The sequence below is a fragment of the Methylobacterium sp. WL7 genome, from assembly GCF_008040085.1.
GTDB classification, from domain to species: domain Bacteria; phylum Pseudomonadota; class Alphaproteobacteria; order Rhizobiales; family Beijerinckiaceae; genus Methylobacterium; species Methylobacterium mesophilicum.
The window spans coordinates 1-56,624 of sequence record NZ_VRVG01000002.1; the positions used below are offsets into that span (position 1 = coordinate 1).

52 protein-coding genes and 1 pseudogene (1 of these 53 running past the window's edge) are annotated in these 56,624 nt (G+C 70.2%); 28 read left to right on the forward strand and 25 right to left on the reverse strand.

The window, feature by feature from the left end; genetic code table 11:
* Positions 1–606: 606 nt before the first annotated feature.
* Positions 607–1,077 carry a dUTP diphosphatase gene (gene dut / locus FV233_RS00620; RefSeq protein WP_147896329.1) on the reverse strand — a complete coding sequence of 157 codons (471 nt, stop codon included), beginning with the start codon at positions 1,075–1,077 and terminating at the stop codon, positions 607–609.
* On the reverse strand, positions 1,074–1,955 hold the full coding sequence (locus FV233_RS00625) for a CoA ester lyase (protein WP_147856743.1): 882 nt from the start codon (positions 1,953–1,955) through the stop codon (positions 1,074–1,076). Before FV233_RS00625 ends, dut begins: the two co-directional genes overlap by 4 nt.
* Positions 1,956–2,050: 95 nt before the next feature.
* Here FV233_RS00625 and FV233_RS00630 point away from each other — a divergent pair, with 95 nt between their 5' ends.
* The 3 genes from FV233_RS00630 (at position 2,051) to FV233_RS00640 (ending at position 4,105) form a co-directional block, all read left to right on the forward strand.
* On the forward strand, positions 2,051–2,791 hold the full coding sequence (locus FV233_RS00630; RefSeq protein WP_147896330.1) for a DUF429 domain-containing protein: 741 nt from the start codon (positions 2,051–2,053) through the stop codon (positions 2,789–2,791).
* A 90-nt stretch (positions 2,792–2,881) separates the two neighbouring features.
* Positions 2,882–3,397, forward strand: coding sequence for an NUDIX domain-containing protein (locus tag FV233_RS00635; RefSeq protein WP_147896331.1), 516 nt, complete (start codon positions 2,882–2,884; stop codon positions 3,395–3,397).
* A gap of 45 nt (positions 3,398–3,442) precedes the next feature.
* Positions 3,443–4,105, forward strand: coding sequence for a carbonic anhydrase (locus FV233_RS00640; protein WP_147856742.1), 663 nt, complete (start codon positions 3,443–3,445; stop codon positions 4,103–4,105).
* A gap of 283 nt (positions 4,106–4,388) precedes the next feature.
* Here FV233_RS00640 and FV233_RS00645 read toward each other — a convergent pair whose 3' ends face one another.
* Entirely contained in the window at positions 4,389–5,093 is a 705-nt protein-coding gene (locus FV233_RS00645) for a DUF4142 domain-containing protein (RefSeq protein WP_147896332.1), read from the reverse strand.
* Between the two features lie 208 nt (positions 5,094–5,301).
* Between FV233_RS00645 and FV233_RS00650 the strand changes: the two genes are divergently transcribed.
* From FV233_RS00650 to nudC, 5 genes are all read left to right on the forward strand, one after another.
* The gene (locus FV233_RS00650) at positions 5,302–6,450 is read left to right on the forward strand and encodes an acyltransferase (protein ID WP_187278024.1); all 1,149 of its coding nucleotides are present in this window, start codon (positions 5,302–5,304) and stop codon (positions 6,448–6,450) included.
* A 27-nt stretch (positions 6,451–6,477) separates the two neighbouring features.
* Positions 6,478–7,341, forward strand: a complete 864-nt coding sequence (locus FV233_RS00655) for a universal stress protein (protein ID WP_147856303.1) — start codon at positions 6,478–6,480, stop codon at positions 7,339–7,341.
* A gap of 61 nt (positions 7,342–7,402) precedes the next feature.
* Positions 7,403–8,008 carry a hypothetical protein gene (locus FV233_RS00660; RefSeq protein WP_147856304.1) on the forward strand — a complete coding sequence of 202 codons (606 nt, stop codon included), beginning with the start codon at positions 7,403–7,405 and terminating at the stop codon, positions 8,006–8,008.
* An 82-nt stretch (positions 8,009–8,090) separates the two neighbouring features.
* Positions 8,091–8,510, forward strand: coding sequence for an HIT family protein (locus FV233_RS00665; RefSeq protein ID WP_147856305.1), 420 nt, complete (start codon positions 8,091–8,093; stop codon positions 8,508–8,510).
* Positions 8,511–8,516: 6 nt separating this feature from the next.
* Positions 8,517–9,416, forward strand: coding sequence for an NAD(+) diphosphatase (nudC, locus tag FV233_RS00670; protein ID WP_147856306.1), 900 nt, complete (start codon positions 8,517–8,519; stop codon positions 9,414–9,416).
* Positions 9,417–9,431: 15 nt separating this feature from the next.
* On the opposite strand, the gene FV233_RS00675 is transcribed toward nudC, so the two are convergent.
* From FV233_RS00675 to FV233_RS00730, 12 genes and pseudogenes are all read right to left on the reverse strand, one after another.
* On the reverse strand, positions 9,432–9,770 hold the full coding sequence (locus FV233_RS00675; RefSeq protein ID WP_147896333.1) for a DUF6883 domain-containing protein: 339 nt from the start codon (positions 9,768–9,770) through the stop codon (positions 9,432–9,434).
* On the reverse strand, positions 9,767–10,018 hold the full coding sequence (locus FV233_RS30085; RefSeq protein ID WP_187277834.1) for a DUF4926 domain-containing protein: 252 nt from the start codon (positions 10,016–10,018) through the stop codon (positions 9,767–9,769). Before FV233_RS30085 ends, FV233_RS00675 begins: the two co-directional genes overlap by 4 nt.
* A 98-nt stretch (positions 10,019–10,116) precedes the next feature.
* Positions 10,117–10,412 (reverse strand): annotated as a pseudogene (locus tag FV233_RS00685) (type II toxin-antitoxin system RelE/ParE family toxin).
* Positions 10,402–10,647, reverse strand: a complete 246-nt coding sequence (locus FV233_RS00690) for a type II toxin-antitoxin system Phd/YefM family antitoxin (RefSeq protein ID WP_147856309.1) — start codon at positions 10,645–10,647, stop codon at positions 10,402–10,404. The pseudogene FV233_RS00685 and the gene FV233_RS00690 overlap by 11 nt, the downstream one beginning before the upstream one ends.
* Positions 10,648–10,736: 89 nt before the next feature.
* Positions 10,737–12,215: a siroheme synthase CysG gene (cysG, locus tag FV233_RS00695; protein WP_147896334.1), complete on the reverse strand. Its 1,479-nt coding sequence runs from the start codon at positions 12,213–12,215 to the stop codon at positions 10,737–10,739.
* 153 nt (positions 12,216–12,368) lie between these two features.
* Positions 12,369–15,065 carry a nitrate reductase gene (locus tag FV233_RS00700; protein ID WP_147896335.1) on the reverse strand — a complete coding sequence of 899 codons (2,697 nt, stop codon included), beginning with the start codon at positions 15,063–15,065 and terminating at the stop codon, positions 12,369–12,371.
* Positions 15,066–15,332: 267 nt separating this feature from the next.
* Positions 15,333–16,937, reverse strand: a complete 1,605-nt coding sequence (locus FV233_RS00705; protein ID WP_147896336.1) for a sulfite reductase subunit alpha — start codon at positions 16,935–16,937, stop codon at positions 15,333–15,335.
* Positions 16,934–18,745, reverse strand: coding sequence for a NirA family protein (locus FV233_RS00710; RefSeq protein WP_147856327.1), 1,812 nt, complete (start codon positions 18,743–18,745; stop codon positions 16,934–16,936). Before FV233_RS00710 ends, FV233_RS00705 begins: the two co-directional genes overlap by 4 nt.
* Positions 18,746–18,846: 101 nt before the next feature.
* Positions 18,847–20,115, reverse strand: coding sequence for an FAD-dependent oxidoreductase (locus FV233_RS00715; protein ID WP_147896337.1), 1,269 nt, complete (start codon positions 20,113–20,115; stop codon positions 18,847–18,849).
* A 525-nt stretch (positions 20,116–20,640) separates the two neighbouring features.
* On the reverse strand, positions 20,641–20,853 hold the full coding sequence (locus FV233_RS00720; protein WP_187278025.1) for a hypothetical protein: 213 nt from the start codon (positions 20,851–20,853) through the stop codon (positions 20,641–20,643).
* Positions 20,854–20,948: 95 nt separating this feature from the next.
* Positions 20,949–21,962, reverse strand: a complete 1,014-nt coding sequence (locus FV233_RS00725; RefSeq protein ID WP_147896338.1) for a CmpA/NrtA family ABC transporter substrate-binding protein — start codon at positions 21,960–21,962, stop codon at positions 20,949–20,951.
* Entirely contained in the window at positions 21,959–22,546 is a 588-nt protein-coding gene (locus tag FV233_RS00730; protein WP_147854501.1) for an ANTAR domain-containing protein, read from the reverse strand. The genes FV233_RS00725 and FV233_RS00730 overlap by 4 nt, the downstream gene beginning before the upstream one ends.
* Before the next feature lie 235 nt (positions 22,547–22,781).
* Here FV233_RS00730 and FV233_RS00735 point away from each other — a divergent pair, with 235 nt between their 5' ends.
* The 9 genes from FV233_RS00735 to argC all read left to right on the forward strand — a co-directional run bounded on the left by FV233_RS00735 (position 22,782) and on the right by argC (position 35,709).
* A complete protein-coding gene (locus tag FV233_RS00735) occupies positions 22,782–23,315 on the forward strand; it encodes a hypothetical protein (protein ID WP_147854504.1) in 534 nt (177 codons plus the stop codon).
* A 139-nt stretch (positions 23,316–23,454) separates the two neighbouring features.
* Positions 23,455–25,344 carry a glycoside hydrolase family 15 protein gene (locus FV233_RS00740; protein WP_147896339.1) on the forward strand — a complete coding sequence of 630 codons (1,890 nt, stop codon included), beginning with the start codon at positions 23,455–23,457 and terminating at the stop codon, positions 25,342–25,344.
* Positions 25,341–27,416, forward strand: a complete 2,076-nt coding sequence (gene tkt, locus FV233_RS00745) for a transketolase (RefSeq protein ID WP_147854499.1) — start codon at positions 25,341–25,343, stop codon at positions 27,414–27,416. The genes FV233_RS00740 and tkt overlap by 4 nt, the downstream gene beginning before the upstream one ends.
* A gap of 237 nt (positions 27,417–27,653) precedes the next feature.
* On the forward strand, positions 27,654–30,500 hold the full coding sequence (locus FV233_RS00750) for a bifunctional transaldolase/phosoglucose isomerase (protein WP_147896340.1): 2,847 nt from the start codon (positions 27,654–27,656) through the stop codon (positions 30,498–30,500).
* Between the two features lie 274 nt (positions 30,501–30,774).
* A complete protein-coding gene (gnd, locus tag FV233_RS00755) occupies positions 30,775–31,755 on the forward strand; it encodes a phosphogluconate dehydrogenase (NAD(+)-dependent, decarboxylating) (RefSeq protein ID WP_147854503.1) in 981 nt (326 codons plus the stop codon).
* A 25-nt stretch (positions 31,756–31,780) separates the two neighbouring features.
* The gene (gene pgl, locus FV233_RS00760; protein ID WP_147896341.1) at positions 31,781–32,506 is read left to right on the forward strand and encodes a 6-phosphogluconolactonase; all 726 of its coding nucleotides are present in this window, start codon (positions 31,781–31,783) and stop codon (positions 32,504–32,506) included.
* Between the two features lie 112 nt (positions 32,507–32,618).
* The gene (locus FV233_RS00765) at positions 32,619–33,686 is read left to right on the forward strand and encodes an HD domain-containing phosphohydrolase (RefSeq protein WP_147896342.1); all 1,068 of its coding nucleotides are present in this window, start codon (positions 32,619–32,621) and stop codon (positions 33,684–33,686) included.
* Positions 33,687–33,995: 309 nt separating this feature from the next.
* Entirely contained in the window at positions 33,996–34,517 is a 522-nt protein-coding gene (locus tag FV233_RS00770) for a cysteine dioxygenase family protein (RefSeq protein ID WP_147896343.1), read from the forward strand.
* 214 nt (positions 34,518–34,731) lie between these two features.
* Complete coding sequence (gene argC / locus FV233_RS00775) at positions 34,732–35,709, forward strand: N-acetyl-gamma-glutamyl-phosphate reductase (protein WP_147896344.1); 978 nt, start codon at positions 34,732–34,734, stop codon at positions 35,707–35,709.
* A gap of 180 nt (positions 35,710–35,889) precedes the next feature.
* Here the strand turns inward: argC and FV233_RS00780 are convergent, their stop codons facing one another.
* The gene (locus FV233_RS00780) at positions 35,890–36,351 is read right to left on the reverse strand and encodes an Lrp/AsnC family transcriptional regulator (protein ID WP_147856497.1); all 462 of its coding nucleotides are present in this window, start codon (positions 36,349–36,351) and stop codon (positions 35,890–35,892) included.
* A gap of 38 nt (positions 36,352–36,389) precedes the next feature.
* Positions 36,390–37,529, reverse strand: coding sequence for a 2'-deoxycytidine 5'-triphosphate deaminase (locus FV233_RS00785; protein ID WP_147896345.1), 1,140 nt, complete (start codon positions 37,527–37,529; stop codon positions 36,390–36,392).
* A 264-nt stretch (positions 37,530–37,793) separates the two neighbouring features.
* On the opposite strand from FV233_RS00785, the gene apaG reads away from it, so the two are divergent.
* The 3 genes from apaG to speG are packed head-to-tail and all read left to right on the forward strand — an operon-like array spanning position 37,794 to position 39,954.
* Entirely contained in the window at positions 37,794–38,186 is a 393-nt protein-coding gene (gene apaG, locus FV233_RS00790; protein ID WP_007562424.1) for a Co2+/Mg2+ efflux protein ApaG, read from the forward strand.
* Positions 38,187–38,221: 35 nt separating this feature from the next.
* Positions 38,222–39,391, forward strand: a complete 1,170-nt coding sequence (gene argE / locus FV233_RS00795; protein ID WP_147896346.1) for an acetylornithine deacetylase — start codon at positions 38,222–38,224, stop codon at positions 39,389–39,391.
* A gap of 14 nt (positions 39,392–39,405) precedes the next feature.
* Complete coding sequence (speG, locus tag FV233_RS00800; RefSeq protein WP_281406532.1) at positions 39,406–39,954, forward strand: spermidine N1-acetyltransferase; 549 nt, start codon at positions 39,406–39,408, stop codon at positions 39,952–39,954.
* A gap of 46 nt (positions 39,955–40,000) precedes the next feature.
* Here the strand turns inward: speG and FV233_RS00805 are convergent, their stop codons facing one another.
* The 4 genes from FV233_RS00805 to FV233_RS00820 form a co-directional block, all read right to left on the reverse strand.
* Positions 40,001–41,062, reverse strand: coding sequence for a hypothetical protein (locus FV233_RS00805; protein ID WP_147896347.1), 1,062 nt, complete (start codon positions 41,060–41,062; stop codon positions 40,001–40,003).
* Positions 41,063–41,233: 171 nt separating this feature from the next.
* On the reverse strand, positions 41,234–42,259 hold the full coding sequence (locus FV233_RS00810; RefSeq protein ID WP_147854854.1) for an Hsp33 family molecular chaperone: 1,026 nt from the start codon (positions 42,257–42,259) through the stop codon (positions 41,234–41,236).
* Between the two features lie 317 nt (positions 42,260–42,576).
* The gene (argF, locus tag FV233_RS00815) at positions 42,577–43,557 is read right to left on the reverse strand and encodes an ornithine carbamoyltransferase (protein ID WP_147896348.1); all 981 of its coding nucleotides are present in this window, start codon (positions 43,555–43,557) and stop codon (positions 42,577–42,579) included.
* 177 nt (positions 43,558–43,734) lie between these two features.
* Positions 43,735–44,925 carry an aspartate aminotransferase family protein gene (locus tag FV233_RS00820; protein ID WP_147896349.1) on the reverse strand — a complete coding sequence of 397 codons (1,191 nt, stop codon included), beginning with the start codon at positions 44,923–44,925 and terminating at the stop codon, positions 43,735–43,737.
* 372 nt (positions 44,926–45,297) lie between these two features.
* Between FV233_RS00820 and FV233_RS00825 the strand changes: the two genes are divergently transcribed.
* The 4 genes from FV233_RS00825 to FV233_RS00840 all read left to right on the forward strand — a co-directional run bounded on the left by FV233_RS00825 (position 45,298) and on the right by FV233_RS00840 (position 49,073).
* Positions 45,298–45,771, forward strand: coding sequence for a RidA family protein (locus FV233_RS00825; protein WP_147854857.1), 474 nt, complete (start codon positions 45,298–45,300; stop codon positions 45,769–45,771).
* Between the two features lie 2 nt (positions 45,772–45,773).
* Entirely contained in the window at positions 45,774–46,523 is a 750-nt protein-coding gene (locus FV233_RS00830) for a glycerophosphodiester phosphodiesterase family protein (protein ID WP_147896350.1), read from the forward strand.
* Between the two features lie 124 nt (positions 46,524–46,647).
* Entirely contained in the window at positions 46,648–47,916 is a 1,269-nt protein-coding gene (locus FV233_RS00835) for a GNAT family N-acetyltransferase (RefSeq protein ID WP_147896351.1), read from the forward strand.
* Positions 47,913–49,073, forward strand: a complete 1,161-nt coding sequence (locus tag FV233_RS00840; RefSeq protein WP_147854860.1) for a M20 aminoacylase family protein — start codon at positions 47,913–47,915, stop codon at positions 49,071–49,073. Before FV233_RS00835 ends, FV233_RS00840 begins: the two co-directional genes overlap by 4 nt.
* A gap of 9 nt (positions 49,074–49,082) precedes the next feature.
* On the opposite strand, the gene FV233_RS00845 is transcribed toward FV233_RS00840, so the two are convergent.
* From FV233_RS00845 to FV233_RS00860, 4 genes are read right to left on the reverse strand one after another with little or no spacing between them, the layout of a single operon-like run.
* Positions 49,083–49,631: a TetR/AcrR family transcriptional regulator gene (locus tag FV233_RS00845; protein ID WP_147896352.1), complete on the reverse strand. Its 549-nt coding sequence runs from the start codon at positions 49,629–49,631 to the stop codon at positions 49,083–49,085.
* Between the two features lie 11 nt (positions 49,632–49,642).
* Entirely contained in the window at positions 49,643–50,110 is a 468-nt protein-coding gene (locus tag FV233_RS00850) for a nuclear transport factor 2 family protein (RefSeq protein ID WP_147896353.1), read from the reverse strand.
* A gap of 59 nt (positions 50,111–50,169) precedes the next feature.
* Entirely contained in the window at positions 50,170–50,991 is an 822-nt protein-coding gene (locus FV233_RS00855) for a helix-turn-helix transcriptional regulator (protein WP_210249474.1), read from the reverse strand.
* Positions 50,992–51,001: 10 nt separating this feature from the next.
* Positions 51,002–51,910 carry an alpha/beta hydrolase gene (locus FV233_RS00860; RefSeq protein ID WP_147857147.1) on the reverse strand — a complete coding sequence of 303 codons (909 nt, stop codon included), beginning with the start codon at positions 51,908–51,910 and terminating at the stop codon, positions 51,002–51,004.
* Positions 51,911–52,443: 533 nt separating this feature from the next.
* Here FV233_RS00860 and FV233_RS00865 point away from each other — a divergent pair.
* The 4 genes from FV233_RS00865 to FV233_RS00875 all read left to right on the forward strand — a co-directional run.
* Positions 52,444–53,046, forward strand: a complete 603-nt coding sequence (locus FV233_RS00865) for a PAS domain-containing protein (protein ID WP_147857146.1) — start codon at positions 52,444–52,446, stop codon at positions 53,044–53,046.
* Positions 53,047–53,092: 46 nt separating this feature from the next.
* On the forward strand, positions 53,093–53,260 hold the full coding sequence (locus FV233_RS30090; RefSeq protein WP_187277909.1) for a hypothetical protein: 168 nt from the start codon (positions 53,093–53,095) through the stop codon (positions 53,258–53,260).
* Between the two features lie 117 nt (positions 53,261–53,377).
* Positions 53,378–54,541, forward strand: a complete 1,164-nt coding sequence (locus tag FV233_RS00870) for an MFS transporter (RefSeq protein WP_147896354.1) — start codon at positions 53,378–53,380, stop codon at positions 54,539–54,541.
* A gap of 64 nt (positions 54,542–54,605) precedes the next feature.
* A protein-coding gene (locus tag FV233_RS00875; RefSeq protein ID WP_147896355.1) for a primosomal protein N' crosses the window boundary here: on the forward strand, positions 54,606–56,624 show its 5' portion. It continues 168 nt past the right edge of the window; 2,019 of the gene's 2,187 nt are visible here — the first part of the coding sequence; its start codon is at positions 54,606–54,608; its stop codon lies beyond the right edge, outside the window.

Genomic DNA, 56,624 nt, shown 5'->3' on the forward strand with positions numbered 1-56,624 from the left:
GGGGTTGCGCGCCTCGACCGAGAGCGTGTCGAGTTGGACCGCTTGTGCGGTGCGACCCGTGCTGTCCTGCGCGAACGCAGCGTGGTTCGTAGTCAGGAGGAGCGTTGTCAAAGGTACGACGTGGCGGATGTATGTGCAGGTCATGAATTTCCGGGCGCCGATCAAGTCGAGGCATTGAGTCGACGACCGGTTCCTCTCTCCGCAAGCGGATCGGCGTGGGAATCATCGTTGCGTCAACGGATCGCGGCTACCAGCGGCGAAATTCTCAAGCAAGAAATAAAAATTAGATTATATAAATTTCAAGCTGTTAGTATGGCAATTTATTGTCACTCAATATTGAGAGGTAAAATAATTTAATATCTCAATCGGCTTTTCTCGATTGGAAATTAGTGGAGAAAAAACATGATATTTAATTCTCGTTCTCGTCCTGATCTGGCGGAACAAAGCGTAGCACTCGAAGGAGCCCTCCAGAAGCCTCTGTGATCCCTGGAAGCCTCCTTCGAGCCCCGCTGCGCGCGCGTCTCAGGAAGAAGTGGTTGGATGGGATGGGGCGGAAATCTGGATGCCTGGCGTTCTTGCGCGGTTTCGGGATCGGACGCGCGTCGCCTACCGCCCGCTCGACCCGAACCCCCCTGCCCCACGGCCCGAGCCCGATCCGGGCGCGTCGTCCAGCACGGTCAGGACCGGCCGGGTCACGCGGGTGAAGACCAGTTGGGCGATCCGGTCGCCCGGCTCGATCCGGATCGGCCGCGCGTCGTCGCGGTTCCAGGCCGAGACCATCAGGGGGCCTTCGTAATCCGCGTCGATCACGCCGGTGCCGTTGCCTAGCACCAGCCCGTCGCGATGGCCGCGTCCGGAGCGCGGGAAGATCAGGCCGCACCAGGCGGGGTCGCGGATCAGCACGCAGAAGCCCGCCGAGATCAGGGCGGGTGCGCCCCGGGGCGGCAGCGTCAGCGGCGCGTCCAGGCAGGCGTGGAGGTCGAGCCCGGCCGCCGCCGCCGAGCCCCAGCGCGGGAAGCCCCAGCCAGGCAGCCGCGGGTCGAGGAGACGCAGGCCGACCTCGGGGAGCTCGTTCACGCGCCGAGCCGTTCGATTGCCTCGGCCAAGGCCAGGGTGCGCCGTGCGGCCTCGACATGGAGGCGCTCGACCATGCGCCCGTCCAGCGCGATGACCCCGTGGGCCTGGGTCTCCGGTGCGTCGAAGGCCGCGGCGACCCGGCGGGCCTCCGCGATCTCGGCCGCGTCGGGCCCGAACGCGGCGTTGGCCGGGCCGATCTGGCTCGGGTGGATCAGCATCTTGCCGTCGAAGCCCAGGTCGCGGCCCTCCGCGCATTCCGCCTCGAATCCGGCCGCGTCGTCGAGTCCCGAAAAGACCCCGTCGATCGCCTCGATCTCGTAGGCCCGGGCGGCGGCCAGGACAGTCATCAGCCAGGGCACCAGGGCGGCCCGGCCGGGGGGGCGGATCCGCGCCGCCTTCAGGAGGTCGTTGGGGCCGATGACCAGGGCGGCGAGCCTTCCGTCCACGTCCCGGGCGGCCCCGGCGATCTCGGCGGCGTTCACCACCGCCATCGGGGTCTCGATCATCGCCCAGATCCGCGTCGCCGCGGGCGCCCCGAGCCGGCGCAGGCGGGCGCCCACCATGATCAGCGCGTCGGAGCTGCGCACTTTCGGCACTAGGATCGCGTCCGGGCCGGCGCCGGCCAGCGCCGCAAGGTCGGCCTCGCCGTCCTCGGTCTCGGGTGGGTTGATCCGCACCACCACCTCGCGCCGGCCAAAGCCCGGTCCCGAGACCGCGGCGGCCACGAGGGCGCGGGCCTCGGCCTTCTTCTCCGGCGCGACGCCATCTTCCAGGTCGATCAGGATCACGTCGGCGGGCAGCGTGCGCGCCTTTTCCAGGGCGCGGGCGTTGGAGCCGGGCATGGCAAGCACGCTGCGGCGGGGACGGATCTCGCTCATCACGCTTCTCCCGGGCCGGCGGCAATGCCCTTCGGGTGGCCGATAGCTTTCCACCGCGTCCCGGGCAAGAACGCATCGCGGGATGCGGGGACGGGATGGCGCGCTGGGTCGCAGGGCTGGACGGCTGCCGGGGCGCCTGGGCGGGGGCGCTCCTCGACCTCGACGATCCCGGCCGGCACCGCTGTGCCCTGTTCCCCGACGTGGCCGCGCTCCTCGACGCGCCGGAGCAGCCGCTGATCGTCGGCATCGACATACCGATCGGCCTGCCGGACCGGATCTTCTCCGGCGGCCGGGGCGCCGACAGGGCCGCCCGCCTCAGACTCGGCCCGGCACGCTCGTCCGTCTTCCCGATGCCGGCCCGGGCGGCGGTCTACGCGGCGGATTACGACGCGGCCAAGGCCATCGCCCGGGCGACGAGCGACCCGCCCGTCGCGCCCTCGATCCAGGGCTACAACATCTTCCGCTATGTCCGCGCGGTGGACACGTTGCTGCGGGCGCGGCCGGAGGCGCTGGCGCGCGTCCACGAGGTCCACCCGGAGGTCGCCTTCCACGCCCTGAACGGTCTCCGGCCCCTCGGCTTGCCCAAGAAGGGTGCCCGGGCCCGCGAGGGCCATGCGCTGCGCCGGAGCCTGCTGGCGGCGGCGGGCCTGCCGGTCGCCCTGATCGAGGCCCGCACGAAGGGCATGCCCGCCGACGACCATCTCGACGCCCTCGCCGCCCTGGTGGTGGCCCGGGACATCTTCGAAGGCCGCGCGGTGCCGTTGCCGGACCCGCTGGAGCGGGATGCGTACGGTCTGCCGATGGTGATCTGGGCGCCGGCCGCGCGTGTGCCGTGAGCCGCTACAGCAAGGTCTCGCGATCGCTCACAACTTGGTGATCGTGGCAGAGCGGTGTCCGTCCGGGGGGCCGCGCTCTAGCTCAATTGCATGAGCGAACCGAACACACCCGCGATCCGCCACATCGCCCGGGCGATCGTCCTCGACCCGCAGGACCGAATCCTGCTGATCGCCTACGCCTCCGTCCACGCCAGGGGGCCGGACGGCGAGCCGCTCCGCTTCTGGTTCATGCCCGGTGGCGGCCTGGAGCCCGGCGAGGATCACGTCACCGCCTGCCGGCGGGAACTGGGCGAGGAGATCGGACGCGACGACGTCGCGATCGGTCCGCAGGTCGCGGCCTGCGACGGCCCGTTCCACCTGTTCCGCCAATCGCGGGACGCCCGCGAGCGCTACTTCCTGGCCCGCCTACCCGACGACCGGATCGATACCAGCCGGCTCGCCGAGACCGAGGACAACCCGGTGATCGGAACCCGCTGGTGGCCGCTGGCCGAACTCAAGGCGAGCGGCGAGCGCGTCGAGCCGGCAGGGCTGGCCGATCTCGCAGCCGATCTTGCGGCCGGGACTATTCCGCCCCGGCCGCGCGTTCTGACTTGGCACGATCACTGATGCGGATCTCGCACCTGCGAAGATCCCGAACCTGAAGGAGATGGCATGTTCCCTGAATTCCTGACCGAGGGCTACCGCGCGTTCCTGGCCGACCGGTTTCCCACCGAGCGGCGGCGCTTCGCGCAGCTCGCTCAGAGCCAGGAGCCTCAGATCCTGGTGATCAGCTGCTGCGACAGCCGCGTGGCCCCGGAGGCGATCTTCGATGCCGGCCCCGGTGAATTGTTTGTGATCCGCAACGTGGCCAACATCGTGCCGACCTACGAGCCGGACGGCGCCTATCACGGCACCTCGGCGGCCATCGAGTTCGCGGTCCAGGCGCTCGAGGTGAAGCACATCGTCGTGCTGGGCCACGCCACCTGCGGCGGCATCAAGGCCTTCGCCAACAAGGCCGCGCCGCTCTCGAGCAGCAACTTCATCGGCAAGTGGGTCTCTCTGGTGGGCGCCGCGGAGGCTAAGGCCGGCGATTCGAGCGCGCCGGACTACCTGACCCGGATGGAGCACGCCATGGTCAGCCAGAGCATGGAGAACCTGTTGAGCTTCCCGTTCATCAAAGAGCGGGTCGAGGACGGCCGGCTCAACATCCACGGCGCGCATTTCGGCGTCGCCAACGGCGTGCTGCTGGTACGGAATCCGGAGACCGGCGACTTCCACCCGGCGGTGGACGATGCCGGCCGCAAGATCCTGCCGACCGCGGTGGCCTGCGACTGAGGGGCTGCTTCGAGGCGGAGCACCGGGCGCGATCGCGATCCGGTCGAACTCGGCTCATAGGCTGGTTTGACTGGAAGGGGCTCCGCGGGGCGACGTATCCGCACGCCAGATATCCAAACCTTCCCCTCATCCCTCGAAGTCCGCCGGCGTCAGGATGAGGGCGCGGGGGTGGGAGTGTCCAAGGCAGGACATCTTCGTCGCGACCAGACACGAGAAAGGCGGCGGGCTCGCGCCTGCCGCCTCTCGCCGTGCCGCCCGGCCGAAGCCGGGCGATCCTAAAAGATCACATCGCGCCCGGGAGACGCTGGGCGTGGTCGTAGTGCATCTGAAGGGCCGGCAGGGCCTGCTGGGCGTAATTGCGAAGGGCCGGGTTCGGGCCGCCCTGAGCGTAGGCCTGGGTCATGGCGATCGTCATCTGGTGCGCCTGGATCTGCTGGCTGGCGTAGAGACGGTCGAAACGCGGGCCGGCCGGGGTCGCGGACAGCTCGGCGAGCATCGCCTGCTGCTCGGGGCTCGGCGGGACGACCGTCGAGGCGCCGGTGGCCATGGCATCGCCGCGGCCGAGGCGGCTGCCCGCCGCCGCGCCGTTGGCCGCGCCCGTGCCGACGCCCTGAAGGCCGCCGACCGGGCCGCCCGAAAGGGTGCCGCCGACCACACCCGTCGCCGCGCCCACGCCGGCGCCGACAGCGCCGCCCGCCATGGCCAGCGGGGCGGTCACGAGGCCGCCGAGGCCTTCGTCACGAGCCGCCATGTAGTTGTTCTCGCCGCCAGCCAGCGCCACGTTGGCGGCGCGATGGTCGCGGATGACTTCCTGGGCGAACGACCGCACCTTGGGATTGCGCGACTTGGACAGGGCGATCTGCGAGGACTGGACCTCGAAGGCGTTCGCCTGCATCGACTGCAAACGGAAATCGTTGGCGCCCTGCGCGAAGGCGGGGGTCGACAGCGCCAGGACGAGCGCGGACGCAGCAGCGTAGTTCTTAAGCATGAAAACCTCGAGTACGTGTTGAAGACGCGAAGCGGCCCGCGGGGCCAGCAAAGGTCCGGACCTCGTCGAAGGTCCAAGATCTCGCAGCCGAAACCGTACGGCGACACGTTCGCGAATTGGTTCGACAACGGGGCTATCGGCTTATGGTTCCTGCCGTTTTCTGCTGAGAACCTGGGATTTGAGGAACTCCATTTGTGCTGAAGGCTCCGTGACCCTGTTCGGAATCCAGGTCCTGCGCGCCGCCGCGGCGCTGATGGTGGTCTGGCATCACGCACGGCACGAGGCCGGGCTATTGGCTGCGCGCGGCGCCGGCCCGACCCTCGATCCCGGTACGCTCCTGCCGTGGTGGGGCGGGGTCGACCTGTTCTTCGTGATCTCGGGCTTCGTCATCGTCCATGCGAGCGGCCGGCTGTTCGGGGCGCCGGGTGGGCGGGCCCGCTTCCTGGCGCACCGCGTCGCCCGGGTGGTGCCCCTGTACTGGCTGGTGAGCCTGATCGTCCTGGCCCTCGCCCTCGCGCGCCCCGAATGGCTGAGCGATGCCGCGGCCCTCGTCGGCGAGCCGGGCACGATCCTGGCCGGGTTCCTGTTCTGGCCGGCGGCCCGGCCGGACGGCGCCATCCAGCCCCTCTACGGCCTCGGCTGGACCCTCAATTACGAGGCGTTCTTCTACGGGCTCTTCGCCTTCGGGCTGGGCTTCGGCCGGCGCGGCGCCGTGATTTGGCTCGCTCTGGCCCTGGTGCTGCTGGTGACCGCCGGTGCGCTCGTGCCCGGGCTGCCGGTGCCGATCCGGTTCTGGGCCAACCCGATCGTGCTGGAATTCCTGCTCGGCGCCGGGCTCGCCCTCGCCCATCGGGAGGGGCTTCGGCCTGGATCCGCATTTCGCCTCGGGCTCGGGGTGACGGGGATTCTCGGCCTGGCCCTGGCCGCACGCCTGCTCGGCGGCGACGGGGCCGCGGATGGGTTCCTGCGCCCGCTGCTCGTCGGCCTGCCGTCGGCGCTGCTGGTGGCCGCCGCCCTCGGTCCGGAGCGGGACGCCACGGAGATCCGAGCGCTGCCCGCGCCCGCGCGGGGGCTCGTGATGCTCGGGAACGCCTCCTACGCGCTCTACCTCGTCCACCCGTTCGCGCTGCGCCTCGGGCGCGAGGCGCTGCTGCGGCTCGGCCTCGCCCCGATCCTGCACCCCTGGGGCAGCGTCGCCGCGATGCTCGTCGGCAGCGTCGCGGCCGCCCTGCTGGTCCACCGGTTCGTCGAGCGGCCGCTGAGCCGCTGGGCGCGCGACCGCCTGGATCCCGGTGCCGCGCAAAACGGTGTGCGCCCCGTCCCAGCCCCGGTTCCCACCGGGCCTCGGGCGGATTAGCCTCGCGCACCGGAGGAGGATGCCGCGATGAAGACCTTGCTCGTACCCGTCGCGATGCACGACGGCCTGACCTCCGTGTTCGAGACCACGCGGCTCGCGGCGTCGCGCTTCGGCAGCCTGATTGAGGGCGTGTCCCTGCGCCCGGCGCTCGCCGAGTACGTCCCCGTCGACATGGTCGGCGGCATGACCTGGCTGCGCGACGAGGAGGCCGACCGCGCCGAGGCCGAGGAGGCCGGCGGCCGCTTCGTCGCCTTCATGGATGCGGCCGGGATCCCGCGGCACGCCCGCGACGGCCTGTGCATCCCCGAGAAAGTGGCGGATGCCGGGCCGCGCTACCGCTGGCGGCAGGACGTGCCCACCGGCGACGCGTTCCTGGGCCAATACGCCCGGCTGTTCTCGGCCACCGTGGTCGGACGCCCGGGGACCACCGACAACGCCCCGCGGATGACCACCTTCGAGACCGCGCTGTTCGAGGGCGGCCGGCCGATCCTGCTGGCGCCACCGGTCGCCCCGACGTCACTCGGCGAGGCGATCCTGATCGCCTGGAACGGCTCCACCGAGACCGCCCGGGCGGTGGCCTTCGCGATGCCGTTCCTGCGCCGGGCCGAGCGGGTGCTGGTGCTCAGCGTCGAGGGCGGCATGGTTCCGGGGCCGAGCGCACAGGACCTCGCCCAGGCGTTGGCATGCGAGGGCGTGGCGGCCTCGCACCGCTCTCTTCCGTCCGGCCGGCGCGCGCCGGGCGAGACCTTTTTGGCGGAAGCCAAGGCGTTTGGCTGCGATCTGCTGATCAAGGGCGCCTACACCCAGAGCCGCTTGCGCCAGATGATTTTCGGCGGCGTCACCAGCCACGTCCTGGCCCATGCCGACATGCCGGTGCTGCTGGCGCATTGACGGTGATCGGAACCGCCGCGCGCGCCTGGCGTTCGGCCACGGCAGCCGGATCAGGATCACCGTGACGACATTCGCGACTCGTTTCCTCCTCGCCGCCCTGATGATGGTCGCCGGTGCGACCGCCGTCCGGGCGCAGACGACCACCGTGCGGTTCCGCGGCATCGTAGACTGGGCCGAGGCCGACCGGATCCAGATCCGCCGGCCCGGCGGCAGCACGCTGACCCTGCGAATGAACCCCCGGACCCGCGTCTTCGCCGTGACTGAGGCGGCCCTGCGCAACATCAAGCCCGAGAGCTACGTCAGCGTTCTGGCTACGCCCGGCGCCGAGCCGGTTCGGGCCAAGGCCGTGACGCTGTATTCCCCCTCTGAGCGCGGCTTCGAGGCTGGGACCCAGCCTTGGGATACCGACCCGGGCGCGACCCTCACGGCGGGCTGGGTTGCCGACCTTCAGCGCGGGCGCCCGCTCCGGTTGACGTTGGGTTACGGCGGCGGCCAGGCGAGCTTTTCGGTGCCGGATGGGACCCCGGTCACCGCCATCGCTCCCGGTGAGAAGGCCCTGCTCGAACCGGGCGCGGCCGTCACCCTGTTCGCCCAGTCCGGGTCGGACGGGACCCTCTCTGTCGGCACGATCGCGGTGGGCCGTCAGGGGGCGGTGCCTTCCTTTTGACGATTGCGTTGCTGCGGCTGCGTTCTTGATCCGCGCATCGGGCAGGCGCGCCGCGGTCCAGGCTGCGCTACAGGTTCGAGTTATGACCGAGTCCGCCTTCGCCCTCGATCCGCGCCTGGCCGCCGACACCGTCGAGGTGGGTGACCTCGCTCTGTGCCGCGTGCTGCTGATGGACGATGCCCGGTTCCCCTGGCTGATCCTGGTGCCGCGCCGGCCGGACGTCTCCGAGACTACCGACCTGTCCGAGGCCGACGCCGCGGCGCTGTGGCGGGAGATCCGCATCGCCACCGGGGTGATGCAGGCGCTGTCGAAGCCCGATAAGGTCAATGTCGGGGCGCTGGGCAACGTCGTGGCGCAACTCCACGTCCACGTGGTCGGCCGGTTCCGCTCCGACCCGGCCTGGCCGGGCCCGGTTTGGGGTTTCGAAAGCCGAAAACCTTATCCGTTCCATGCCCGCGCCCAGCTGATCGAGCGCGCCGGCACCCTGTTCTCCGCGGCTTGAACCCGTATGACCGATCCCCGCGACACCCTCGGCTTCGTCCGCAACCGCCTCGACCGGCACTCGGCGGAGCAGCCCGAGGAGGCGGTGCCTCCGTTCGATGCACCGGACGCACGCCTCGTCGTGATCTGCGGCGACCGGATCGTGCTGCGCGGGTCTACCGCGCTGATCACCCCGGCCGAGGCGCCGGACCTGTCCGACACGCGCATCTTCCTGGGCCATCGGGACGGGCGGCCGGTCTTCGCCGCGTCGGCGCCGGCCGAGGCCGCGGAGGGTTTTGCCGCCGGCGGGACCCGCACCCTCGACCTGCGCGCCATCGCCACCGAATCCGCCGTCGAGGCCGAGGAACTGGGTCTGCTGGCGGTGGCCAAGTCGATGCTCGACTGGCACGCCCGACACGGCTTCTGCGCCAATTGCGGCACGGCCACCGCGGCGAAGGCCGGGGGTTTCCGCCGGGAATGCCCATCCTGCAACGCCCACCACTTCCCCCGGGTCGACCCGGTGGTGATCATGCTGGTGCGCCGGGGTGAGACCTGCCTGCTGGGGCGCGGCCCCCATTTCCGCCCCCACATGTATTCCTGCCTCGCCGGATTCCTGGAGCCCGGCGAGACCATCGAGGACGCGGTGCGCCGCGAAGTGTTCGAGGAGACGCGGATCCGCGTCGGCGCGGTCACATACCGGACCTCGCAGCCCTGGCCGTTCCCGTCCTCGCTGATGCTGGGCTGCGCCGCTGAGGCCCTCGACGGCGACATTGTCACCGACCCGAGCGAGTTGGAGGACGCCCGCTGGTTCGACCGCGCCGCGGTCGCCGCCATGCTGGCCGGCACCCACCCCGAGGGCATCCAGTCCCCGCCGCCCATGGCGATCGCCAACTACCTGATGCGGGCGTTCGTGGCCGGCGAAACCTGAGCCGTCCGTGCAGTTCTAGCTCTGCGGATAGGCGGTGACGAAGACGCCGTCGCCCGTTTCCTGATGGCGCAACACTGACAGGACGTTGCGGCTCGTGCCATCCGGCATCGGCATGCGGCCCTCGACGGCGAGCTGAGCGCCGGAGCGTCCGTGCCGGATACTGACGACCGGGTTCGTGGCGACACGTTCAAGCAGGGCGTCGGCCAGTGCCTTCGGATCGTCCGGGCGGAAGCCGGGCGCACTGAAGAATGTGGCTTTGGATCCACCGTCCGGATGCGCCAGATCGAGCAGGTAGTGGACGATCTTCTCGTGCGGAACGAGCACGTTCCTGAAGGGAACACGGGAGCCGATCAAAAGATCGGTTCCGCCGTGACTCGGAACTGGTCCGGTTTGAACGTGATGAGGGCCGCGAAGGGTTTGGTGAACTCGACTTCGTAGGCCGCCCCCCGCGCCCAGGTCCCGACGATCGTGCCCTCGCTTCCGGCTGGCAGGATGTGCCCGTCCTCAGTCTCGTGATGATCGACAAGCGCGATCCAGCTCAGCTCGCGGATCGCGGCACTTTGCCCCAAAGCTCGGCCGTAGAAGGTCGAGTCAAATGACATGCGATTATTCTACCGCGGATCACGCCGGCCAGCAAAAGCTATGGGCGTGATTGCTTCGGCATTGCCAATGCTGGATCGTGACTCCACCCCCGGCTGAGTCATCGTTTCTGCGCCGTCCGGTACACGTCGTCCCGGCTGCGCTTGCCGACAGCGATCACGGTCACCGTGATCGCTGCATCGCTGCATCGCTGACTCGGTAAACCAAGCGATAGCCGGCGGCGCGCAGCTTGATCTTGTAGCAATCCTTCAGTTCTGCGCCGTGCAGCCTGTCCGCCGGGACATGGGGTGTCTCCAACCGCTCAGCGAGCTTGGCCTTGAACTGCTGGCGGATGGTGTCGCCGAGCTTGCGCCATTCCTTCAGAGCGGAGGGAAGGAATTGCAGCTCATAGCTCATCCAGCGCGACTTTCACCGGCACCTCGCCGGATCGCGCCCGGATCAAAGTAGCCAGCTCGGCGTCGTCGATCAGCTCCATCATCGCCTCGTAGGCGGCCGGAGGGACCATGTAGGCCATGACCCGGTTGTGGTTGAGGATCGCGACCGTCTCGCCCTGCGCCTCACTCAACACGCCGGCGGGACTCTTCTTCAGATCCGACACGCTCACGGCTACGTTCGCCAGCACGGCCTGCATCTCAAGCTCCGAAGGATTCCGTTCTGCCTCCGAAATTCGATACCGGATTCGGTACTGCATTTCGACTCGCCAAACGCCACCCCTCGGGCTCAGATCGCCACCCGCACCGGCGCCGCCTCGTCCGGCACCGCCGCCCGTGTCTCCGAGAATGCCTCGCCCACCATCAGCAGCGCCGGTCCGTCGAGGCCGGCGGCTTCGACATGGTCGGCGAGGTCGGCGGCGGTGCCGCGCAGCGACGCTTGATTCGGGCGGCTGACGTTGAACACCAGCAGCGCCGGGGTCGCGGGTGCCAGCCCTTCCTCCACCGCCCGGGCGAGCAGCGCCCGCAAGGTGCGCTTGGGCATGTAGACCACGGTGGTCACGCTCGGATCGGCGAGCGCGCCCCAGTTCAGGTCGTCCGGAAGGGCGCCGCGGCGGTCGTGGCCGGTGACGAATTGCAGGCGGCGGGCGGCGTCGCGGTGGGTCAGCGACAGGCCCAGCGCCGCTGCGGCCCCCTGCGCGGCCGAGATGCCCGGCACCACGGTGACGGGGATGCCCGCGGCCCGGCAAGCCTCGATCTCCTCGCCGGCCCGGCCGAACACCAGCGGGTCGCCGGATTTCAGCCGCACCACCTGCTTGCCGGTGCGGGCGAGCTGAACCATCAGCGCGTTGATGTCGTCCTGGCGGCAGGACGGGCCGTGCCCGGTCTTGCCCACCAGCATGGTCCGCGCCTCGCGGCGGGCATAGTCCAGGATCTCCGGGGCGACGAGGTCGTCGTACAGGATCACGTCGGCATTGCGCAGCGCCCGCAGGGCCTTGAGCGTGAGCAGCTCCGCGTCGCCCGGACCGGCGCCGACGAGGCTCACCGCGCCGCCCTTCGGCGCCGCCTCGGTCTCGCCGAGCAGCTCGGCGAGGTCCTGCTGCGTCGGGGCGCGGTCCGGCTCCGCGAAGGCGCGATCGGTGAAGCGCTCCCAGAAGCTGCGCCGCTCGCTGAACCCGTGGAACCGGGCGGTGACGCCGTCCCGCCAGTCGCGGGCGGCCCCCACCCAGCGACTGAACCCGCGCGGCAGCATCGCCTCGATCCGGGCGCGCACGGTCTGCCCGAAGACCGGCGCCGCGCCCTCGGTGGAGATGCCGACCACCAGCGGCGAGCGGTTGACGATGGCGCCGAACTTGACGTCGCACAGGTGCGGTCGGTCCACCGCGTTGACGATGGCCCCGGCGCCGCGGGCTGCGACCACGAAGGCGACGCAGTCGGCCTCGTCCTCCATGGCGCCGATGCAGAAGGCCGCGCCCCAGAGGTCGTCGGGCGTCCAGGCACGCTCGTGAAGATCGACGCTGCCGTCGACGATCTCGTTCGGCACCGCGCGCAGCTCGTCGCTGGGCTGAGGCGCGTAGACGTCGACATGGGCGCCCGCGGCGGCCAGGACCTTCACCTTCCAGGGCGCCCCACCCGAGGATCCGGCGAGCACCACCCGCTTGCCGCGCAGGGGCACGAACACCGGCAGCACCGCCAACGGCTCCAGGCCGGCGGATTGGGTCTCGCGGGGTGCGCGGGCCGCGCGCAGGAGGCTTGGGGTGTCGGTCACGAATCTATCCTGAGCCTACATCGTGCCGGTTATCCCAACCGACAACCTCATCCTGAGGTGCCGCGTCGCTGCCGCCGCTCCGCGCCCGCATCCCGGGATGAGGGGGCTGGTGGGACGGGCCGCTCCGTTCTCGATTCGGCATATATCAAAGAATCACGCGGCGCGGGCGGTCTGGCCGGGGAGCATCTTGCGGATCTCGGGGATGCAGGAGCCGCAATTCGTGCCCGCCTTGCAGGCCGCGCCCACAGCCTCGACGGAATCAGCTCCCGCCGCGATGGTCGCGGCGATCACGTCGCCGCCGACCCCATGGCAGGCGCAGACGACCGGCCCGGCCGGCGCGGTGGCGGCGCGTCCCGAGAGCAAGGCGCGGCGCTCGGCCGCCTCGGGGGCCTCGACGGCGAATAGGGCCTTGGCCGCCTCCCAGTCCGGGCGTGCTTCCGCGGGGGCGTAGGCGAGGCTCGCGACCAGCCGCGGGCCGTAGTAGACGGCGCAGCGGTAGCGGTCGCGGGCATGGTCGGCGTATTCGGCGAGTTCGTAGCCGGCGAGCGCCTCGCTCTGGATCAGTCCGCGGACCATCAGCGCCACGGCGCTTGAACTGGCTGCGGTGGCGAATTGCACGCCCCATCCGCCGGTGATCGCCGCCCGCGCCCACCACCAGCCCTCCGGCAGCGCCACCTGGCGGCGCGACAGCAGGAAGCCCCGGGCCCGGTAGGTGACGGGCTCGAGGGCGGCGGGCGTCGCCTTCAACTCGGGCTGGCCCGAGACCGGGTCCGGTACGCCGCGGACGAGGGCGCCGACCCGCGCCTTCGACGCGTGGGCGCTGCCCCAATGCATCGGCATGAACAGGCAGCCCCGCACCACCGTGTCGGTGATCATCACCTCCAATTCGGCCTCGCCGTGCTCGGTCCGCAGGCGGGCGATGCCGCCCTCGATGAGGCCGAGGCCGGCCGCGTCATCCGGATGTACCTCGACGAACGGCACGGCACGATGCGCCGAGAGGCGCTGACTTTTCCCGGTGCGCGTCATCGTGTGCCAGTGGTCGCGCACCCGGCCGGTGTTGAGCACGAACGGGAAATCCTCCGAGACCGCCTGCGCCACGCCCGGAGGCTGCACCGCCACGAAGCGGGCGCGGCGGTCGAAGGTGTAGAACCGGCCGTCGCCGAACAGCCGGGCCCTGCCCTGCGGCGCGCCCTTCGGGCCGGAGCGCTTCGGGATCGGCCATTGCACCGGCAACGCGCTGTCGTAGGCGGCGTCGCCGACGTCGGTGAGCGCGCCCAGATCGAAGTCGCGGGTGCCGTTGTTCTCGTAGGCCGAGAGCCCGGCATGTTCGCGGAACACGGACGCCGCCGACGGGAAGGCGAAGGCGCGATCGTGGCCGAGCCGGCGCCCGACCTCGGACAGGACCGCCCAGTCGGCCCGTGCCTCGCCGGGAGCGGCCAGGAACCGGCGCTGCCGGGAGATCCGCCGCTCGGAATTGGTGACCGTGCCGTCCTTCTCGCCCCAGGCGAGGGCCGGCAGCAGCACCGTGGTCTTGCCGAGGCCCCGCACCGTGTCGGAATCGGCCATCACCTCGGAGACGGCGTAGAGTTCGAGCCCCTTGAGGGCCTCGCGGATCCGATCGGCCTGCGGCATCGAGACCAGCGGGTTGGTGCCCATCACCCACAGGGCCTTGATCTTGCCCCGGGCGACCGCCTCGAACAGGGCCACCGCCTTCATGCCCTCGCCGGTGACGATCCGGGGGGCGCCCCAGAACCGGCGCACCCGGTCCACCTCCTCGGGGGCGAAGTGCATGTGGGCGGCCAGCATGTTGGCCAGACCCCCGACCTCGCGGCCGCCCATGGCGTTGGGCTGGCCGGTGAGCGAGAACGGCCCCATCCCGGTCTCGCCGATGCGGCCGGTGATCAGGTGGCAGTTGATGATGCTGTTGCCCTTGTCGGTCCCCTGCGCCGACTGGTTCACACCCTGCGAGAAGGCGGTGACCACCCGGCGGGTGCCCGCAAACAGGTCGTAGAAGGCGCCGATGTCGGATGCTGGCACGCCGGTCGCGGCGGCGACCGCGGCCACGTCCGGCGCGATGAGGCGGGCGCGGTCGAGGGCGGCATCGAGCCCGGCGGTGTGGGCCTCCACGAAGGCCCGGTCGCGGAAGCCGTTATCCGAAAGGTGCACGAGCAGCCCCGAGAACAACGCTACGTCGCTGCCGGGACGGATCCCGAGGAACAGGTCGGCCTCCTGGCCGGTCTGGGTCCGGCGCGGGTCGATCACTACGAACTTGGTGCCCCGCCGGGCCTTGGCGTCGGCCATGCGGCGGAACAGGACCGGGTGGCACCAGGCGGCGTTGGACCCGACCATGACGATCAGGTCCGCCTCGTCCAAGTCCTCGTAGCAGCCGGGTACGGTGTCGGAGCCGAAGGCACGGCGGTGGGCCGCCACCGCGCTCGACATGCACAGCCGCGAATTGGTGTCGACGTGCGGCGTGCCGATGAAGCCCTTGGCCAGCTTGTTGGCGACGTAATAATCCTCGGTGAGGAGCTGCCCCGAGAGGTAGAACGCGATCGCTTCCGATCCGTGCGCCTCGGTCACCGCGCGCAGTCTTTCCGATACGGTCGACAGTGCCGCGTCCCACGAGGCCTGAACTCCATCGACCTGCGGGTGGAGCAGGCGGTTCTCCAGCGACAGGGTCTCGCCGAGCGCCGAGCCCTTCGAGCAGAGCCGGCCGAAATTGGCCGGGTGCTCGGAATCGCCCGCGATCGCCGCGCCGCCGTTCCCGTCCGGGGTCGCGAGCACGCCGCATCCGACCCCGCAATAGGGGCAGGTCGTGCGCACCGCCGGGTCTGCCACGGACAGGGTCATGGCTGGGTCCTCGAAAGTTCTTTGTTCGATAGCGACCGCAAGAGGTGGGCCGCGCTCCCCGTCACTCGACAGCGAGTGGATCGCCCTCGTGGCCAGATGGGGCGCGGGTCCCCTCTCCCGTTCGGGAGAGGGACAGGGTGAGGGATGCGACCTCTCCAGAGAGACCTGACCCCTCACCCCAACCCTCTCCCGCACGGGAGAGGGGGCGCGTCGCGCTCCGCATGGAACGCGGTGTGACCCCCGTGGCCCGCATGGAGAGGGCGCGGCTCAGTACACGTCGGCCTGGTAGCGGCCGGTCTTCTTGAGGGCGGCGAGATAGGCGACCGCATCCTCGGGGCTCTTGCCGCCATGGCTGGCCGCCACGTCGATGATCGCCCGCTCCACGTCCTTGGCCATGCGCTTGGCATCGCCGCAGACGTAGAAATGTGCGCCGCCTTCAAGCCACTTCCACAGGTCGGCGCCGTTCTCGCGCATCCGGTCCTGGACGTAGGTCTTCTCGTTGCCGTCCCGGGACCAGGCGAGCGACAGGCGGTTGAGCACCTTGTCGTCCTTCAGTGCGTTGAGCTCGTCCTTGTAGAAGAAGTCCGTGGCCTGGCGCTGGTGGCCGTAGAACAGCCAGTTGCGGCCGGGGGCGTTCGTGGCGGCGCGCTCGCGTAGGAACGACCGGAACGGCGCGATGCCGGTGCCGGGGCCGCACATGATCACGTCCTTGGTGAGATCCGCCGGCAGGGCGAAGCCGTGGGCCTTCTGGAGGTAGATCTTCACCTTGGTCTGCTCGGGCAGGCGCTCGCCGAGATGGGTCGAGGCCACGCCGAGCCGCAGCCGGGAGCGGTGGTTGTAGCGCACCGCGTCGACGGTCAGAGACACGATCCCGGTATCCATCTTGGGCGAGGACGAGATCGAGTAGAGCCGCGGCTGCAACTCGTCGAGGGCCTCCAGAAAAACCTCCGCGTCGGGCCGGGCGCCAGGGAATTTGTGCAGGGCGCCGAGCACGTCGAGATAGGCGGCGTCACCGTCCGGGTCTTCTCCGGACGCCAGGGCCTGCGCCTTCTTGCGGGCCGCGCCGGAGGTGAGCAGCGACAGCAGTTGGTAGAGGTTGTCCGGCGCGGCGCCGAGTGCGTAGTCCTTGAGCAGGTGGTCGCGCAGGGTCTGGGTCCCGATCATCCGCTCGGGCCGGGCGCCGAGTTCAGCGATCACCGCGTCCACCAAAGCCGGGGCGTTGGCCGGGAACAGGCCGAGCGAATCCCCGGCCTCGTAGGTGATCGGCGTGCCGTCCAGTCCGATCTCGATGTGCCAGGTCTCCTTCTCGCCGCCCGGCTCGTTGAGGCGGCGGCGGGACAGGAACAGGGCCTCGACCGGGTTCTCACGGCAGAAGCCTTGGGGACCGAGATCGGCTGCCGGCTTGGGCGCGTCGCCCTCGGACGTCGGGGCCGCGGGCGCGCCACCGGCGGCGACGAACTCTTCCTCCAGCTTCTTGAGCATGCGCAGGGTCTCCTTGCCGCCGGGCTGGCAAAGATTCAGGCGCTCCTCGTTCTTCAGGAAGATCGCGTTGGCGTAGTCGGCGCAGTTGTAGCCGCACTGGCCGCAATCCTGCTGGGCCATGGCGGCCATCAGCTTGTGCGGCTCGGGCCGGTCCTTGGCCATCGCCATCCGGTCGCCGATCGGCACGGAGGGGTCGTGCCAGGGCGCGTCGTCGTTGTCGGCCAGCTTCGGGCCGGCGGCGGGCGCGTCGCCGGGAGCGAGGGCGGTGGCTCCCGTCACGGCGGGGCCGAGCAGGGCCGCGAAGTAGCCCGAGAGCCACGAGCGCTGGTCGGCGTCGAAGGGCGCGGTCTCGGGGATCAGGACGAGGGGGGGCGCGACGTGCTGGGTCATGCGGCGGCCTTCAGGGCGGGCTGTTCCTCGGCGGCGTCCCGCAGGGCTTCGGCGCCGGTGCGGGCGGTGAAGGATTGGAAGCTCTCGTCCGGGCTTTCCCGGCGGGCCAGGTAGGTGCGCAGCAGCGCCTCGACCCGGAACGGCGCGTCCTCGGCCTTCACGGCCTTCCAGATCTCGGTGCCGATCTTCGGGTTCTCGGCGAAGCCGCCGCCGACCACGATGTCGTAGCCCTCGACGGTGTCGCCCTCCTCCGAGACGACCACCTTGGCGCCGATCAGCCCGATATCGCCGATGTAGTGCTGGGCGCAGGAATGGTGGCAGCCGGTGAGGTGAACGTTCACCGGCACGTCGAGCTCGGTGACGGTGCGCTCGACATGGTCGGCGATGATCAGCGCGTGGCCCTTGGTGTCGGAGGCGGCGAACTTGCAGCCCCGGGCGCCGGTGCAGGCGACGAGGCCGGAGCGGATGCCGGCCGCCTTGGTGGTCAGGCCGAGTTCGAGGATACGGCTCTCGACCTCGGACACCTTCGCATCCGGAATCCCTGAAAAAATAAAGTTCTGCCAGACGGTGAGGCGGATCTGGCCGTCGCCGCAGTCGCGGGCGATCTCGGCCAGCGCCCGGACCTGGTCGCTGGTCATCTTGCCTACCGGCAGGACGACACCGATCCAGTTGAGGCCGGGCTGCTTCTGGGCGTGGACGCCGACATGGGCGAACCGGTCGGTGGGCCGGCGCGGCGCCACATGGGCGGGATCGACCCGGTCGAGCTTGCGGCCCAGCTTGTCCTCGACGGCGGCGATGTACTTGTCGAAGCCCCAGGCGTCGAGGACGTACTTCATCCGGCTCTTGTTGCGGTTGGTCCGGTCGCCGTTCTCGATGAACACCCGGATGATCGCGTCCGCGACCGCGTTGCAATCCTCGGGCTTCAGGACGATGCCGGTGTCGCGGGCGAGGTCCCGATGGCCGGAGATGCCGCCGAGCACGAGGCGCATGTAGACGCCCGCGGCCACCGCGGCGCCGTCCAGAACCTCGATCGCCTGGAAGCCGATATCGTTGGTCTCCTCCAGGGTCGGCATCACGCCGCCGCCGTCGAAGGCAACGTTGAACTTGCGTGGCAGGCCGTAGAGCGAGCGGTCGTTGATGATCCAGTTGTTCCAGGATTTCGCCAGCGGGCGGGTATCCAGCAACTCCTGGCTGTCGATGCCGGCGGTGGACGAGCCGGTGACGTTGCGGATGTTGTCGGCCCCCGAGCCGCGGGCGGTGAGGCCGATATCCACGAGCCCGTCCAGGAACGGCTGGGCGTGCTCGGGGCCGATCTCGCGCACCTGCAGGTTGGCGCGCGTCGTCACGTGGACGTAGCCGCCGCCGTGCCGGTCGGCGAGGTCGGCGACGCCCGCGAATTGCCAATGGTGCAGGATGCCGTTGGGGATCCGCAGGCGGGCCATGTAGCTGACCTGGTTCGGGGCGACCCAGAACAGGCCGTGGTAGCGCCAGCGGAAATTGTCCTCGGGCTTCGGCTGCTTGCCGGCGGCGGCATCGGCGATCAGGCGGTTATGGCCGTCGAACGGGTTCTCGGCGCGCTTCCACTTCTCCTGCTCGCAGAGCTTGCCGCCATCCTTGACGGTCTTGTCCTGCGCCTTGATGTGGATCGCATCCGGCCCGGTGGGCTCGGCCGGCGCGGCCGGGCCCTGCCCGATCGCCAGGCCGCCGGTCAGGCGGGCCGCGGCGACGCCCGAGGCGAAGCCTTCGAGGTAGCGCTTCTGCTCGGGGTTGAAGCCGTCCGGGGCGGTCTGTGGGGTGGTCTCGGCCATCTGCGCCTCCCTGGATCGCTCGCCGCCGAAGTGGATGCCGGTTAGGCGTAAGCGAGCGTGTAAAATCAAAGGCTTAGTTCCCCTGCCGATCGGCCGGGGAACTAAGCAGCCAGTTGCTCGGGCGCCGGGCGCCCGAACATCAGATCATCGAGGTTCTCGACCGGATCGCCGGAGCGGATCAGGCCCTTACAGGCGCCCTGCTCGGCGATGTCGCCCACGAACACGGCACCGATCAGCCGGCCGTCCCGCACCAGCAGCTTGCGGTAGAGCCCGGCGCCGGGATCGGACAGGACGATCGCCTCGGCATCCTCGGGGGTGTCCACCAGGCCGGCGGAGAAGACCGGCAGCCCGGAGACCTTGAGGCTGGTGGCGAGCGACGTGCCGGCATAGGCGGCGCTCTGGCCGGCGAGGTGGCGGGCCAGGGTGTCGGCCTGCTCGTAGGCCGGCTCGACCAGCCCGTAGATCAGGCCGCGATGCTCGGCGCATTCCCCGAGGGCGAAGACGCGGGAATCCGAGGTGGTCATCCGGTCGTCGACCTTGATCCCGCGGCCGATCTCCAGCCCCGCCCCCTGCGCCAGGGTAACCGAGGGGCGCACCCCCACGGACATCACCACGAGTTCGGCCGGGAGTACGGTCCCGTCGGCCAGGATCAGGCGCTCGACCCGGCCGTCACCCTCGACCCGGGCGGTGTCGGCCTTGAGCAGCACCCGCACGCCGCGGGCCTCCATGGCCCGCTTCACCAGCCCCGCGGCGTGATGGTCGAGCTGGCGCTCCATCAACCGGTCCATGACGTGGAGCAGGGTCGTGTCGACCCCCAGCCGTGCCAGGCCGACCGCGGCCTCCAGCCCGAGCAGGCCGCCGCCGATGACGATCGCCCGGGCGTGCTGCACGGCGGCCTTGCGGATCGCCGCCACGTCGGCGAGGTCGCGGAACGTGATCACTCCGGGGAGGTCCATGCCGTGCTTGGGCAGGCGGATCGGCAGGGACCCCACCGCCAGCACGAGCTTGTCGAAGGGCAGAACGTGGGTCTCTCCCACGATCACCAACCCGTTCTCGCGGTCGATCTGGGTGACCGGGGCGCCGGTGATCAGGCGGATGCCGTGGGCCGCGTACCAGTCGAGGCCGCGGAATTCGCAGGCCGCCTCGTCGACCTCGCCGCCCAGCAGCGAGGAGAGCAGGACCCGGTTGTAGGCGGCTTTCGGCTCGGCGCCGACGCAGGTCACGTCGAAGCGGCCGGGCGACCCTTCGGTCAGGCGCTCGAGGAAGCGGAGCGAGGCCATGCCGTTGCCGACGACGACGAGCCGCTCACGTGGGAGGCTGGTCTCGGCGCGCGTATCGTGTGCGCTGGTATCCATTGGGGATGTCGCCATCTCTCGATCGCGTCGGGGACCTCGATTGCAGGATCGTCGGCGGACCGCCCACGAAAAAGCCGCTGCCGGTTATCCCCCAGGGCAGGCTTGAACCCGCAGGAGAACCGGATCAGCGGCCTCGCTGACGGCGCTGCCCGTCGCCATTGACGGACGCGAGCTATTAAGCAGATCTCATGCCAAGCAGGACCCGCATCGGTAAGGTGTTCTCATGACGCTTGAAATCGCGGCAGCCCATGGGGCCTGGTACACTGGAGCGTAGCGCATCGCACTGCACAAAAAGTGGGCTGGTGGTCGCTTAAACGATCAGCGCTGTGGCAGTGGAACTGGCGTCCGAGCTGTCTTCAAATACGAGCGCAGACGGCAGCAGGATCGCACTGCACCCTCATTGCGAGCACGGCGAAGCAATCGAGGAACCCTATACGCTCGTAGCGCGAGCGACCTCGGACTGCTTCCCTCTACTCGGTGAGATGGAGAAGCAGAAACACGCCAATCGGATCGGATCACATGCCGTGTTCGACTCGGATCTCAGATCAGGGTCGAGAGCATCGCCAGCAGGCCCAGGGTCGGCATAGCGCCGGCCACGAGGACCCAATACCAGGACGGGACACCGCCGGCACGGCGGTTGTCGTTGCTGGCGCGCGGAGCCTTGGCGCCGCGGCGAACATAGCGTCGGAGTTCGATCCGGCTGCGCGGATGCGATGTCGACGATTCGGTATCGAGTTTACGGCATCCGGGCATGGCGAAGCGACAACGGCCGAGACCTGGCAACGTTCCCGATCCGCCGCATCTCGGCAACGGCCGAATGACGAAATGCGCGTGGTGTCTGCTGCCGCTCAGAGCGCCATGGCGGCCCGGTACAGGTCGGACCTGTAGATGGCGGCTGCTTCGGCCTCAGGGTGTCGCCCCGGCGGGATCTGCTGCGCGGCAGCCATCTGTGCCACGAGCCAACGCGCGGCCTCGGGCCGCGGCTCCTGCACGGCCGCGCCCAGGTCGAGACGGCTCGGCATCGGCCGCGTCGCGCCGACCGCGTCCAGCATCGCATCGCCTGCGAAGCCACGGGCCACGAGTTCGACGTCGAGGTCGAGATAGGTCCGGTGCGCCAGGCAATGGATCAGGTCGGTGCGGTTGGCCGGGTCGGCGCACCATAGGCCGGCTCGCGCCACCGCCCGGACGAGGGGCAGCAGCGCGTCGTCGAGCCGGCCCGACACGGCCAGGACCTTCTCGGGGGCGTCCGGTGCGAGGTCGCAACCGAGTGCCGCAATCCGCCCGTGGCCGGCCGCCACCGCGACATCGTTCCAGGGCGCGCCCGCGCAGTAGCCGTCGACCAGGCCGCGGGCCAGGGCCTCGACGCTGTGCTGGGGTGGGACCACGACCGTGCGGAAGGCCGACGGGTCGAGGCCGCCGGCCTCGGCGAACAACCGCAGCTGATAGCTGTGGCAGGAGAACGGATGCACGGTGCCGAGCGTGAGCGGCCGGCCCGCGTCCCGGCGCTCGGCCGCCACCCGGGCGAAGGCCCGGGCCACGTCCGCCAGAGTCTCGCTCGCCGGCTCCATCGCGGCCCAGAGCCCCCGAGACACCGTGATGGCGTTGCCGTTGGCGCTGAGCTGCAGCGGGACCACGAGGTCGGAGGGCGGGCCCGAGAGGGCCAACCGGCTCGCCAGCGCCAGCGGCGCCAGCATGTGGGCGCCGTCGAGATGCCCGAGGGCGAGGCGGTCGCGCAGGGTCGCCCAGGACGGCTCGGCCGAGAGGTCGAGCTCCAAGCCCTCGGAGCGGGCGAAGCCGAATTCGTGCGCCGCGATCAGCGGCGCGGCATCGCAGAGCGGGATGTAGCCGAGCTGGAGCCTCATCCGAGCAGATCCGCCGTGGTGACGATGGCGCGGGCGATGTCGGCGATCTTGCGCTTCTCGTTCATGGCCTTGCGCCGGAGCTGCTTGTAGGCCTCGTCCTCGGTCAGCCCCTTCAGGTTCATCAGGATGCCCTTGGCGCGCTCGATCAGCTTGCGGTCGGCCAGCTCGCCGCGGGCCTCCGACAATTCGCGCTGGAGCCGCGCGAAGGCGTTGAAGCGCAGGATGGCGATATCGAGGATCGACTTGATCCGCTCCGCCCGCAGGCCGTCGACCACGTAGGCCGAGATACCGGCGTCGACCGCCGCCTGCATCATGGTGGTGTCCGAGCGGTCGACGAACATCGCCACCGGCCGCTCGACCTGCCGGGAAACCCCCGACATCTGCTCCAGGATGTCCCGGCTGGGACTCTCCAGGTGGATCACGACCACGTCGGGCTTCAGGGCGGTCACCCGCTCCAGAAGGTCGACGGTATCGGGAATCACCACGATCCGGCCGATACCGGCGGCGCGCAGCCCCTCCTCCAGGATCGCCGCGCGGGCGCGGCTCGGGTCGATCACGGCGACGGTGAGGTTGGATTCGGTCATCGGGGCCCGGTCGGGCGGGACTTCTTGAGAGGGCGACCCGGTTCGGGCGCTCCGGCCAAGCAAGGCGTATGCCCCGCAGCTGTCGCCAGCGTTACCGCCGCGCAAAGAAACGGTCCAGCTTCCGCCGCAATGCTGGGGGCATTCTTGCGTCGTCGGAACTAGGGCGGGGGTGGTGAAACGGATGCGCAGGCCAGACCCGCTTGCCCTGACGGACGCCGCCACCGGGCGCGTTTCGATGCCGTTCCTGCCGACGTTGGTCGTGGTGGGAATTCTGGGTGTCGCTTCCCTCTATTGTCCGTCGTCGCAGTTGACGCCGCCGTCGGAGGCCCGCGCCGAGGTCGTTGCGCCCGAGGCTCCGTCGCCCACCGCCTTCTTCAAAGCCGCGCCGGTGTCCGTTTCGGTCCGCCGCCCGGCTGCCGTGGCCTTCGCCGAAGTCTATCCCCTGGCCCCGACGCAGCCGGCCCGGCCTGTGCTCGCGGCCCGGGCGACGTCGCATATCGCGATCGCGGGCCGCCATGTCTGCCCCGGGCGCCGCTGCCCGGAGACGCCTCAGCACGTGACCGATCCGCTGGCCGCCGGCCGTGCCGAGGCCGCGGAGTCGGACGAGGCCGATCTGCTGCCCCCCGCCGCTCTGCCCTTCGCCGCCTCGGTGGTCGAACGGCTGACCCCCGCCGCCCGGGTCGTCGGCGATGCGGCGAACCTGATGCGCGACGGCGCGGCCGCCGTACAGGGATCCGTCGCCCTGGTGGTGGCCGACTGCCTGCGCTGACGCGCACGAAACGCCGGCCGTACCGCACGGCATTCCACTCGGCTCGCCACGCCACCGCCTCTGGACCTCGCAACCGGGCGTCCTAGGTGCGTTGCAGCGGATGGCCGGGGCTCCCCGGCCGCGCGGGAGCCGGGGCCGTATGGCTGCACGCATCGAGGATTATGCGCTCGTCGGGGATTGCCGCAGCGCCGCGCTGATCAGCCGGCAGGGCAGCGTCGACTGGCTGTGCTGGCCGCGCTTCGACGCCGCCGCCCTGTTCACCAGCCTGCTCGGGACGGAGGCCCACGGCTTCTGGAAGATCTTTCCCGAGGCCGAGCATGTCGAGACCAGCTGGGCCTACCGTCCGGGAAGTTTGGTTCTGGAGACCCGGCACAAGACCCGGCTGGGTGAGGTCTTGGTGACCGATTTCATGCCGGCTGGGGACGGCGCCCACCTGGTGCGCCTGGTCGAGTGCGTGCATGGGCGCGTCGCCATGCGTATGGAGATGGCGGTGCGATTCGACTACGGCTCCGCGGTGCCGTGGGTCTCGCGCTCGGAACTGGGCGACCTGCGCGCCGTCTCCGGTCCCCACAAGGTCGTGCTGCGGACGGACGTCCACCTCAAGGGATCGGACGCGCAGACGACGGTGTCCGAGTTCACCGTCCATGCCGGCGAGCGGTGCCGCTTCGTCCTGAGCTACGGCGCCTCGCACGAGGACGACCCACATCCGATCGAGCCGCTGAAGACCCTCGAGGCCACCGACCAGGCCTGGCGCGAATGGTCGAGCCGCTGCGCCGGCGGCACCGCCTGGGACCGGATGCTGCAGCGCTCGCTTCTGACCCTGAAGGCGCTGATCTACGAGCCCACCGGCGGCATCGTCGCCGCGCCGACCGCGTCCCTGCCCGAGGGGCTCGGCGGCGAGCGCAACTGGGATTACCGATTCTGCTGGCTGCGCGACTCGACGCTGACGCTGATCGCGTTGATGGACGCCGGCTATATCGACGAGGCGCGCGATTGGCTCGCCTGGCTGCTGCGGGCGGTGGCCGGCAACCCGGAGCAGGCGCATATCCTGTACGGCATCGGCGGCGAGCGCCTGCTGCCGGAGATCGAACTCGACTGGCTGCCCGGCTACGAGAACTCCAAGCCCGTGCGGATCGGCAACGCCGCGGCCTCGCAGTTCCAGATCGACGTCTACGGCGAATTGTTCGACGCGCTCTATCAGGCCCATGCCCGGGGCCTGCCGATCAGCAAGGATGGCTTGCGGGTCGGGCTGGCGATCCTCGGCCATCTCGAGAACGCTTGGCGCAGGCCCGACGAGGGCATCTGGGAAGTGCGCGGCGGCCGGCGCCACTTCACCCACTCGAAGGTGATGGCCTGGGTCGCCTTCGACCGGGCCCTGCGCATGCACGCGATGCACGAATCGGGCGCCACCGAGGAGCAGGCCGGGCGCTGGCGCGCGGTCCGCGACGAGATCCATGCCGAGGTCTGCGCGCAGGGCTTCGACCCGGAGCTCAACAGCTTCGTCCAGTCCTACGGGTCGAAGGCGTTGGACGCGAGCCTGCTGCTGATCGCCCATACCGGCTTCCTGCCGCAGGACGATCCCCGGGTGGTCGGCACCGTCGCGGCGATCGGCGAGGGGCTGATGCGGGACGGCTTCATCCTCCGCTACGAGACCCAGGGGCAGACCACCGACGGCCTGTCCGGCAACGAGGGGGCGTTCCTGCCCTGCACATTCTGGTATGCCGACAACCTGATCGGCCTCGGCCGGCGGGACGAGGCGCGGACGATCATCGAGCGCCTGATCGGGATCTGCACCGATCTCGGCCTCGTCAGCGAGGAATACGACGTGCATGCCAAGCGCCTTGTGGGTAACTTCCCCCAGGCATTCACCCATGTGGCGCTCGTCAACACGCTGCTCAGCTATACGCGCGGCGAAGGGCCGGCGGATCGGCAGGGTGGTAAGGCCAACGGAGCCCCTCCCGCCGTCCTGCGGCAGCGTGAAGCCGACAAGCGGCACGCAAGAGGCGAACTGGAAGACGCGACATCATGAGCGGCGCTGATACTCCCGCCAAGGCGGCCCTCGCTGAGATCGATACGCTCAGCATCAACACCATCCGGACGCTCGCGATCGACGCGGTGCAAAAGGCGAATTCCGGCCATGCGGGCGCGCCGATGGGCCTCGCCCCGGTCGCCTACACGCTGTGGAACCGCTACCTCCGCTACGACCCCGCACATCCCCACTGGCCGAACCGCGACCGCTTCGTGCTGTCCTGCGGCCATGCCTCGATGCTGCTCTACGCCCTGTTGCACCTCGCCAACGTCGCCGAGAGCGACGGCGGCAACGCGCCGGCCGTGACGCTGGACGAGATCAAGAAGTTCCGGCAGCTCGACAGCCGCACCCCGGGGCACCCGGAGTACCATTTCACCACCGGCGTCGAGACCACCACCGGGCCCCTCGGCCAGGGTGTAGCCAACTCGGTCGGCATGGCGATCGGCGGCCGCTTCCTCGGCCAGCACCTCAACCGGCCGAACCTGCCGCTGTTCGACTACAACGTCTACGCTATCTGCTCGGACGGCGACCTGATGGAGGGCGTCGCCTCGGAGGCCGCCTCTCTCGCCGGCCACCTGCGGCTGGCCAACCTCTGCTGGATCTACGACGACAACACCGTCACCATTGAGGGCCACACGGAACTCGCCTTCGGTGAAGAGGTCGCCACCCGGTTCCTGGCCTATGGCTGGCAAGTCCTGCGGGTCGCCGACGCTAACGACGTCCACGCGATCGCCGGCTCGATCGAGACGTTCCTGGCCACCAACGATCGGCCGACCCTGATCGTCGTCAAGTCGGTGATCGGCTACGGCGCCCCGAAGAAGCAGGGCACCTCGAAGGCGCACTCGGACGCGCTCGGCGAGGAGGAGGTCAAGGGCGCGAAGCGGGCCTACGGCTGGCCGGAGGACGCGCAGTTCCTGGTGCCGGATGGCGTGCACGAGAACTTCCGAGACGGCATCGGCAAGCGCGGTGCCGCCCTCTACGATGCTTGGCAGGATCTGCTGTCCAAGGCCCGGGAGGCCGATGCCGACCACGCCGAGGACCTCGACGCCCTGCTGGAAGGCCGCCTGCCCGACGGCTGGGACAAGGACATCCCGGTGTTCGAGCCCGATGCGAAGGGCCTGGCCACCCGCGAATCCTCCGGCAAGGTGCTCAACGCGATCGCGCAGCACGTGCCGTTCCTGCTCGGCGGCTCGGCCGACCTGGCGCCGTCCAACAAGTCGAACCTGACCTTCGAGGGCGCCGGCTCGTTCGGACCGTTCACGCCCGGCGGCCGCAACCTGCATTTCGGCGTGCGCGAGCACGCCATGGGCTCGATCGTGAACGGCCTCGGGCTTTCCGGCCTGAGAGCCTACGGTGCGACCTTCCTGGTGTTTGCCGACTACATGCGGCCGCCGGTCCGGCTCGCTTCCCTGATGGAGCTGCCGATCTTCCACATCTTCACCCATGATTCGATCGGTGTGGGAGAGGACGGGCCGACGCACCAGCCGGTCGAGCAGCTGCTTTCGCTGCGTTGCATCCCGGGCCTCGTCACCCTGCGCCCGGCCGACGCGAACGAGGTCGCCGAGGCCTACCGGGTCATCTTCTCGCTCAAAGACCAGCCGGCCGTGCTGGCGCTCTCGCGCCAGCCGCTGCCGACGATGGACCGGACCAAGTTCGGCGCGGCCTCCGGCACCGCCAAGGGCGCCTACGTGCTGGCCGACAGCGACGGGACGCCCGACGTGATCCTGATCGGCACCGGGTCAGAGGTGCAGCTCTGCGTCGGCGCCTACGAGACGCTGAAGGCCGAGGGCGTGAAGGCCCGAGTGGTCTCGATGCCGTCCTGGGACCTGTTCGAGCGCCAGGACCAAGTCTACCGGGATTCCGTGCTGCCCCCCGCCGTCAAGGCGCGGGTGACCGTGGAGCAGGGCAGCATCATCGGCTGGGACCGCTACGCCGGAACCGAGGGCACGGTCATCGGCATGGATACGTTCGGCGCCTCGGCTCCGATCAAGGATCTCCAGACCAAGTTCGGCTTTACCCCCGACAAGGTGCTGGAGGCCGCCCGGGCGCAGCTCGCCAAGCACAGGCGGTAAGTAACGGCGGATGCGCGACGGTCCCCTCGCCCCTCTGCGGGGGAGGGTGGCCCCCGAAAGGGGGTCGGGAGAGGGGAGCGACGGTGCAGAATATGGCTTGGCCTTCATGAGGGTCGCGCCTCTTCTGGAAGCCGGGCTCCCCTCTCCCGACCCTCGCTGACGCGAGGGCCACCCTCCCCCGCAAAGGGGGGAGGGAGGGCGCCCGCCGAGTAGCGGTATGCGAGACGAGGAACCGACATGAACGCGCTCAAGGCCCTGCACGACGAACAGGATCAGGCGGTCTGGCTGGACTTCGTGGCCCGCGGCTTCATCCAGAAAGGTGCGCTGAAGCGCCTCGTCGAGGAGGACGGCCTGCGCGGGGTGACGTCCAACCCGTCGATATTCGAGAAGGCGATCGGTCACTCGGACGAGTACGATGCCAGCCTGAAGGCCGTGCAGGAGACCGGCGACAGCCGCGTCATCGACCTCTACGAGGGCTTGGCCATCGCCGACATCCAGGCCGCCGCCGACGTGCTCCGTCCGGTCTACGAGGCGAGCGACGGGGCGGACGGCTACGTCAGCCTCGAAGTCTCGCCCTACCTGGCGCTCGACACCGAGGCGACGCTCACCGAGGCGCGGCGCCTGCACAAGGCGGTCGCCCGCGACAACCTGATGGTGAAGGTGCCCGCCACCCCGGAGGGCATTCCGGCGATCCGGCAGCTTACGGAAGAGGGCATCTCGATCAACGTAACGCTCCTGTTCTCGCAGGAGGCCTACGAAGCGGTGGCCCGCGCCTTCATCGACGGACTCGACGCGCGGGCCAAGGCCGGCCACGACGTGTCGAAGATCGCCAGCGTAGCGAGCTTCTTCATCAGCCGGATCGACGTGCTGGTGGACAAGCTGCTGGACGAGAAGATCGCCCAGGCCAACGACCCCGACGAAAAGACGGCGCTCGCCCAGCTCAAGGGCAAGGTCGCGATCGCCAACGCCAAGCTGGCTTACCAGCGCTACCGGAAGATTTTTGCCGAATCCAAGTGGACGGCCCTGGCCGAGAAGGGCGCCAAGGCGCAGCGGCTGCTCTGGGCCTCCACGGGCGTGAAGAACAAGGCCTATTCCGACGTGCTCTACGTCGAGGAGCTGATCGGCCCGAACACCGTCAACACCATGCCCCCCGCCACCATGGACGCGTTCCGTGACCACGGCACCGTGCGGGCGACGATCGAAGAGGACGTGCCGGGCGCCGAGGCGGTCATGACCCGGCTCGCCCGGGCCGGCATCGACATCGAGAAGGTCGCCGAGCAGCTGGTGAGGGAGGGCGTGCAGCTCTTCATCGACGCCGCCGACGACCTGCTCGGCGCGGTCGCTGGCAAGCGCGCGGCGCTTCTCGGCCAGCGCCTCGACGGCCAGAGCCTCGTGATGGACGACAGCCTCGCCGCGGAGGCGAAGAAGACTGTCGAATCCTGGCGGGCGAGCGGCGCCATCCGCCGGCTCTGGGCCGGGGACGCGACGGTCTGGTCCGGCCACGACGAGGCGAGCTGGCTCGGCTGGCTGCACATCGTCGAGGACGAGCTAGAGAAGGCCGCCGACTACGCCGCCTTCTCGGAGTGGGTGAAGCAGCAGGGCTTCACCGACGCCGTGGTGCTGGGCATGGGCGGCTCCAGCCTCGGCCCCGAGGTGCTGAGCCTCACCTACGGCCAGCGCGAAGGCTTCCCGAAGCTCCAGATCCTCGATTCGACCCACCCGGATCAGGTGCGCGCCCTGGAGGCGAGCATCGATCTTGGGCGGACCCTGTTCATCGTCTCGTCCAAGTCCGGCTCGACGCTGGAGCCGAACGTCTTTCGCGACTACTTCCTAGGGCGGGTGAAGGAGAAGTTGGGCGACCGGGCGGGCGATCACTTCGTCGCCGTGACCGACCCGGGCTCCGACATGGAGCGCGCCGCCAAAGCCGATAACTTCAAGAAAATCTTCTACGGCGTGAAGCAGATCGGCGGGCGGTACTCCGTGCTGTCGGCCTTCGGGCTGGTGCCGGCCGCGGCCCTCGGCCTCGACGTGAAGGCGCTGCTGGAGACGGCCCGGATCATGGTCCGTTCCTGCGGGCCGGTGGTGCCGCCCGCGCAGAATCCGGGCGTGCTGCTCGGTGCCGCGATGGGCGTTGCGGGTCTTGCCGGACGCGACAAGGTCACGATCATCGCCTCGCCGGGAATCGACAGCTTCGGCGCCTGGGCCGAGCAGCTCATCGCCGAGTCGACCGGCAAGCAGGGCAAGGGCCTCGTGCCGGTGGACGGCGAGCCGGCGAGCGTCCCGGCGGTCTATGGCCGCGACCGGTTCTTCATCTACCTGCGCCTCGACGGTCAGGCTCAGGAGGCACAGGACGAGGCCCTGCGCGCCCTGGAGCGCGACGGCCACCCGATCGCCCGGATCACCCTCGATTCGATCGAGCAGCTGCCGCAGGAATTCTACCGCCTGGAGATGGCGACCGCGGTCGCCGGCGCGGTGCTCGGCATCAACCCGTTCGACCAGCCCGATGTCGAGGCCAGCAAGATCGAGACGAAGAAGCTGTTCTCGGAAGCGGAAGCGAACGGCGCCCTCCCCGCCGAGACGCCACTGTTCGAGGACGACGCCGTCGCCCTCTACGCCGACCGGGAGAATGCCGCTTCCCTGCCGCAGGCTACGCAGGGCCTGGAGGCTGCGCTCAAGGCGCAGCTCGCCCGCCTGAAGGACGGCGATTATCTCGGGCTGCTCGCCTACGTCCCGCGGGACGCGAAGGCCGCCGGCATCCTGCAGGAGGCCCGGCTCGCCGTGCGCGACGCCCGGAAGGTCGCGACCTGCCTGGAATTCGGGCCCCGGTTCCTGCACTCGACCGGGCAGGCCTACAAGGGCGGCCCGGATACCGGCGTGTTCCTGCAGATCACCTCGGCCCCCTCCGAGGACCTGCCGATCCCCGGCCGGGCGCTGGGCTTCAGCACCGTGGTGGCCGCGCAGGCGCGGGGCGACTTCGCGGTGCTGGCCGAGCGCGGCCGCCGGGCGCTGCGGGTCCACATCAAGGGCGATCTCGACGCCGGGCTGAAGCGCGTGGCGGCGGCATTGAAGGCGGCCGTGGCTTAGAGAGCGGATGGGTCTGGCCGCCCGTTCCCGGGCGCATGCAGCGTCAGCGAAATGCGACCCGGGGGCCGGCACAAGAGCGCGCGAAACGTCGTGACATCGAGACCCAGCGTCGAGTTCGAGCCGCTGCGCGGCGCTTTTCTCACGGGATCCGGGATTGCCGTTCACTACGTTACAGGTGTCCGGGAAAAGGGTGCGCCGCATACTTCAGTATTGGCGTAGCCGGCGAAGCACTTAAGCCCCGCCCCGCGGGGGCGATCGGTAAGGGATGGCAGCGATGCAACTCGGCATGATCGGCCTCGGCCGGATGGGCGGCAACATCGTCCGGCGCCTCCTGCGCGACGGGCACACGGCCGTGGTCTTCGACCAGAACCCGGCGGCGGTTGCCGCGCTGGTGGAAGCCGGCGCGGTCGGCGCGTCGAGCCTGGAGGATCTGGTCGCCAAGCTGGAGGTGCCGCGCACCGCCTGGGTGATGCTCCCGGCCGGCGCGATCACCGAGGAGGCGGTCAAGACCCTGGGCGGCCTGATGCAATCCGGCGACTGCATCATCGACGGCGGCAATTCCTTCTACGGCGACGACGTGCGCCGGGGGCTGGAGCTGAAGCAGAAGGGCCTGCACTACGTCGATGTCGGGACCTCGGGCGGCGTCTGGGGCCTGGAGCGCGGCTATTGCATGATGATCGGCGGCGACACCGAGACCGTCGACCGCCTCGACCCGATCTTCAAGACCCTGGCACCGGGCATCGGCGACATCCCCAAGACCCCCAACCGCGACGGCCGCGACCCGCGCGCCGAGCAGGGCTACATCCATGCCGGACCCACCGGGGCCGGCCATTTCGTCAAGATGGTCCATAACGGCATCGAGTACGGCTTGATGCAGGCCTATGCCGAGGGCTTCGACATCCTGAAGCACGCCAATTCGGATGCGCTTCCGCCGGAGCGGCGCTTCGACCTGAACATGGGCGACATCGCCGAGGTCTGGCGGCGCGGCAGCGTCGTCTCGTCCTGGCTGCTCGACCTGACCGCCCAGGCGCTGGCCGGCGACGAGAGCCTCCACGACTTCTCCGGTTACGTCGAGGATTCCGGCGAGGGCCGCTGGACGATCAACGCCGCCATCGAGGAGAGCGTCCCGGCGACCGTACTGTCCGCCGCCCTGTACCGCCGCTTCCGCTCCCGCGAGCACGAGAGCTACGCCGACAAGCTGCTCTCGGCCATGCGCAAGGGGTTCGGCGGCCACCAGGAGCCCAAGAAGTCCTGAAGCCGATAATCATCCCGAGGCGCCGATGAGCCTTCCCACCGGAACCCATGTCCTGCCCGATCCGCAGGCGGTCGCCCGCGAGGCGGCCGAGCGGCTGATCGTGGCCTGCGGCGAGACCGAATCCGAGCGGATCGCGATCTGCCTGTCCGGCGGCTCGACCCCGAAGCTGCTCTACGGCCTGCTTGCCGGCCCGGATTATGCCGCCCGGGTGCCGTGGGAGCGGATCCACTGGTTCTTCGGCGACGACCGGGTGGTCCCCTGGGACGATGAGCGCAGCAACGTCCGGATGGTCCGCGAGGCGTTCGGGCACGGTTCCAGGATCCCCGCGACCCACCTGCACTTCATTCCCTCCGACGCGGGCGCGGAGGCGGGAGGGCGAGCCTACGAGCAGACCCTGCTGGATTTCTACGGAGCCGACAGCCTCGATCCTTCCAGGCCGCTGTTCGACCTGGTGCTGCTCGGCCTCGGCGAGGACGGGCACACGGCCTCCCTGTTCCCGGGCAAGCCGGCCGTGGCCGAGCCCCACCGGCTGGTCGCCCCCGTGCCGGAAGCCGGTCTGGCGCCGTTCGTGCCGCGGATCAGCCTGACCCTGCCGGCGCTCGCCTCCTCGCGGCACGTGCTGTTCCTGGTCACGGGCGCCGGAAAGCGCGAGGCCCTGGCCCGGCTCGCCGCCGGGGAGGACCTGCCGGCCGGGCGGGTCACCAGCGTGGGCGACGTGGCCTGGCTGCTCGACGCGGCGGCGGCGCAGTAGGCGCGGATCCAGCGTTACCGTCTGGCAAGGTCGAGGCGCTAAAACGGCCTGCCTGCGACGCGACGCGGATCCCGCCGCCTGTCTGACCCGGGGGCATGCCACGAAGAGCCAGATGCGCGCGGGCACCGTCGTCCTCTACACCGACCAGCCCGACCGCCGCGGCGAACTCCTGCGCGTGCTCGGAGACATCGCCCCCTGCACGGTGCTGGACGCGGCCGCGATGCCGCCTGCCGGTCCCTGCCTCGCCCTGGTGGCGGATCTCGACCTACTTCAGCCCTCCCCGCTCGTCGGCCTGCGGACCCTAATCGCCGCCGCCCCGGCTCTCCCGCGGGTGTTCCTGATGCGCAGCATGGGGTCTCGCAGCCTTTCGGCGGCGCGCGGGCTCGGGGCGCGCCTCTGCCTCCCGGTGGATACGCCGGCCGAGACCGTGGCCGAGGCCCTGCTGGCGCAGTTGCCGCCAGTCCCGGAGGTGCCGCGGCCGGGCGGGCGCGTCGGGACGCCCCTCGTCGTCCAGGCCGCCGACAAGGCCGGCGCCGTCATCGCCAACCTGCTCGACGCGGCGCGCGCCTCCGGATCGGTCGATGCCGCCGTGGTCGACGACGGCCTCGAACCGATCCTCGGGGCGATCGGCCAGGGCGGCCTCACCGCCTGGCTCGACACGGTGCGCGCCTACGATGACGCGACCTATCAGCATTGCCTCCTGGTGGCCGGCCTCGCCGCCACCTTCGCGATCGACCTCGGTTTCTCCGATGCCGACCGCCAGCAGCTCGTGCGCGCCGCCCTCGTGCACGATGTCGGGAAGGCCAAGATCCCCCTGGAGATCCTGAACAAGGCCGGTCCCCTCGACGGGGCGGAGCGGGCCGTGATGCGCGAGCACGCAGCTCTGGGTCACCAGATCCTGGTTCAGGCCGGCGGCTTCGACGACGCGGTTCTGAAGGTGGTGCGCCACCACCACGAATTGCTCGACGGCTCGGGCTATCCGGACGGGCTCGCCGGGGACGCCATCGACGACATCGTCCGGCTGATCACCGTCTGCGACGTCTACGCCGCCCTGGTGGAGCGCCGTCCCTACCGGGCCCCGATGCCGGCCGCCGCGGCCATGGCGATCCTGCACGGCATGGACGGCAAGCTCGACCGGGCGCTGGTGCGTGCCTTCGAGCGCTCCGTCGCCGGATCCTGATGGACGCGGGCGGGTGCCGAAGCACGATCCGGCCCCTCTATCCAGCGCTCGCAACGACGGTGGGTGAGCTGCGCACGGACGGACCAAGAATCGCATGCGACGCGCGCTGGTCTCATTGCGCGACATCGGGCCGACCCGCGGTCTCACTGCGCCCCTTTCAGTAAGATTGGAATGACATTTTTGTCGTCCGCCTTTCCGCGCAATAGCATTGCTCACGCAGGCCATCCGAGCGCGGACTTCGCAACCCGTCTCCGGCCCCTCCGCGCTAGGCTCCACTCAGCCTGACGGAGGGCTTCGAAGGAGATCGCCATGACCCCGCTGACCCATCCGGCCGACATCGAGGCGATGATGGCGGATCTGTCGTTCTCGGCCGCGCGCTCGCCGGACGCCTACCTGGCTTCGGCCCGGACGACCCTGGTGCGGATCCTGGCGCGCCCGGACCTGCTCGACCGGACGCGGCTCGCCGCGCCGCCGGAGGGTTTGGGCCGCAACCTGCTGTTCGGGACGCGGGCGATCAGCGTCTGGGCCATGGTCTGGAGCCCAGGCGCCGTCACGCCGGTGCACGATCACCATTGTTCCTGCTGCTTCGGCCTGCTGAGCGGCAGCCTGCGGGAGACCTGGTATCGCCCGATCAGCGACAGCCACGCGGTCGCGACCCGCGATGCGGTCCGGGAGCCGGGCTACGTGGCCTGCATGATGCCCTCGGGGCCGAACCTGCACCGGATCGCCAACGACGGCCCGGAGCCGGCGATCTCGATCCACGTCTACGGCTACGATCACCGGGAGCGGGCGTCCTCGGTCCACCGCACCTACGCGGTCGCGGCGGGGTGACGGCGGGCGCCTATACGGCGCCCGGCTGAGGCGTTCGGATTTTGCTCCTTGGCCGGCGCATGGCAACCCGGTCGCCCGGGTCTCACGCGTGGTACCTCCTTGCGGCGGTTGCTTCCGGCGCAGGGCAGAAGTCCGCTACAGGAACGAAAGGCGACCCTCGACCGAGTCGTCACTCGGCTCGACGGTTCGCTCACTCCAGCAGCAGGACGCTAACATGAGCTTTCGCGTCGGCATCGTCGGGATCAGTGGTTTTGGCGGCGGCGAGGCGATGCGCCTGATCGCGGGTCACCCGTCCTTCGACCTCGTCTACGCTGCGGGCGAGGGTAGCGCCGGCAGCCGGTTGGCGGATCGCTTCCCCGGCGTGCCGGCCAAGCTGGCCGAGCTGGTGATCGAGAAGTGGGACCCCGGGGCCCTGCCCAAGCTCGACGTGCTGTTCGCGTCGCTGCCCACGGGCACCTCGGCCGAGGCGCTGGCGCGCGTCCCCAGGGACGTGAAGATCGTCGATATCGGTGGTGACCACCGCTACGTCGAGGGGTGGTCATACGGCCTGGCAGACGTCTGGCCGGCCCGGATCGTGGATCAGGCTCGCGTCGCCAACCCCGGCTGTTTCCCCGCAGCGACCCTGACCGCGCTGGCGCCCTTGCTGGCCGACAAGTTGATCGAGCCCGGCAACATCGTGATCGATGCCAAGACCGGTATCTCCGGCGCCGGCCGGGGCGGCGCCGACAGCCGGTTCGGATACGCGGAGAGCAACGAGAACCTGGTGCCCTACGGCCTGCTCAAGCACGTCCACATGCCCGAGATCGCCGCGACGATCGAGCGGCTGAGCGGCGGCAGCGCGGCCGGGCTGGTGTTCACACCGCACTTGGTTCCTATGACCCGCGGCGTCCTCGTCACAATCTACTGCCGTGGCCGCGCCACGACGGATCAGTGCCTGGACGCGGCGCGGCGCTTCTACGACGGACGTGCGTTCGTCCGCGTCACCGACAAGCCGCCGCAGACCAAATGGGCGACCGGCTCGAACCTCGCGTTCGTCAGCTATGCGGCAGATCCCGAGCGTAACTTGGTGATCGCGATGGGCGTCGTCGACAATCTGGGCAAGGGGGCTGCCGGTCAGGCCGTCCAGAATGCAAACCTCATCTGCGGCCTGCCGGAAACCGCAGGGCTGGATGGCGTTCCAGTCTGGCCGTGAGGCTTTTGCGCGTTCGCGTTGTCGATTCGGGACGGCCGGAAGTGCGTGACGCGCAGATCCCGGCCGGGATTTGCATCACGGCGCATCGGCGATGGGCCGGGACCGCGCGTCGCTCCGGATTGCGTCCCTGGTCGCGATGATGCCGAAGGCGCCTGCCCTACGCCCTGCTGAAAAGCTGCCTCACGCCATATACATCGTCGGCACGGCGGTCGTGTACTTCATCTCCTCCATGGCGATGGAGGAGGAGAGGTTCGAGAATTCGAGCTTGGCGATGAGGCGCTGGTAGACCGCGTCGTAGGTCTCGATGTCGGGCACGACGATGCGCAGCAGGTAGTCGATCTCACCGGTCAGGCGCCAGGCTTCGACGATCTCGGGGAAGCCGGCGACCACCCGGCGGAACGCGTCGGACCAGTCCGCGGCGTGGCGCGGCGCCTTCACGGCCACGAACACCGTGGTCGGGACGTTGACCTTGCGGCGGTCCACCAGGGCGACCCGGCCCCGGATCACGCCGGACGCCTCAAGCTTCTTGACTCGGCGCCAGCACGGGGCGGCGCTCACACCGACGCGCTCGGCCAACTCTGCGACCGGCAGCGTCGCGTCCTGCTGCAGGACGTCCAGGATTTTTCGGTCCACCGCGTCCATACGACCATCGCTCCCGCGCGGGGTCCGGGCTGCCGGGGCTACAGGAAGAAGTGCTTCGAGAGCTTCAGCCCCTGAGCCTGGTAGTTCGATCCGGCCCCGGCGCCGTAAAGCGTCCCGGGGATCGCCAGCATCCGCTCGTAGACGAGCCGGCCTACAATCTGGCCATCCTCCAGCAGGAACGGCACGTCCCGGGAGCGAACTTCCAGCACGGCGCGGGCACCCGCCCCGCCGGCTCCGGCATGGCCGAAGCCCGGGTCGAAGAACCCGGCGTAATGGACCCGGAACTCGCCGACCAGCGGATCGAACGGCACCATCTCGGCGGCGTGGTCGGGGGGGACCTGCACCGATTCCTTGGAGGCCAGGATGTAGAACTGGCCGGGATCGAGGATCAGGGCGCCCGAGCCGTCGGCCGGCAGCGGCTCCCAGAAATCCGCCGCCCTATGGCGGCCCGGGGCGTCGACGTCGACCAGCCCGGTATGGCGCTTGGCCCGGTAGCCGATCAATCCATCGAAGCCGGACAGGTCCACCGAGACCGCGACCCCGCCCTGGAAGGATGGGGCAGCGCAATCGACCAGCGGTGAGCGCAGGTGCAACTGGCCGAGTTCGGCCTCCGTCAGCCGCGGCGCCCCGCGGCGGAAGCGGATCTGCGACAGGCGCGATCCGGTCCGGACCAGCACCGGGAAGGTGCGCGGCGAAATCTCGGCGTAGAGCGGCCCGGTATAGCCGGGCTCGACCTGGTCGAACGCCTCGCCCCGGTCGGTGATCACTCTCGTGAACACGTCGATGCGGCCGGTCGAACTCTTAGGGTTCGCGGCCGCCGCGAGGTCGGCGGGGAGCGCCAAGCCCTCCTGCAGTTCCGCGATGTAGACGCAGCCCGTCTCCAGCACAGCGCCGGGGCGCAGGTCGATCCTGTGCAGCGACAGGCGCTCGACGCAGGCCTGGACCGTCCGGGTCGCGCCGGGCAGGAAGCTGGTGCGGACCCGGTAGGCCGTGGCCCCGAGGCGCAGGTCGAGGCTCGCCGGCTGGATCTGGTCCGGCGCGAAGGCCGCAGCGGCGCGGATCCCGCCCGCCTGCGCCAGCGCCGCGATCGCCTCGGCCGGCAGGATGCCGCCACGGGTCTCGACGTCCGGATCGGCGGCCTGCGAATCGGCGGCATCCTGGCCTGCGCCCGCGTTCATCGCGCCTCGACTCCTTCGCGCGCCTCCGGGTGGATCCGCGATCCCCAACGTTCTCCGCCCAGACTGGCTAATGCCGGCTTAATCCGGATGGTACGATACGCGCGGCGCCGGACTCGACCACCCTCGGACGAGGCTGCGGCATCATCCGCGCGAGGTAGTCCGCCGCAATTGACGCCGATTTCACTGGCCACTACCACCGCCAGTGAAGCGCGTTCAATTCGTCTTCATCGAATCGCACCGTTCGAAGAAGGGCCTAATAGGGCGATGTACAAGGCCGAGACGCGGGGAATTCGTGTGACCGTTCAGCCTCGCTTCGTCGAGGAGGAATCCTCGCCGAATGAGAGTCGTTATTTCTTCGCTTATACGGTCGAGATCGTGAACACCGGCAGCGAGCAGGTGCAGCTGCGCTCCCGGCACTGGCGCATCATCGACGGGCACGGGGCCTGCCAGGAAGTGCGGGGCACGGGCGTGGTCGGCAAGCAGCCGGTGCTAGAGCCCGGCGAGTCCTTCTGCTACACGAGCGGCTGCCCGCTCAACACGCCCGATGGCCTGATGGCCGGCAGCTACACCATGGCGACGGTGGCCGGCGAGAGCTTCGAGGCCGAGATTCCCGCCTTCTCCCTCGACAGCCCGCACGTCCGCCGCAGCCTGCATTGAGGTCCCGGCTCCGGGGCCTTGCTCCGGAGGGACCTATGCCTGGGATCGGCGAGCGGCTCAGCCCGCTCGACATGCTCGCCCGCCTCGTGTCGTTCGATACCGAGAGCGACAAGCCGAACCTCGCCCTAATCGATTCCGTCTGCACCTATCTCGACGGTTGGGGTGTCCCTTACCTGCGCCTGCCGAACGCAGGCGGGGACAAGGCGGCCCTGTACGCCACCATCGGCCCGATGGCCGATGGTGGCGTCGTGCTCTCCGGCCATACCGACGTGGTCCCAGTGGCGGGTCAGGCCTGGACCAGCGACCCGTTCACCTTGCGCGTCGCCGACGGCCGGGCCTACGGGCGCGGCGCGGTCGACATGAAGGCCTTCGACGCCCTGGCGCTGGCTCTGGTGCCCGACATGCTGGCAGCCAACCTTACGCGGCCCATCCACATCCTGCTCTCTTACGACGAAGAGACCACCTGCCTAGGCTCGATGGACGCGATCACCCGGTTCGGCGTCGACCTGCCGCGACCGGGCGCGGTGATCGTCGGCGAGCCGACCGGCATGGAGGTCGCGGACGCGCACAAGAGCATCGTCACCTGCCTGACCACCGTACACGGGCACGAGGCCCATTCGGCCCGGCCGGCGCTGGGGGCGAACGCGGTGGCGGCGGCCTGCGACCTGGTCGCCGGCCTGAACCGGATCGCCGACCTGATGATCGAGCGCGGCGACGCCTCCGGGCGCTTCGATCCGGCCGCCACCACGGTCCATGTCGGGACGATCCACGGTGGCACGGCGCGCAACATCCTGGCCAAGGAATGCCGCTTCCTCTGGGAATACCGCGGGCTGCCGGACCTCGACCCGGGCGAGGTCCCGCGCCTGTTCGCCGAGGTGGTCGAGCGGGTGACGCGCGAGCGCCTGAACCGCTACGGTGAGTACGGGCGAATCGAGACGCTCGAGGAGGTCGACATCCCGGGGCTCGCACCAGATCCAGGCTCCGAGGCCGAACGGCTGTGCCTGAGGCTCGCGGGGCGCAACCGCACCATTGCGGTGCCCTACGCCACGGAGGCCGGGCGCTTCCAGCAGGCCGGGATCCCGACCGTCGTGTGCGGGCCCGGCGACATCGCCCAGGCCCACCAACCCGACGAGTTCATCACCCTCGACGCGCTCGGCAAGGGCGAGCGGTTCCTGAGGGCCCTGATCGAGGCTTGTGCGTCATGAACGCGCTCATCGGCATCACCATCAAGCTGCGCCCGCTGGAACGCGAGGACCTGCGCTTCGTCCACCAGCTGAACAACAACGACAGCATCATGCGCTACTGGTTCGAGGAGGCCTACGAGTCCTTCGCCGAACTGCAGCAGCTCTACGAGCGCAACATCCACAACCAGACCGAGCGCCGCTTCATCGTGGCCGATCCGAGCGGCGAGCCGGCGGGGCTGATCGAGCTCGTGGAGATCAACCACCTGCACCGGCGCTGCGAGTTCCAGATCGCGATCCACCCCAGCTTCCAGGGCCGGGGCTATGCCTGGCAGGCGACCCGGATCGCCATGGATTATGCGTTCAGCGTGCTCAACATTCACAAGCTGTATCTGCACGTGGACCGAGACAATGCCCGGGCGGTACGGATCTACGAGCGCTGCGGCTTCCATCCCGAGGGTGTGCTCAAGGACGAGTTCTTCGTGAACGGACGCTATCGCGACGCCGTGCGGATGTGCCTGTTCCAGCCGGATTACCTGAAGAACCGCGGCGGCGGCGACATCGCCGAGCCGGTGCTGAAAGTCTGATCCTAGGCATCCGGGAGAGGCCGAGAGGGCCCCTCCCGGACTTCGCTCAGTTGCGGCCGGCCCTCCCGGCACCCTGCGCTGCACCGCCCTGAGCGCTACCGGCCTTCATGCCGCCGCGCTCGGCGTTCCCCATCCGGCCACCGTCGTTGTTAGCCGGCCGCGCGCCACCCGGTTGGTCCCCGCGCTCCGATGCGCTGCGTATGCCGTCCTCCCGGCCGCCCCGCATGTCGCCGCTGCGTATGCCGTCGTCACGGCTTTGGCGATCGGCCGTCCGGTGGGTGTCGCGGCCCTCGGTGCCCACGGCATTGCGGGCGCCGTCGCGGCGGTCGGTGCGGACGCCGGCGCGGGTCTCGGTCCGGAAGCCGGCGTTGACCGTGCCGCCGCCGCTCAGGCGATGGTATTCGTCGGAGCCGTAGCGCACCCGCTGGCCGCGGATCGTCACGAACCGTTCCTCGCGCACCGCCACCAGGCGGCGATACTCGGGTGAGCCGTACACGACGCGTTGGCCCCGGATGGTCACGAAGCGTTCCCGCGGCCGGCTCTCGCGGACGCCGACGAGGCGGCGGTACTCGGGCGACCCATAGAGGACGCGCTGCCCGCGGATCACCACGTACCGGACCCGAGGGCTGCGGTTCCCGGTGACGATCAAGCGGCGGTACTCAGGCGAGCCGTAGACCACCCGACGACCGCCGATCACCACGAACCGGCCTTCGCGGCGGACACCACCTTCGACGCGATCCGACCGGACATCCCTCCGGCGCCCCGTGCGGCTCTCGCCGCGCTCATTCCGGATCTCGGCCCGCTCGCCTCGCGCGCCATCCCGGTCGCCGCGCGCATCACGCTCGACGCGAGCGCCGCCACGCGCATCCGCTTCCGAGCCGGCTCGGCCGCGATCCTGGGCTACCTTGTCACCGGAGTCCCGATTGCCGTCCCGGCCCTGCCCGGCGCGGCCGGTCTCGGCGCCGGAACGTCCCGCGGCGGCTTGCGCGCCAGCCTGCGGCCCGGCCCGGCCGGCTGTTTCGGTGCCGCGATCGGCCCCGGCCGGCTGCTGCGCATAGGCCGAGGTGCTGATCAACAGCGCAGCCAACCCGATCGACAACGTTCGCATGGCGTCTCCTCCGATAGTGAAGCAGCCACGCAACGTCGAAGGTCCCGAAACGGTTCTATGCGAGGTACCTAAAAATCAGCGCAACGAATACTGAAGCATCTGCGTTTCGCGCGAAAAGCTTGGCTGTCGTGTGGCGCGAAGACCGGCGGATCGGCTTCTCGGGCTCGGCATCTACTGGTTTGATTGCTCACCGATCTCGGCCTCGACCTCCTGCGGGTCGAGGTCGTAGCGGCGGGAGCAGAATTCGCAGGTGATGACGATGCGCCCGTCATCCGCGACGATGTCGTGCCGCTCCTGCGGTGAGAACGAGCGGATCATGCCCATCACGCGCTCACGCGAGCAGCGGCAGGCCTCGTGCACCGGCTGACGGTCGAACACCCGCACGCCGCGCTCATGGAACAGCCGGTAGAGCAGGCGCTCGCTGGACACGCTCGGATCGACCAGCTCGTGGTCCTCCACGGTGCCGACGAGCGACCGCGCCTCGACCCAGGCATCGTCTTCGACCGCCTGCCCGGACAGGTGCGTGTGCCCCTCCGGGATGTCGCCCGGCGGCAGGTCGGCCAGACGGGCCCGGTCGATCGATTGCGGCAGGAACTGCACGATCAGGCCGCCGGCGCGCCACCGGCCGGCACCCTCCTCCACGGCCTCGGCGACCGCGAGGCGCACCTGCGTGGGGATCTGCTCCGACTGGCGGAAATACTGGTGCGCGGCCTCCTCCAGGCTCTGGCCCTCAAGGGCGACGACGCCCTGGTAGCGGCTGGACGCGGAGCCCTGGTCGATGGTCATGGCGAGGTGGCCCGCACCGATCAGGTCGGCATCCTTCAGCGGGCGCTCGCCCAGGGCGGTGACCCGGTCGGCGTCGAACCGCGCGGTGGCGCGCAGGCGATCGGGCGCCTCGAAGTCGACCACGATCATCGCCACCGGGCCGTCGGTCTTGGTCTGGAGCTGGAAGCGGCCCTCGAACTTGAGCGACGAGCCCAGCAGCACGGTCAGCGCGGCGGCCTCGCCCAGGAGCCGGGCGACGGCATCCGGGTAGCCGTGACGGCGCAGGATCGTATCCACCGCCGGGCCGAGCCGAACCAGCCGTCCGCGTACGTCGAGGGCTTCCACGGCAAAGGGCAGCACGGCATCGTCCGCGCCGTCGTGGCCGTTGCCGACCGCCTGCGCCTGGGATTGCGACTCTGTTCCTGAGGTCATGCCCGCTCCGATCGATCCATTCGGCGCCCGCGACGGCCGCTCCGACAGGCCGGGGCGCGGATCCCGCTCCCGCAGGGAGGGGAATGGCGTGAGGAAGAGGACTCGTCCGGAGCGATCTGTTCCCTCACCCCGCCCGCGCCGGCACGGGAGAGGGGGCGCATCGCGCCACATCCGTCGCCGGGATGCTGCCGTCCGGCAGCCGTGATGGGGAGGCGAGCCGCGAAAGCCGCCCGCTCACCCGTATATGGGGCGGCATTCCGAAATTCGCGACCGCCCTGCCCCGGAAATCGGGACCGGTGCGGTGTGCGAGCCTGAGGTCAGGGCGTCTCCGCACCCAGGCACCAGGCCAGGATCCCCTTCTGCGCGTGCAGGCGGTTCTCGGCCTCGTCGAACACCACGGAGCGCGGCCCGTCCATGATCTCGGCCGTCACCTCCTCGCCGCGGTGGGCCGGCAGGCAGTGCATGAAGATCGCGTCCGGGTTGGCGGCGGCCATCAGCTTGGCGTTCACCTGGTAGGGGTTCAGCAGGTTGTGACGGTGACCCTCGTCGTCGTCGCCCATCGAGACCCAGCAATCCGTCACCACGGCGTCGGCACCGGCCACGGCCGCGAAGGCATCGGTGCCAACATTGACCGTGGCACCCTCGCGCTTCGCCCAGGCGATCAGGCCGGGCGGGGGCGCGAGTTCCGGCGGGCTCGCGATGTTGAGCGTGAAGTCGAGCCGCGCGGCCGCGTGGACCCAACTCGCCAGGACGTTGTTCGAATCGCCAGACCACGCCACCGTACGGCCCTTGATCGGCCCGCGATGCTCCTCGAAGGTCATCACGTCGGCCATGATCTGGCAGGGATGCGAGACCTTGGTCAGGGCATTGATCACCGGCACGGTGGCGTGCTCGGCCAGTTCGAGCATCTGGCCGTGGTCGAGGATGCGGATCATGATCGCGTCGACGAAGCGCGACAGCACCTGGGCGGTGTCACCGATGGTCTCGCCCCGGCCGAGCTGCATCTCGGAGCCGGTGAGCATCAGGGTCTCGCCGCCGAGCTCGCGCATCGCCACGTCGAACGAGACGCGCGTCCGGGTCGAGGGCCGGTCGAACACCATCGCGAGGGTCTTTCCGACCAAGGGGCGCTCGGCGGCGCGCTCACCCTTGCGGCGGCGCGCCTTGATGGCCGCACTCGTATCGAGCACCCCGCGCAGCTGCGCTCCGGAGAAGTCCTTGAGGTCGAGGAAGTGGCGGGGGCCGGCACCGTTCGGGTGCGGGACTGGGGCACGCGCCCGGCCGTCAATCTGGGCTTTCATCGCGTCACGTTCGCTAGAGCCTGCTCCACGATCACCTGATCATGAACGACACTCTATCTCCTGGTGAGGGGCATTCTCGTCACGCACGGCGGGATCGACCGTGCCCGAAAATGCTTCGCACCGCCCGGCACCGGAACGCGGCGCAGGGCGGTGATTCGTAGAAGCGGAATCGGCCTGCTATTCGGCCGCCCCGCGCAGGGCTTCGAAGGAGGAGGCGGCCTCGTCCAGCCGCCGGACCGCCTCGTCGATCTCGCTGTCGCCGACGATCAGCGGAGGCAGCAGGCGGACGATGTTGTCGCCCGCCGGGATCACCAGAAGGTGGGCCGACCGGGCGGCGGCGGCGAAATCGGTGTTCGGCACGCCGAGCTTGAGGCCGAGCATCAGGCCCTCGCCGCGGACCTCCTGGAACACGTGCGGGTGGCGGTCGCGTAGGGAGGCCAGCTTCTGCTTGAGCAGCAGCCCGGCATGGGCGACGCGTTCGAGGAACCCATCCGCCAGCACCACGTCGAGCACGGCGTTGCCCACCGCCATGGCAAGCGGGTTGCCGCCGAAGGTGGTGCCGTGGCTGCCGGCGGTCATGCCGCGGGCTGCCTCGCTTGTGGCGAGACAGGCGCCCATCGGGAAGCCGCCGCCGATGCCCTTGGCCACGCTCATGATGTCCGGGGTGATGCCAGACCATTCGTGCGCGAACAGCTTGCCGGTGCGCCCGACGCCGGTCTGGACCTCGTCCATGATCAGCAGCAGGCCGTGCGCGTCGCAGATCTCCCGCAGGCGGCGCAGGTCCGCATGCGGGATCACCCGCACGCCACCCTCGCCCTGGATCGGCTCGATCATCAGGGCGGCCGTCTCCGGGCCGATCACCGCCTCCAGAGCCGCGAAGTCGCCGGCCGGGACCTGGTCGAAGCCCTCGACCTTGGGGCCGAAGCCCTCGATGTATTTCTGCTGGCCCCCGGCCGCCAGCGTCGCAAGGGTCCGGCCGTGGAAGGCCCCCGCGAAGGTGACGATCCGGTAGCGCTCCGGATTGCCGCCGGCCGCGTGGTACTTCCGGGCGATCTTGATCGCCGCCTCGTTGGCCTCCGCCCCCGAGTTGCAGAAGAACGCCACGTCCGCGAAGGTCGCGTCCACGAGGCGCTGCCCGAAGCGCTCGCCGCCCGGGATCTCGAACAGGTTCGACGTATGCCAGATCCGGCCGGCCTGCTCGGTGAGCGCGCCGACGAGGTGCGGATGGGCATGGCCGAGGCCGTTGACCGCGATGCCGGCGCCGAAATCGAGATAGCGCTCCCCGGCCTCCGTCACGAGCCAGGCGCCCTCGCCGCGCTCGAAGGCGAGCGGCGCGCGGACGTAGGTCGGCAGAAGGGCTGACGTCACGGATCCCGTCTCCGTCTCTCAAGGCACCGGAGCAAGCATTGTGCCGGCCCCAAATGAAAGTGCCGCCTCGTCATGGGCGGCACGCGCGCGATTACTATGAAACGACCGCCTCCTGTCAACGTTGGGACGTCGGTCAAGGGTGCGCGGCAGCTCTGCGCGATGCTTGCGCGGATCGGATTTCAGCGGTGTGACACCGGACGAGCGCGTCGCTCCGGATCCTGGAAACGGCACGCCGCGCTCGCTTCTTGGGTCGCATCCTCTTTTTTCCGAAAGCCGGCGGCCACCTTTCGGGACGATGCCCCGGTCCCCTTGCGCGGCGGGGGGCGGGCATGCTCCTGCTCCCGCCGAGCCGAGTCAGCATGGGAGATTCTGATGAGCACGATCAAGGACCGTCTGGAGAGCCTGGGCCTCACCCTGCCGAAGGCGGCGGCGCCGGTGGCCAACTACGTGCCCTTCGTGCGCACCGGCAACCTCGTGGTGATCTCCGGCCAGGTCTGCTTCGGCGCGGACGGGACAATCGCCCCCGAGCACAAGGGCAAGGTCGGCGGCAACGTCTCGGCCGAGGCCGGCAAGGCGGCGGCCCGGCTCTGCGCCCTCAACGTCCTGGCCCAGCTCGAAGCCGCGGTGGGCGACCTCGACCGGGCCCTGGAGCAATGCGTGCGGCTGGGCGGCTTTATCAATGCGGCCCCGGGCTTCTCCGCGGTGGCTGGGGTGATGAACGGCGCCTCCGACCTGATGGTCGAGTTGCTGGGCGATCGCGGGCGCCATGCCCGCTCGACGGTCGGCGTCGCCGAACTGCCCCTCGACGCCGCGGTCGAGGTCGAGGCCATCTTCGAGGTCCGGTGAGCGTGGCCGCACCAGACTGGCTCACCGCGCGGCCGATCGCCCATCGCGGGCTGCACGACCGGGCGGCGGGCCGGCCGGAGAACACCCTGGCTGCCGCCCGTGCGGCGGTGGCGGGGGGCTTTGCCATCGAATGCGACGTTCAACTGAGTGCCGACGGCGAGGCGATGGTGTTCCACGACGCGGCGCTGGGCCGGCTGACCGGGGCGAGCGAGGCGGTCGGGACCAAGTCCGCCGCCGAACTCGGGGCCCTCGCAGTCGGCGGGACCGCCGAGACGATCCCGACCCTGTCGGCCTTCCTGGCGGCGGTGGCCGGGGCCGTGCCGGTCGTGATCGAGGTCAAGTCCCGCTATGACGGCGACCTGCGCTTGGTGACCCGCGCGGCCGAGATCGCCGCCGCCTCGGGCGGCCCCGTGGCGATGAAGTCCTTCGACCCGCAGTTGGTGGCCGCCTTGCGGGATCTCTGCCCGCCCGCGATTCCCCGGGGGATCGTGGCGGAGACCACCCAGGACGACCCGGCCTATGCCGGCATGCCCTGGGCGACACGCCGGGCCCTGTCCAACCTGCTGCATTTTTCGGACTCGCGGCCGGACTTCCTGTCGTGGCGGGTCGACGACCTGCCCTGCGCGCCGACCTACCTGTGCCGCCTCCTCGGCCGCATCCCGGTGATGGCCTGGACGGTGCGGAATGAGGACCAGCGCGCCCGCGCGGGCGCGCACGCGGACCAGATGGTGTTCGAGGGCTTCGTTCCGTGATCGATGCGGGCGGTTCGGTTTTGCCGCCCGACGGTGTGACGCCGTCGTCCATCTGACAAGTCCGTCGGGCAGCCGCGCGCATCCGCCCGCTTGCCCGGCTGTCCGCCCCGGCTAGATTGGACGCATGAAGCAAGCACCCGGGCCGGCGCCGGAGACCTCCTCACTCACCGTGCGGGCGATGACCGGCTTGAAGGAGATCGGCGCGGCGGCCTGGGATGCCTGCGCGTTCTCCCCCGAGACCCTGGCGGCGGGCGACGAGACCTACAACCCGTTCGTCTCGCACGCCTTCCTGTCGGCGCTGGAAGACTCTGGCTGCGTCGCGCGCAAGACCGGCTGGCTGCCGCTCCACGTGGCGGTGGAGCGCGAAGGCACGCTGCTCGGGGTGGCACCCTGCTATCTGAAGTCGCACAGCCAGGGCGAGTACGTGTTCGATCACGGCTGGGCCGACGCCTACGAGCGGGTCGGTGGCGCCTATTATCCGAAGCTGCAGGTCAGCGTGCCGTTCACCCCCGTGAGCGGCCCGCGCTTCCTGATCGCCCCGGGGGCCGATCCGGACGAGGCGACCCCCGGCCTGGTCGCGGGCCTGCGGGCGCTCCGGGCCGAGACCAAGGCGTCGTCGATCCACGTCACCTTCATGCGCGAGGCCGAGTGGGAGCGGGCCGGGGCCGCGGGCTTCCTGCAGCGCACCGACCAGCAGTTCCACTGGGAGAATGCCGGCTACGCGAGCTTCGATGATTTCCTGAACGCCCTCGCGTCCCGAAAAAGAAAAACCATCCGCAAGGAGCGGCGCGACGCGCTGGCCCCCGGGATCACGGTCGAGCACCTGACCGGCGCCGACATCACCGAGGCCCATTGGGACGCGTTCTACGGTTTCTACATGGACACCGGCGCGCGCAAATGGGGGCGCCCCTACCTCAACCGCCGGTTCTTCTCGCTCCTGTCCGAGCGCATGGCCAACCGGGTGCTGCTGATCATGGCCCGCCGCGGTGGCGCTTACATCGCCGGGGCGATCAACCTGATCGGCGACACGGCGCTCTACGGGCGCAACTGGGGCTGCATCGAGGACCACCCGTTCCTGCATTTCGAGATCTGCTATTATCAGGCGATCGATTTCGCGATCAGCCGCGGTCTGAAGCGGGTCGAGGCCGGGGCGCAAGGGGAGCACAAGCTGGCCCGCGGCTACAGGCCGGTGCTGATGCACTCCGCCCACGACATCGCCGACCCGGCCTTCCGCCGGGCGGTGGCCGATTATTTGCAGCGGGAGCGGGCCCACGTCGCCGAGGCGGTGGACGTCCTCGACACGCTCACGCCGTTCCGGCGCACCGACGCGGACGCCGTCGGCGACGCTGCGGCCCGGTCCACGCCTTCGTCCCCCGAGAGCCCGAGCACATGAGCCCGATCGACCACATCAAGACCTATGCCGACGAGCTGACGGCCCTGCGCCGCGACCTGCACGCCCACCCGGAACTCGGCTTCGAGGAGGTGCGCACCGCCGGCATCGTCGCCGACCTGCTGGAGCAGTACGGCTGCGAGGTGCATCGCGGCGTCGGCGGCACCGGCGTGGTCGGGCTCCTGAAGGGCCGCACCGACAACGGTCGTCGGATCGGCCTGCGTGCCGACATGGATGCCCTACCGATCGAGGAGGAGACCAACCTCCCCTATCGCTCGACCTACCCGGGCAAGATGCACGCCTGCGGCCATGACGGCCACACCACGATGCTGGTCGGCGCGGCGCGCTACCTCGCCGAGACCCGCGACTTCGACGGCACGGCCGTGTTCGTGTTCCAGCCCGCCGAGGAGGGCCGCGGCGGCGCCCGGGCGATGCTGAAGGACGGTCTGTTCGAGCGCTTCCCGTGCGACGAGATCTACGGCCTGCACAACCAGCCGGGCGGCGGCCACGGGCGGATCAAGCTGCGCCCCGGGCCACTCATGGCGGCGGCCGACTTCTTCGACATCCACATCCGTGGCCGGGGCGCCCACGCCGCCCATCCGCAAGGCGGCATCGATCCGATCGTGATCGCCACCGGGCTCGCACAGGCGCTTCAGTCGATCGTCTCGCGCAACGCCGACCCGCTGAAGTCGATCGTGCTGTCGATCACCCGGATCTCAGCCGGCTCGGCCTACAACGTCATCCCGGAGACGGCGCAGCTCGCCGGCACGATCCGCACCTTCGACCGGGAACTCCGGGCGCTCGCCGGAACCCGCATGCGCGAACTCGCCGCGGGCTTCGCCGCCGCGTACGGCGCCGAGATCAAGGTCGACATCCACGACATGTTCTCCGTTCTGGAGAACGCGCCCGAGCAGGCGGCCGCCGCCACCGCAGTGGCGACCGAACTCCTCGGGTCCGACAACGTCGAGGCGGATGCCGCCCCGAAGATGGGCAGCGAGGATTTCGCCGACATGGCCCAGGCGGTACCGGCCGCGTATGTCTGGCTTGGCTCGAACCCCGGTCCGGGCCTGCACAATGCCAGCTACAATTTCGACGACACGGTCATCCCGATCGGCAGCGCCTTCCTGGCCCGGATGGTCGAGAGCCGCACCGCCGCCTGAGGCGGCGCCTCAGCCCGCTGCGGTCGCGATCCGCGACCGCAGCGCGTCCAGCGCGCGAGCGAAGACTGCCGGCTCGTCGAGCGCCCGCGCCAGCACGATCGCCCCCTGGATCTGCGCGACGATCTCTTCCGCGAGCGCGACGCTCGCCGCCTCACCGTGCCCCGCACGCCGCAGGGCGTCGGCGAGGGCGGCGATCCAGCGGGCGAAGTAGCCCCGCACCGCCTCGGCGAACAGGTCGCGGTCGCTGCCGAGCGCGAGGACGCCGACGAGGCAGACCCGCTGACCCGACCGGAAATAGGTATGGACCGCCGTGAACATGTCCGAGATCGCGGTCTCGGGCCGGTCCGCCTCGCGCAGCGGCCGGTACAGATTGGCCTCGAACCACGCGTCGATCTCGGCGAGCACGCAGGCCGCCATCTCGGCCTTGCCGCCCGGGAACAGGTGATACAGGCTGCCCTTGCCCAGGCCGGTGGCCTTGCCGATCAGCGCCAGGCCGGCGCCCGCGTAGCCGCGCTCGCGAAACACCTCCGCGAGCACCGGCAGCGTTTCGGTCAGCATCGTCACCGGGTCTAGAGGCCGAGATCGCTCAGGCCCGGATGATCGTCGGGGCGCCGGCCGAGCGGCCAGTGGAACTTCCGGTCGGCGGCGGCGATCGCCAGATCGTTGATGCTGGCGAGCCGGCGGCGCATCAGCCCGTGCGCGTCGAACTCCCAGTTCTCGTTGCCGTAGGAGCGGAACCATTGCCCGGCCGCGTCGTGCCACTCGTAGGCGAAGCGCACGGCGATCCGGTCCCCGCCGCAGGTCCAGAGTTCCTTGATCAGCCGGTATTCGAGCTCGTGCGCCCACTTGCGCTGCAGGAACGCGACGATCGCCGCGCGCCCCGACAGGAATTCGTTCCGGTTCCGCCACACGCTCTCCTGCGTGTAGGCGAGCGACACCCGCTCGGGATCACGCCCGTTCCAGGCATCCTCGGCCATGCGGGCCTTCTGGGCGGCGGTCTCCGAAGTGAAGGGCGGCAAAGGCGGGCGGTCCGACATGGGCGTATCCTCGCAGTTTGTACCGATCGGTACAGATGTGGACGCACCGCGAGCCCGCGTCAACCGGAACGGCCGGCCTCGCGCATCTGTAGGGCTCGTCCGAAGGCGACGACGGAATCCGCGCCCTGGGCCCGATAGGCGGCCGGAGCCGTTCCGATGATCCGCCGAAACATCGCAGCGAAGGCGCTCGGCGTGTCGTATCCCAAAGCGGCCGCGGTCTCGGCGACCGATCCGCCCCCGACCAGCATCGGCAGTGCGGCCAGGACCCGGGCCTGCTGCCGCCAGACCGAGAACGGGACTGCCAGCTCGCGCTCCGCCAGCCGCGCCAGCGTTCGCGGCGAGGCCCCAGCAGCCCGGGCGAGTGCCGCCATGTTCCGCCGGTCGCCGGGATGGGCCAGGACCGCGTCGCAGACGCGCCGGAGCCGCGGGTCGTCCGGCATCGCCAAGCGGAGCGGGCAATGCGGGAGCGCGGCCACCTCGTCGAGCAGGACCTCGAACAAGCGCCCCCGCCGTCCGTCCCGATCGCCCGCCCCGGCGTCGCGGATCGCCCGCAGGATCAGCTCGCGCAGGAGCGGCGTCATCGCGAGGCCGGTCGGCGCGGCCGGCAACGCGGCCGGCACGGCATGGTCGGCGACGTAAAAGGTCCGGAGCGAAACGGCGCCGCGGGCGCGCATGGCGTGTTCGACGCCGGCCCCGACCCACAGCGCGCGCTGCGGCGGAACGAGCCACAGGCTGCCCGCCGCGCGGATCTCCATCACCCCGGCAATCGCGTAGATTAGCTGTGCGCGGGCGTGACAATGCGGGCCGACGATCCCGCCATCCGGGTAGTCGCGGCCGAGGCAGATCACTGTCGGGCCGCGGAAGGCAGGAGGACCGAACACGATCCGGTCGTCAGGCCGCCGGTTCCGCGCCGAGATGAGCCACGAGAAAATCGCGGGCGGCTCCACTGGTGCGGTCGAAGTGCCGGAGATAGGGGTCGAAATGGCCGCCCGGCACCATCATGAGGTTCTTGGGCGGCAGGGCACGCTGATAGGCCTCCAGGCACAGGTCGGTGGCCGTGAGAGCGTCGTCCTCGGCCACGATCATCAGCAGCGGCGTCGGGCTGATCCGGGTGATGTGCACGCCCGGCTCGTTCTCGCGGGATAGTTCGGCGCTGCGCAGCGTCACTGCGTTCCGCCAGGCCGGCGCGAAGGCTTGGGTGCCGGTGAAGAAGGCGTGGCCGTCCTGTCCCGGCATCGCACAGGGTTGGAGCGGATCGTTCGACACCGCCGGCAGCATGGCCGGCTCCCCGCCGCGGAAGCGCGCGGCGCGGTCGGCCTCGAAGCGGCGCAACTGGGCCGGGACGAGATCGGACCGGGTCCGGCGCTGCGCCGAGAGCGAACCGCTGATCTGCGGCACCTGCGCGACGACGCATCGGACCCGGCGGTCGATCGCCGCGACCTCGATCACGTGGCCCCCGCTGAAGCTGGTGCCCCAGATCCCGATCCGGTCCGGATCGATCCACGGGATCGTCTGCGCGAAACTGATCGCATCCCGGTACCCGCGCTTCTGCACGGTCGGGTCGACCTCCTGGCGGGGCAGTCCGTCGCTGGCGCCGAAATGGGGGTGGTCGTAGACCAGGACGCCGAGGCCCGCCGCCGCAAAGATCTCCGCGTACCGATCGAGATACTGCTCCTTCACCGCCGAGAAGCCGTGGGCCATCACCACGGCCGCAACGGACGCTCCCGCCGGTGTTTCCGGCCGGTAGAGCCAGCCCCGCAAGGTCCGACCCTCCGAACCGAACTCGATATCGCTTCGCATCGGTCCCCCCCTCGTTCGCCGAGGCATCGTGCCGGACCATGCTTAGGTGGGCGCGGTGAATCCAGTCAAAGACGGCGCCGTTTCGGCCAGAGATCCGTGTCGCCCGGTGGCGTCGTCCACCATCGACAGCCAAGCCGATCGGTGCAACGCTGGCAATCAAAGCGCCGCGGAGCGCGGCCCGGAGGAACGGGTGATACGATCGGGGAGGCTCATGGCGCCGGACATTCAGGAATCGCGGGCCGCGCTCATTCTTCTAGCGGTCGTGGTCGGGGCTGTGCTGCTGTTCGGCGCGTTCACGCTGGTCACGCAGATCGGCTGAAGCTCGCCCGGGAACTACAACCGATGCGCGTCCATCGACATGGCGCGAAACCGGGGATGGTTCGTCGGTCGGCGGGAATAACCTCAATCCATCAGTAGAATGACCGGGAGAGCATTGAGGTTGCGGTGTTGAGTTAACCGCCTCTTAATTCCATCATGGGTTGTATGACTGCGAAGAATGCGTGCGAGGGGCACGCCGGTTTCGGAGATCGCCCATGGTTGTCGACGCGATCAAGCGCCCGCGCGGCCTGCCGGTGGATCTGTCGGCAGCCCTCGACGCGTCCGGCGTGATCGGCGCCTGGTCATGGTCGCCCCGGTCCGATCGCTGCACCTTGGATGCGGGCGCCGCCGACGTGCTCGCAGGCGATCCCGGCCTCGCAGGGCGTCCGATCCCGCTGGAGATCGCGAAGGCTTGCGTCCATCCCGAGGACCGGCCGGCGGTGGTGCGGCACTTCCAGGCGGTCCGCGAGCGCGGCGGCCTGTTCGTAGCCGAGTACCGCACGCTCTCGCCAACCGGCCAGGTCCGGTGGATCCTCGACCGCGGCCGGCTGCCGGCGGGCGCGTCGAGCCGGCGGACGGGGCACGGCATCATCATCGACGTGACCGACAGCCGGCTCGAGGACGAGCAGGCCGCCCCGTTGCCCGTCGAGCCGCTGGATGCGCTCTCGGTCGCCATCGACCGCGCCCTCGAATGCCGCGACGCGCTCGAAGGGGTCGCGGATACCGAGCTGCAATTGCTGATCGATATGTTGCTGCTGCGCCTCGGGCAAAGCATCGCCAAGACGCCCGCCGCCGCGGCCGGCCGGCGTGGGCATTGACGGATCGCAGAGGCTGGCTCCTCGGCGCCCTGGCACAGGATCGCGCGTGGAAGCGCGGACCGGATCGGCCTTCGGCGAGGATATCGGCCTTCAACACACCGATAGGGCCGGCTTCGAGGCGCCGCTCGCGAAGGCCGTGCGATCGCATGACTCGGGGGCGTACGGGCGGCTGAATGTCGACCCGGCTGAACGGGCGGTGCATCCGGAGCGGTGATTTGATTCGGCGACCCGGATACTGTTGTCTGGCCGTTGCCGGAGCGCCCTCAGTCTCCCCTCGATCGGACCTATATGCCGCCCTGCCCGCCGCCCGCATCCTGACGAGGCTGCCCCGATGGATCCCGGCGCGCGCGACACCGCTCGGCGGGGTGGTCTGTCCCGCTTCCTCGTTTTGTACGCTGCCCTCTACGGGGCCTACGGTTTCCTCTCGCCGATCCTGCCGGGTTTTCTTGCGGCGCGGGGGCTGGAGCCGGGGCAGATCGGCGCCCTCCTGGCCGCCGCCGGCGCCCTCCGGCTGGTAGTCGGCCCGCTGGCCGGCGCTTTCGCCGACCGGAGCCGAGGCGGCCGTCCCGTCCTGGCGGCGAGCGTCGCGCTCGCGGGTCTGGCCGTCCTCGCGCATTTGCCCGGCGTCGGTTTTTGGCAGCTCCTCGGGCCGGCCCTCCTGTACGCGGCCGGAACCGCCGCGCCCGCGCCGCTGGCCGACGCGCTAGCGCTCGCCGCCGCCCGGGGCGGGACCGTCTTCCAGTATGGCTGGGTCCGTGCCGCCGGCTCGGCGGGCTTCATCATCGCGACCGGCGCTGCCGGCTGGCTGATCGCCGCGTCCGGCTTGTGGGCCGCGCTGGTGGCGAGCGGGGGCCTGTTCATCGCCGCTTCGGGGGCGGCCCTGGCGCTGCCGATCCGCGAAGGCGCCAAGAAAGGCGCCATGCCATGGCACAACTTCGCCGATCTGCTGCGGCTGCCGCGCTTCCTGCGCGTGGTCTTCGCGGCTTCGCTGGTGGTCGGCGCCCACGCCATGCACGACGGTTTCGCCATGATCCTGTGGCGCGGCGCCGGGATCGGAGCCGGCACCGCCGGGCTGCTCTGGTCCGGATCGGTGGCGGCCGAGGTGCTGGTGTTCCTGCTCGTCGGCCCCTGGCTCCTGGCACGGATCGGGCTCCCGGCCGGAATCGCGGTTGCGGCGCTGGCCGGCGCCCTGCGCTGGGCGGCGCTCGCCTCGACGACCGCGATCCCCGTCCTTGCCGCCGCGGAACTCCTGCACGGGCTCAGCTTTGCCCTCCTGCATCTGGCCTGCCTCGGCCTGATCGAAGCCGCGACGCCCCCGGAACGCCGGGCCACCGCGCTGGCGCTCTACGGGACCCTCGGCCTCGGCCTGTCCGGCGTGCTGGCGACGCTGGCCTCCGGCGCGCTCTTCGGCGCGTTCGGGGCGCCGGCCTTCTGGGCGATGGCGGCCCTGAGCCTCGTCGCCCTGCCGCTGGTGCCGGGCCTGCGCGACGGCTGAAGCCGCGGGTTCTTTTCCCGGCCCTGTGGTACGGACCCGGAACGGACCCGCCCGATACACCCGCATGCCCTTTGTCGCCGAGATCCTGATCCCGCTGGCGCTCGAAGCGCCCTACAGCTACGCCGTGCCCGGCGGCCTCGACCTCGCGGTCGGCGACGTGGTGCAGGTGCCACTCGGGCCTCGCGAGATCGTGGGCGTCGTCTGGGGTCTGGCCGAGACGGCCGGCGGATCGAACCTGCGCCCCGTGACTGGCACCCTGCCCTACGCACCCCTCTCGGAGCCGCTGCGCAGCCTGGTCGATTGGATCGCCCGGTACACCCTCGCCCCGAAGGGCTCGGCGCTCGCCATGGTGCTGCGCCTGCCCGACGAGGCCGCCGCCGCCGAGACCGCCCGGGTCGCGGTGCGCCTCACCGACAAGCCGCCCTCACGGCCGACCGCGGCACGGGCTAAGGTCGTGGCGACGGCGGCCGACCGGGTGCTGCGCGGCAAGAGCGCGCTCGCCAAGGAGGCCGGGGTCTCGCTCTCGGTGATCGACGGCCTGATCGATGACGGCGTCCTGGAGACCATCGCGGTCGAGCCCGAGCCGGTCGCCCTGCCGCCCGATCCCGACTTTCCGCGCACGCCGCTTTCGCCCGCCCAGGCGGGGGCGGTGACGGAACTGGTCGAGCCGTTTCCGTGGCTGCAACCCGACGCAGAGGCGGCCGACAACCGGCCGATCCTGCTCGAGGGGGTCACCGGTTCGGGCAAGACCGAGGTCTATTTCGAGGCGGTCGCGGCCTGTATCCGAACTGGGCGGCAGGCGCTGATCCTGATGCCCGAGATCGCCCTGACGGCGCAGTTCCTCGACCGGTTCGCCCAACGCTTCGGGGTCCGGCCGGCGGCCTGGCATTCCGGCATCGGCGGCAAGCGCCGCGAGCGCCTGCGGGCCGCGGTGGCGGCCGGCGAGGCTCTGGTGGTTGTCGGCGCCCGCTCGGCGCTGTTCCTGCCGTTCGCCCGCCTCGGCCTGATCGTGGTCGATGAGGAGCACGAGGCCGCCTACAAGCAGGAGGACGGCGTCCACTACCACGCCCGCGACATGGCGGTGGTGCGCGGGCGCTTGGAGGGCTGTCCGGTGGTGCTGGCCTCGGCGACGCCGTCGATCGAGACCCGGGTGAACGCGGCGCGCGGGCGCTACCGCCACGTGCTGCTGCCGGAGCGGTTCGGCGGACGACGCCTGCCCGACATCGCCGCCATCGACATGCGCAAGGACCAGCCCGAGCGGGGCCGCTTCCTCAGCCCGCCGCTGGTCAACGCTGTTAAGCACACCCTGGAGCGCGGCGAGCAGGCGCTGCTGTTCCTCAACCGCCGGGGCTACGCGCCACTGACCCTGTGCCGGGCGTGCGGGCACCGCTACCAGTGCAAGAACTGCTCGACTTGGTTGGTGGAGCACCGGTTCCGGCGCGCCCTCGTCTGCCATCAGTGCGGCTACACCGAGCGGCGGCCTGAGGCCTGCACCGAGTGCGGTACCTTCGACAACCTGACGGCCTGCGGCCCGGGCGTCGAGCGGATCGCCGAAGAGGCCGCCGGGCTGTTCCCGGACCGGCGCATCGTCGTCCTGTCGAGCGACTTTCCCGGCGGTGCCGACCGGCTGCGCCAGGAGTTGGAGGCGGTGGCGGCCGGGGAATGCGACCTCGTCATCGGCACGCAGCTGGTGGCGAAGGGCCACAACTTCCCGAGCCTCACCCTGGTCGGGGTGCTGGACGCCGATATCGGCCTAACCTCGGGCGATCCCCGGGCGGCGGAGCGCACCTTCCAGCTGCTCCAACAGGTCACCGGCCGGGCCGGGCGCGGCGACAAGCCCGGGCGGGCGCTGGTCCAGACCTACCAGCCCGAGCACCCGGTGATCGCCTCGCTGCTGTCGGGGGATGCGGAGCGCTTCTATCAGGAGGAGATCCACGCCCGCGAGGCGGCGGGCCTGCCGCCGTTCGGGCGGCTCGCCGCGCTGATCGTCTCGGCCGCCGAGCGGGAGGTCGCCGAGGCGCACGGACAGGCGCTCGCCCGCGCCGCCGACCCGCCGGAGGGTGTGATGGTTCTGGGGCCCGCA

Coding starts and splice junctions, on each gene's coding strand:
- FV233_RS00625 (WP_147856743.1), bottom strand. CDS start 1,955: ATGAGCGAGATCCGTCCCCGCCGCAGCGTGCTTGCCATGCCCGGCTCC.
- FV233_RS00630 (WP_147896330.1), top strand. CDS start 2,051: ATGGCGCGCTGGGTCGCAGGGCTGGACGGCTGCCGGGGCGCCTGGGCG.
- FV233_RS00635 (WP_147896331.1), top strand. CDS start 2,882: ATGAGCGAACCGAACACACCCGCGATCCGCCACATCGCCCGGGCGATC.
- FV233_RS00640 (WP_147856742.1), top strand. CDS start 3,443: ATGTTCCCTGAATTCCTGACCGAGGGCTACCGCGCGTTCCTGGCCGAC.
- FV233_RS00645 (WP_147896332.1), bottom strand. CDS start 5,093: ATGCTTAAGAACTACGCTGCTGCGTCCGCGCTCGTCCTGGCGCTGTCG.
- FV233_RS00655 (WP_147856303.1), top strand. CDS start 6,478: ATGAAGACCTTGCTCGTACCCGTCGCGATGCACGACGGCCTGACCTCC.
- FV233_RS00665 (WP_147856305.1), top strand. CDS start 8,091: ATGACCGAGTCCGCCTTCGCCCTCGATCCGCGCCTGGCCGCCGACACC.
- nudC (WP_147856306.1), top strand. CDS start 8,517: ATGACCGATCCCCGCGACACCCTCGGCTTCGTCCGCAACCGCCTCGAC.
- FV233_RS30085 (WP_187277834.1), bottom strand. CDS start 10,018: ATGTCATTTGACTCGACCTTCTACGGCCGAGCTTTGGGGCAAAGTGCC.
- FV233_RS00690 (WP_147856309.1), bottom strand. CDS start 10,647: ATGCAGGCCGTGCTGGCGAACGTAGCCGTGAGCGTGTCGGATCTGAAG.
- FV233_RS00700 (WP_147896335.1), bottom strand. CDS start 15,065: ATGACCCTGTCCGTGGCAGACCCGGCGGTGCGCACGACCTGCCCCTAT.
- FV233_RS00705 (WP_147896336.1), bottom strand. CDS start 16,937: ATGACCCAGCACGTCGCGCCCCCCCTCGTCCTGATCCCCGAGACCGCG.
- FV233_RS00710 (WP_147856327.1), bottom strand. CDS start 18,745: ATGGCCGAGACCACCCCACAGACCGCCCCGGACGGCTTCAACCCCGAG.
- FV233_RS00715 (WP_147896337.1), bottom strand. CDS start 20,115: ATGGCGACATCCCCAATGGATACCAGCGCACACGATACGCGCGCCGAG.
- FV233_RS00720 (WP_187278025.1), bottom strand. CDS start 20,853: ATGCCCGGATGCCGTAAACTCGATACCGAATCGTCGACATCGCATCCG.
- FV233_RS00725 (WP_147896338.1), bottom strand. CDS start 21,962: ATGAGGCTCCAGCTCGGCTACATCCCGCTCTGCGATGCCGCGCCGCTG.
- FV233_RS00730 (WP_147854501.1), bottom strand. CDS start 22,546: ATGACCGAATCCAACCTCACCGTCGCCGTGATCGACCCGAGCCGCGCC.
- FV233_RS00735 (WP_147854504.1), top strand. CDS start 22,782: ATGCCGTTCCTGCCGACGTTGGTCGTGGTGGGAATTCTGGGTGTCGCT.
- FV233_RS00740 (WP_147896339.1), top strand. CDS start 23,455: ATGGCTGCACGCATCGAGGATTATGCGCTCGTCGGGGATTGCCGCAGC.
- tkt (WP_147854499.1), top strand. CDS start 25,341: ATGAGCGGCGCTGATACTCCCGCCAAGGCGGCCCTCGCTGAGATCGAT.
- FV233_RS00750 (WP_147896340.1), top strand. CDS start 27,654: ATGAACGCGCTCAAGGCCCTGCACGACGAACAGGATCAGGCGGTCTGG.
- gnd (WP_147854503.1), top strand. CDS start 30,775: ATGCAACTCGGCATGATCGGCCTCGGCCGGATGGGCGGCAACATCGTC.
- pgl (WP_147896341.1), top strand. CDS start 31,781: ATGAGCCTTCCCACCGGAACCCATGTCCTGCCCGATCCGCAGGCGGTC.
- FV233_RS00765 (WP_147896342.1), top strand. CDS start 32,619: ATGCGCGCGGGCACCGTCGTCCTCTACACCGACCAGCCCGACCGCCGC.
- FV233_RS00770 (WP_147896343.1), top strand. CDS start 33,996: ATGACCCCGCTGACCCATCCGGCCGACATCGAGGCGATGATGGCGGAT.
- argC (WP_147896344.1), top strand. CDS start 34,732: ATGAGCTTTCGCGTCGGCATCGTCGGGATCAGTGGTTTTGGCGGCGGC.
- FV233_RS00780 (WP_147856497.1), bottom strand. CDS start 36,351: ATGGACGCGGTGGACCGAAAAATCCTGGACGTCCTGCAGCAGGACGCG.
- FV233_RS00785 (WP_147896345.1), bottom strand. CDS start 37,529: ATGAACGCGGGCGCAGGCCAGGATGCCGCCGATTCGCAGGCCGCCGAT.
- apaG (WP_007562424.1), top strand. CDS start 37,794: ATGTACAAGGCCGAGACGCGGGGAATTCGTGTGACCGTTCAGCCTCGC.
- argE (WP_147896346.1), top strand. CDS start 38,222: ATGCCTGGGATCGGCGAGCGGCTCAGCCCGCTCGACATGCTCGCCCGC.
- FV233_RS00805 (WP_147896347.1), bottom strand. CDS start 41,062: ATGCGAACGTTGTCGATCGGGTTGGCTGCGCTGTTGATCAGCACCTCG.
- FV233_RS00810 (WP_147854854.1), bottom strand. CDS start 42,259: ATGACCTCAGGAACAGAGTCGCAATCCCAGGCGCAGGCGGTCGGCAAC.
- argF (WP_147896348.1), bottom strand. CDS start 43,557: ATGAAAGCCCAGATTGACGGCCGGGCGCGTGCCCCAGTCCCGCACCCG.
- FV233_RS00825 (WP_147854857.1), top strand. CDS start 45,298: ATGAGCACGATCAAGGACCGTCTGGAGAGCCTGGGCCTCACCCTGCCG.
- FV233_RS00835 (WP_147896351.1), top strand. CDS start 46,648: ATGAAGCAAGCACCCGGGCCGGCGCCGGAGACCTCCTCACTCACCGTG.
- FV233_RS00840 (WP_147854860.1), top strand. CDS start 47,913: ATGAGCCCGATCGACCACATCAAGACCTATGCCGACGAGCTGACGGCC.
- FV233_RS00845 (WP_147896352.1), bottom strand. CDS start 49,631: ATGCTGACCGAAACGCTGCCGGTGCTCGCGGAGGTGTTTCGCGAGCGC.
- FV233_RS00850 (WP_147896353.1), bottom strand. CDS start 50,110: ATGTCGGACCGCCCGCCTTTGCCGCCCTTCACTTCGGAGACCGCCGCC.
- FV233_RS00860 (WP_147857147.1), bottom strand. CDS start 51,910: ATGCGAAGCGATATCGAGTTCGGTTCGGAGGGTCGGACCTTGCGGGGC.
- FV233_RS00865 (WP_147857146.1), top strand. CDS start 52,444: ATGGTTGTCGACGCGATCAAGCGCCCGCGCGGCCTGCCGGTGGATCTG.
- FV233_RS00870 (WP_147896354.1), top strand. CDS start 53,378: ATGGATCCCGGCGCGCGCGACACCGCTCGGCGGGGTGGTCTGTCCCGC.